The following is a 43,865-nucleotide window of genomic DNA, read 5'->3' on the forward strand; positions in this document are numbered from 1 at the left end:
CTTTAGGAGGTATGTTTCTATAATCCACTGTTGATGACTGCCGAATATTATTGACTATTTGATTTGACATACGATTTGCAGCTGCAAACACGCCTGTAACTTGTAAAATAATCAGTATTACTGATATAAGTACTGCTATCTCTACTGCAAACATTGAACTATCTCTATTTCTAAATGTTTCATTTTTAGGATCATCCATAATAAGTCTCACATTTCTTGCTTTACATAAATATGCACATGAAATAACTATAATAATTAATCCGCACACAAGTATTGTTCCTTGTATAAACCTGTTTTTCATAATTATCGCTACTATAAGAAAAATAATCAGCAATATCTCATGTTCTACCAATGCGCTCAAGTTATATTTAACATTCTGCTTTTTTTTGCTTCTTCTTATACTAACTACAACGCAAATAACACCTACCTCCCCAAGCAAATTTTTATATGGAAGCATCATACTAAAAATATAATATATCATTCCTAGCACTAACACACCTGCGTCATATAAATATCGCTTATTAATCCTTATCCTCATATAAGACATCATCAACATTACAGGAAAAAGAGTTAATGATATATATTCTAAATTTGTAGATGTAGATACAGCACAATTTAATATAATTATCAATGGATAAATAGTACAAAACATTATAATATCTTCTATAAGCTCATATTTATAAGTCTTTACATAATTATGCTGCATATATTCTTCTGTAACTGGAAGTATATCCATCTCTAAGTACTTATGTTCATCCATTTAATATCTCACATCCCATACATCAGTATTCTTAACGCCACTAACATCGACATCCATATCCTCTCTCTTTACAACAATCCATCTTAAATCAAAACGACTATTTTGAGCCTCTATTAATACTTCTTTAACTGACTGTCTTGTACTATTTGTTATTACTAGCCATAATGGATTTCTATTTTCATTACACATTTCGCTCTTTACATATTTTGAAATATTATTATCATTAAATTCTCCTATTTTCATTTTTGCTAAAAGCTTATTAAATGCAATAAAGCTATCACCAGTAGAATATGAAAAGCACATATTGTTTCCATCATCATCTACTGCATCAGAAACAAGCGAAACCTTTATCCCCATCTCATAGAAGTATCTATAAAGAGTATTTGCAATTCTGATGCTTTCTTCTATAACATCGTCTGGCACCCATGAATTTTCTTTCTGTACACTTAAGAATATGATAACCTCCTGGCTTGAAGTATAATCATATACGTTAACTTTAAGATCACCTGTCCTTGCTGTTGCTCCCCAGTTAATATCCTTCATGCTGTCATAAGTATTGTAGTCCCTTATGCCTTTTCTCTCATAAGGATCACTAACAATCTGTCTTCTGGTTACAACTTCCCCAAGCAGCTTTCTAAACTGCACGTTAAATCTTTCTTCATCAACCATTATAGGAAACACATAAAGATGCTGAGTATTCTCACTCTTTAAAAGAAATTTATCTGTAACAAACACATCTGAAGAAAGTATTTCCATATTGTTTATATGATAATAACCTCTTCTCCTACCAACTATGTCTTTTTCCCTTTCAAGTTTCTCATATCCTAAAAGACTTAGTTCTTCTGATTTAAAGTTAGTCTTTTCATTAGACGACTTATTTACTTCATCTTCAAATTCAATATATGACGAAACTGCATACTGCACTCTCATCCACCACAAAGGCAGAAATTTTCTATTAATAAATGTTTCTTTTATCTTTGTCTTCTCACCTTCAAAAATATATTCATCCTTAAATTTAAAGTCAACACTAAGATTTCTATGCCAGTTATATAGATAAATATAATACTGTATCTTATGAATAATTATCGCAATCAATACGATTATCAATATCTCCATGAATGTCACCTAGTCTCTTTTGTTATTCCAGTTTTCAGTTGGTACATCTGTATCTTCAACACATTCTTCAATTATTGACTGGCTGTTTTCCATGCCCTTCATTCTTAAGTTGTTTTTGATAATAATTCTATGTGCAAATACATATGGTGCAAGTGTCTTTACATCATCAGGTGTAACAAAACTTCTGCCACTTATTGCTGCGTATACCTGGCTCATTCTCAGCATAGCAAGCGCACCTCTTGGGCTTACCCCTAAAGCTATCTTGTCATTATCAAGAGTCTTCTGTACTATCTTTAAGATGTATTCCTGTACCTCATCACTTATGAAAATCTTTTTACATGTTTTTCTACATTCAATAATGTCATTTTTACTACAAACACTTTTAAGCGCTACCAAAGGATTATCATCTATAAAACGTTTAAATATCTGCTTGCCTTCATCTAAAGTTGGATGACCCATACTTATCTTGATGATAAATCTATCAAGCTGTGCTTCAGGAAGTGGAAAAGTTCCCTGTGACTCAACTGGGTTTTCAGATGCAATTACAAAGAAAGGTTTGTCCAATATATAAGTTGTCCCATCAATAGATACCTGCTTTTCTTCCATACACTCTAGAAGACTTGACTGAGTTCTTGGTGTTGCTCTATTAATTTCATCTGCTAAAAGTATATTAGTAAACACAGGTCCTTTTCTTAAAACAAACTCACCTTCTTTAGCATTGTAATAATTTATTCCTGTTATATCTGATGGCATTAAATCTGGAGTAAACTGAACTCTTTTGAAATCACAATCTATTGACTTTGCAAGGCTTCTTGCGAGTACTGTCTTACCTGTACCTGGAACATCTTCAAGAAGTACATGTCCATCTGCAATAAGTGCAGTAAGTATTATCTTTATTACATCATCCTTTCCAATAATAACTTTTTGAATATTATCTTTAATTTTATCAGCTAAAATTTTTGGTTCCATGACTATTACCCCTTTTATATTTATTTTCCACATTTTTAATTTTATCACAACAAAAATAAAAGGTTAAACATTTACATTGTCTTGTTTTAATATATTTTATCTGAAACTAATCTTAATATTAAATTAATTATATATAATATATATTCCTAACTTCCTCAGCAAACTGTAAGTTGAAACAGCTCATAATGCATAGAGCATAACGCATAGTTGAGGATGAAATTAGCTACGCTAATTTTGTAAACATAATGAAGACAAATCCTCCAAGCCTCCTAATGTTATAACTTAAAGTGTTTTAAAGTCTAATTGTAGTTTCTTGTCGAACGAATTGCATTGACTATAATTTGGTAATAAAGTATATTGATAGTGTACTACTTGTAGTAATACACTTAATACGTGTGATACTAAACGGAATCTCAGGAGGTGTTCGTCATTATTAACATAGATGCAAGAAGCAGTACTCCTATTTACGAACAGATAGTTATAGGTATCAAAGAACTTATACTAAAAAACATTTTAAGTCCTGGAGATAAATTACCATCTGTAAGAGAAATGGCCAGTACACTTACAACGAATCCAAACACAGTCAGCAAAGCCTATGCAGAACTTGAACGAATGAGGATAATCGAAACTTTAAGGGGAAAGGGAACCTTCGTTTCAGCTGCATTCACACCAAAAATCGAAGATGAAAAAATACAGAGTCTTCAAGATGATTTGAAAAAAATAATACTTGATGCACATTATATGGGCATAGATTATGATAAACTTGCTGATCTTCTTAAACAAAGCTACATTGAATTATCAGGGAAAAAATTTCTTAGGGGTGAACAAAATTAATGAACAAAAAATATTTTTCAAAAGCTCTCTGCTATGCAGACAGAGCACAATATTTTTCAATATTAATAATTACAAGTCTTTTTCTAGTGTTTAGTAGTCTTGTATGTATGATGGATGGACCAAAATCAATGTATCATTTATTAGATATTTCTTTAATATCTATACCAATAATACTTATTAACTCACTAATTATTTTCTTTAGCTACACTAGTAAAAAGTCAAAACAGTTCTATATGACAACACAGCCATACAGCAGAGATGCAATGATAATAACAAAGTTTATAAGTTTTTCATTATCATTCATCATTCCAGTTGTAATATACGGAGTTATAGTTTCACTGCTATACTTGACAGGAACTGCAGGAATTACAGATATAATCGATTCAGCAGTTAATTCACCAATGTTATTTTTGTGGAAAAACATTTTTATTATATCAATAGGCTTTACAAGCATGGTATCAGGAATACAGTTTTTACAAGTGCTTTTTGGAAAATGTAGATACTATTACAAGAATAATATGCATACTTATACTGATTGCAGGTTCTGGATTATCCGTTCTATCTTATAAAATAATAAATAAAATTCAGGCAAGGAGGGCTTAACAATGATTGAAGTAATGAAATTAAATAAATCTTTAGATGGTAAGCCTATAATAAAAGATATTAATTTTAAAATCAGTACAGGAAATATAGTTGGTCTTGTTGGCCCTAATGGCGCTGGAAAATCAACACTGCTTAGAAATATGGTTGATATATATACTCCTGATTCAGGCAAAGTCATAATTGATGGACAGGACATAAGAGATAATATTTCTCTCAAATCAACTATTGGCTATGTTCCTGACAAGAACGAATATTTTAATAAAGAAAAAGTAAGAAATGTAATCAAATATTATAAGCTTGCTTACGATACCTTTGATGAAAATAGATTTGCTGAACTTAATGGCTCTTTCAATATTCCACTTAACCAAAAGGTTGAAAAACTTTCAAAAGGAAATATTTCAAGACTTATGTTCATGCTTGCTTTAAGCTTCAGACCAAAAGTCTTAATTCTTGATGAACCAACTTCAGGACTTGATCCTATTGCTAAGAGAAAGTTCCTTAAAATACTTGTCTCAGATGTATCTGAAAGAGAAACTACAGTTTTAATATCATCACATAACTTGGCAGACCTTGAGTCTATATGTGATCACATACTATTTATAGATAATGGAGAAATAGTTAAGGATAATTCTCTTGATACGTTAAAAACTACAATGAAAAAAATACAAGTGATCTTTAAAGATAATGCTCCTGCAAACTTTGAAAAATGGCCTTGCTTCTTAAACGTAAGCCATGTTGGAAAAAGCTACTCAATTGTAACTAATAATTTCAATGAAGATTTGGTTGACAAATTAAGGGAAAATGGTGCATTATTTATAGAAGAACTAGATTTAAGTCTTGAAGATATGCTTGTATATACTGTTGATAAAAATCTAATTTAATTTTACGAGGAGGAAAATATGGATTATTTTCAAAAGATATTTTTGTATTTTATAATATATTCTTTTTTTGGATGGATGTTTGAAGTAGCATATGCTTACACTCACCAGGGAAAATTCGTTAACAGAGGTTTTCTTAATGGTCCATTCTGTCCACTATATGGATCTTCAAGCGTAATTATAATTACACTTCTTAATCCCTTTAAGAATAATTTTATTTTATTGTTTATAATGTCAACAATATTGACTTCTGCAATTGAATATGTCACAGGATTTCTTTTAGAAAAAGTCTTTAATCAGAAATGGTGGGACTACACAGAAGATCCATTTAACCTTCACGGAAGAATATGTCTTCTCTTCTCATTAATGTGGGGAGCAGCCTGTGTTTTAATCATAAAGATTGTTCAGCCAATATTCGCTGCACTGCTGTCATTCATATCATACAAGATGATGATTTACGTGTGCATAGGATTCGCTGTATACTTCGCAGTTGATGGCGCAGCAACTCTGTTAAAACTTGCAAACATTGATATATCATCAAAATTTAATTTAAATAAATTTGCCTAAACTTTCAAGACCTACTTCGAATCCTCCGTCGGCACGCTCCAAGTCGGCTCTGCATAGGTCTTAAAAGTTTTAATGCTAAAGGATAAAAGTGCATTAGCAAATGCACTTTTTAAAAATAGAAAGAGCTGATATAGATTTTTCACTATATCAGCTTTTTTCTTTTACAATTAATATTAATAAATTATGAAAGCAGAATGAAGATTGATGAATTCAGGAAACAATCAGTACGCGTTGCTTACTGATTCTAATTTCTAATGGAGGTTTCACCTCCAAACCTCTGATATCTTAAATTTTAAAGAATTATAAGAGGAACTTGTCCTCTTATTCTGAAACTCCCCCAAAGGAGTTTCATCCATCATTCTTCATTCTGCACTCTTCATCCTTAACCACTATATAAACATTAATTTTAACTACTTGTTTCCAACTGGGTATAGTAGTCCTGCTTTTATAAGTGCTGGAGCTAATGTATTATATATTAATGTTACTAATAATACAGATACTACTGCATTTATAAATGTTGTTACACCATTAAATTTAGCAAGAATTGCTGCTGCAGTTGTTGGCTGTCCAAGAACATATATCTTATAAAAATATCCTACTACTGGATCTGCAACAACATTAAATGTAAGTGCAGCTATTGATGCAATTATACTCCATTTTAATACATACTTCTTATCCTTACTATAACTTATCTTGGCTATTCTATGTGCAACAAGACCTGCAATTAAGCCAATACATAGCTTAAGAATAAAAGTCTTTGGTGCACTTACAATATATTGTGGTTCAAGAACATCTGCTATAGTCATACCTATTGCACCTGCAAATCCGCCATACCATCCTCCAAGAAGAAGTGCTGCTAAAACACAGAAAGCATTTCCTATATGAAGCGCTGTTGCACCACCACCTGGTACTGGTATTGGAATTTTTAAAAACTTAAATGATACAAAGCATAATGCTGCTAAAAGTGCAGTCTGCGCAAGCTTTTGTAACATATGATTTTTATTACTCATAAATGAATTTCCCCCTCTTTGTTAAGTTTAGGGATATTATATCACTGAATATTTATCGCAAGCAATTGTACCGGTGCAATATAGAAACAAACTTGAACTATATGTTAGTTTTGTTTCCAAAATTCTTCTATAGCGGCCAGGAGTTCTTCTCTTGTTATCTCATTATTTAAATATCTCCTTAGTGCGCCCCCTATTACTTTTGAATTATCACTCGGAAGATAACCGTTCATAAGTTCCATAGTCTTAGTATTATTTCTATATGATATAAGTTCCTTTGACAAAGGATCGTTAGGAACTGTCTTTATATTTTTAAATGCAGGTATTATTCCTGAATCCTTTACTAAAAAATCATTTCCTTTACTATCATATACAATGTAATTCAAGAATTTTTTTGCTGCTTCCTGCTGTTCTTTTGAACTGTTTTTACCATCAATAACAATATATTTTGTAACACCTAACGCTAATTCATTATTTCCATAATCTGAACTGTTATTGCTTATTGGTACTGGAATAAATCCAAAGTCATTGTTATCTGAACTTGCTGACAATATTTTTTCTGAAGCCCAATTTCCCATATACCAGAAACCAACTTCTCCTTTGGCAATAAGCTCTGCACACTTATCATATGATGGATCAAGTGGTTTTTCTGAATACATATTATATTTTTTCATAAGATCAAATGTATCTATTATTCCATTTATTGAATCATTATTTTTTAAATCGCCGCTCCTTAGTTTGTCAAAATAACCTTTGCTATCATTAGATTTACTTTTATCTACTGAATAAGCTGTTGCTAAAAAGTGATCTCCAAGCGACCATTCTTCGTTTGTTATAACAAGGGCTTTCTTACCTTTCTCTTCAATTTTTTTAAATGCTTCTTCTAAAGCACTTCTAGTATTTATCTTACTTACATCTATCGAACAAGACTCCATTACTTTTTTGTTGTATATTAATCCAACACCTTCTGTTGAAAATGGAAATGCTATTAATTTTCCTTTATCATTTTTTGCAATATCTGATATATCACCTACAATATCATTTACCCACTTTTCAGAAGATAAGTCTATACTTTTGTCTTTATAATTATCCATAAATTGCGGATCAATTATTGTCATAGTTGGAGCATTATCTAATTCATACATAGACTTTAACTTATCATCATAATAACCATTATTAATATACTTTACTACTTTTATATTTATATTTTTATTTTCTTTGTTAAAGTTTTCTATTGCTTTTTTTAATGATGCATCAATTTCAAACTTTGAATTTAAAATTGATATATTAACGATATTCTCATTATCTTTGTTTTTTCCACATCCCAAAAATAGCGTCATACTAAGAATACTAGTAATGATAAGACATAATAATCTTTTCATAAAATTTTCTCCTTCTTACTCAGTTTTAAATTTTTCTATATTTACTTTTAATTCATCTACTATACGTGAAATATTATCAGCAGATTCACTAACATTCTGCACTACAATTATCTGATTTTCAGATGATGCAGTAACTTCTTCAGCCACAGCTGCATTTTCTTCTGAACTGCTTGCTAAAGTTTCTATGAGTTTTAGTAGTTCTTCGCTGAAATTCTTAATAAAATCAATAAGTTTATTAAATGATTTAATGTTATCTGCAATCTTATTATCTACATTAGCAATTGAATTAAATATTTCTAAAGTATCATTTACTGTAGATGCTTGAAGCTTCATACCATCATTAACAGTATTCATTAAATTTGTTGTTTTTTCCGCTTTAACTTTAATATTATTTAGAATCTCTGATATTTGCTTTGTGGCCTCCTGTGACTGATTTGCAAGTTTTCCTACTTCTTCTGCAACAACTGCAAATCCCTTTCCACTTTCTCCTGCCCTTGCAGCTTCAATAGCAGCATTTAATGCTAACATACTTGTTTGATCTGCTATATCACTTATTGTAGCTGTAATTCTATCTATATTACTTACAGATTCAGATAAATCTTTAACCTCATCTACTGTCTCCTCAACTATTTTATACTGAGCCTCAGTATTATTCTTCAATTCTCTTGTTCCATTATTTCCATTAATAAGTGCTTCTTGAGAAATGCTTAAAGCATCGTTAATTTCACTCAATTCATTTGTCAATTCTTCCATTTTATCATCTAAATTTCTAACACTCTTTAATATATTATCTGATTTATCAGCTTGATGAACAGATCCTTCAGAAATCTCTTCCATAGCTTTTGCAATATCTTTACTAGTTTCTTCCGCTGATGATGATATTTCATTTAAAGCTATTGATGCATTCTTTAAATCATCACTTTTACTCTGTATGCTTAATACAAGATTCTTCAACGACATTACCATCTCATTAAAATCTTTTCCTATATTCACAATTTCAACGGAGCCTTTAACATTACATTCAGCAAATAAATTCCCTTCTGCAACATCTTTACTTAAAGATGCCAAACTAGAAATTGGCTTTACAAAACGTTTTGAAACAAACAACGCAAACCATACTATTGCAACTATCATAATAATAGACAAGATCACTGTTATTATAATAATCCCTAAAAACGCATTATAAATTTCTATTTGCGGAATGGTAGTTATGCTTCCCCATTTTAATGATGGTACAAAATTATATACTGCTACTTGAGCTGTACCATTATATTTAAACCTTACACTATTACAATTTCCCTGTATTGCTTTCTTTGCTGCTTCTGATAATTCGTCAGATCTACTAAAAAGGTTTTCTTTCATTATCTTACTTGAATCGTCATTATATGTTACATTGCCGTTAGCATCAAAAGTATATATCTTTCCTCTATCTGAATATAATATCTTACCAATATCCTGTTGTATGCCTTGCACTTTAACTTCATTTACAATATAACCAATAACATTATTATCTTTTTTTACTGGAGATGAAAACACAATTAAAGGAGTATTTGTTTCTTTATCTAAAAATACGTTGCTTACATAAGAACAACCTCTTACAACATTATTAAAATAGTTCTTATCTTTAATACTTCCATTAATAGATCCCATAGAATCTGTTATTATATTCCCATTTAAGTCTATATACATTATATTTACAATATCTAAGTCTTGAGATTGTCTATTTTTCAATTCAATTTTTATATTATCTATATCATTACTATGTAATACTCTAGAACTAGCAATGTCTTCAACTAAAAGTACTTGATCATCCCCCCACTTATCAATATTGTTAGTAGCCATACTTGATATCTGCTTAAGCGAACTAATCTGACTATCATACATAGATTTATTGACCACTATTGCTGTACTAACTGTCAAAATTATCAAAGGTATTATACCGATAATTAAAAAACTTAGTATCATTTGAAATTTTAAGCTTGTTTCTTTTCTTAAGTTACGTTTCATAATTATACTCCTTCAACATTATTTTAAAAATTCATACATATAATCATAATATCGTAATTTGCAAGCTATATTTAACCATAATTCGACACTTTTTATCATTTTGTTATATATTTTCTCTTTTTGCAAAAATATTTTCATTGCTTATTTGTACGGTATTTCGCTTGTTGGTAAAAAAACATCTCATTTATTGGCAATTTAGTCTGTTGTACAACCTTCTTTTTTTAATGCTATTTTTATAAAATAAAAAATGTGATAGTTATATCTTTCCTATCACATTTTCATTATAAGTTTCTTTATTATAAATACTTATATCATTGTAAGCAACATTTATTCTACCTTAAAATATATTCATAAATTTTATATTCAAGATAATCAAGTTCTCGTTTATTCAAATTATAAATAATATAATTACCATTTCTCTGCTTACTTACAATTTTAGACTCAAATAATAATTTTAATGCTTTTGATACAGCTGCTTCTGACATGCTTATATAATCAGCTTTCTTTTTAAGTGTTCTTATAATTACAGGTTCAATATATTTTTCTTCTTTCATATAAACCTCTATATAAAACTGCTTTAAAAAAGAAAGAAACCTTTTGTATTGACCTGAATTTATGCTTATATTATACTTCCTGAATATCTTTCTTATATTATATAAATTCACATTTTCAAGATACTCAATACTGCTTAATATATTTAAATCATCACATTCTTTAAAATACATATTAAAATCCATTGGAATCATATAATCATCGGTAATTTCTCCAAATTCCAATATGCTATTTTTAAGCTTATTATCTATTTTTTCATATACACTATCTGCCCATTCTTTTCGATGAAGATGATGCTTACTATTACACAGTACGTGTAATGCACATAGCATCTCATTTAATGGAGAATATATAAACTTCACTAGTATTTTACCATCATATATTGTATCAATATTCATAACGTCCCCTTAAGCTTAAAAATAAGTAAACTCTCCTGTCTTTCTACTATGTTTTTCAACTATATAAATAATTATATTAGATAATATATATAACACCACAATTATTGTTATCCCAATTAATATAAAATTCTTAATTTCATTTATAGGTGCTTTATTTAGTATACACCTTCTCACTGCTTCTATTGAATAAGTTAAGGGAAATATAAAGCTTATTATTTTTGCCCAGGTCGGAAATAAAACTGTTGGCACTTTAACTCCTGCAAATATCTCCGTAGGTTCTTCAAAGATAGTAAAAAGAAAACCTGAATCTCTAGAAAAAAGAAACATAGCATTAAGCATCATTCCCCATAATACAGCCATAATAATAGTTATTATAAATACTATACTAAGCGAAACATAATTGATATTTAAAGCATCTCGCTTTAATATCATAACACCTATTGAAAACATAACCATTACTATTACACTTTCAAATAATGATGAAAGTGCATTTCCAAATATAACACCTTGCCTTGAAGCTGGCGACATATATATAAGTTCTAATGTTCCACTTATTCTTTCAAACGAAAAATTCCATGCAGACTGAACGAGACTTCTGAATAGACTCATAGTCATATAGCCTAACAGTATAAATATTATCATGTTTTCTTCATTCAGATATGGTATGTTACTTCTTGATATTTTAAAAGGCTTAAAACTAAAATAAGTAGTAATAAAATTCAATATAGGCCATATAAATAATGAAATATATATAGTTTTACTATAAAAATAATTTAAATGCTGCTTCTTCATTTCAGCAGTTTCATCAATATTCTTAAGCATCTTCATAAGTCCATCATAAAAAGTTTTATTCTTAATAAATCATCCTTTCTCCGCCTGCTATCATATTCACTTTACTTTTAATCATTCTTGGATTCTTTACAGCATCCATTCCATCTAAAAAATACTGTCCAGATGTTGGTGATAACAGTGTTGTAAGCATTTTTATTGTTGTAGTCTTTCCAGCACCATTTATCCCTAAAAGTCCGACAATCTGACCTTTTTCAAGCTTTATTGAAACATCTTTAACTGCTTCGAAAGTCTGTTTTTCACTCTTAAAAAAATTCTTTCTTATCTTTGTTTCATATTGTTTCCTTAAATTCACTGCTTCTAACATCTTTATCACCTATCCTTTAATTTTCTCAAGCGCAATTACTTCTGTTTTTTTCATACTTAAAAAGCCTGTCATATCCCCTTTTATCTTCATCTATATAAGTCATGGCTGCTTCAAAAAGCACTTTCCATAACTTCTTTGCATTATTTATTTTTTCATTGATATTATTTGAATCCCTTAAGTCTACAATATACTTAGCTATTCTATTCTTATAGTTTTCCCTATTTTCCAGATAATTAATCTTACCTTCCATTAATTCTGAAAGGTAATAGTTTAGTACATATTCCTCATTTAGCGTTACTTTTACTTTAATGTTTCCATTTTAATAGCCCCCTTGTGATTTATTAATCTTTTATTATTTAATTATTTATTGATTCCAGTCCATAAATAGCGGCCCCTATAGCTCCTACTATTTCTGGTTCTTCTGGTATAAACAGTTCTTCACCTATTTTTTCTTCAAGTGCCTTAACAACACCGATATTCTGTGCAACTCCACCTGACATCATGAACTTGCTTTCTCTGCCTACTCTGCCTAAAAGCGCATTTGTTTTTCCTGCAATTGAATTATTAAGTGCATGTATTATATCTGGCTTTTCTTTATTTTCAGCAATAAGTGATATTACTTCTGATTCAGCAAAAACTGAACACATACTGCTTATCTTTATGTCTTCCTTCCAATTTAATGATATTGGTCCCATATCCTTAATATCTATTTCAAGAGTTCTTGCCATCATTTCAAGAAATCTTCCTGTACCAGCAGCACATTTATCATTCATTACAAAGTCAATAACCTCGCCTTTATCATTAAGTCTTATAGCCTTGCTGTCCTGTCCGCCGATATCAATGATTGTTCTTACATCAGGGTTAAGATAATGAGCACCTTTACCATGACAGCTGATTTCTGTAACATTCTTATCAGCAAAATCTATACTTACTCTTCCGTAGCCTGTTGAGACAATTAATGAAAGTTCTTCTTTATCTATGCCAGCTTTTCTTAAGACATTTTCTAATGCTCTTCTTGCACTTTCACTGCTCTTAGCTCCTGTTCTTACAACATCTGAAGCAACAATTTTTCTCTTTCCATCTAAGATAACAGCATTTGTTGATGTAGAGCCACTATCGATTCCTAAAACATAAATCTTTTTATCACTACTCATATTGCTTTTCACTTCCCCTAAACTCTTTTCCTTTTCAACATCGGATTTTATAGCATTATATCTATTTCTGCTTTCAATAATATTCTTCTCCCTGTCAGCATCACAGCCAACACACATAGATGATCTTCCACAGTCAGGATACTTCTTTTCACAATCACTCTTCTCATCACTCTTAATTACATTAAGTGATTCAATAAAAGCCTCTACCCTTGTCTTTATCTGGCCTTCGCACTGCTTTGTATAATCAGTTTCTACCTTTAATATTGGAATATTAAGCTTATTCTTAATCTCTACATAATCATAAGAGTAGATATCACAGAACTTAACTGTATGATAAATTATACCGTCAACAACATCTTTGCTTCTTGTCATGAATTCCTTTCTTTTATTAAGATCAACCATTCTAACGCATGGTATCTTTGCAAAAAGTTCTTTAACATACTCGTTAAGAAGATTATCATAATTCTTTATATCAAAAATACGTTCATCACCTGTACATGAGATGTTAAATCCAATTTCAGCACCGCTTTTCTTGATGACATCCATTATGCCGTCATTACATCTTGCACCGACAATTCCTATATTTATCCTGCCACGTTTGTATTCTTTCTTCTTGTTTTTAGACTGTAAAATCTGCTTCAGCTTATCTTTATCAAACACTCTGCCTGAAAATTCTTCATAATGCTTAATCATACTCATTATTGAATTCTCATAAAGTTTTACAGCATCTTCTGTATTCTTTCTTGGTAGATCAAGTATATAAACAAACTTATCTGGAAACTCTTTTCTCAGAGTATCATATAGTCTCTTTGTACTATCACAGCAGTTTGTAAGAACAACACCTTCATAATTACTGCTCATGACATCTTCAAGAACACCTTTAATATATGAGCATAAATTCGCATGCATCATAGTTTCCGCCTTATCATAATTTGTTACATTAGGATCAATTCTCTTGGTTTCAACGCCCATTGCTTCAAAAAGTTCTGTGGGTACATATTTACATGTATATCCTATCATTAATTTCTGTCCCCCTTTTGGCTTTCAATCATTTCAAGGAATGCTTCAAGCCTAGTTTTTATCTGCCCATCATGGCAGTTTCTTCTATCCATACAATCTCCATCAAGTATCAACATTGGAAGGTTCTTCTTCCTCATAGCTTCCTTAATTTGCATAACGCATCCTGCAGACTGCTTACATCCCCAGTGGCAGAAGTTGATTACTCCATCTGGCTTCAGTAAATCTACTACCTTCTCTATTTCCTTTACTTTCTTTTCATAAGGTCCGTTATAAAGATTACATATAAGTTTTCTTGCCAATGCTTCTAATGGATGTTCTTCATCAAGTTCATCCATGTAATCAAAATTTATCTCATAAGTCTGAATCTGATAATTTTCATTAAAGTTAAAATACTGTTTTAATGTTTCTTGATAATATGGAAGTAGATGAATCCATAATATATTGATACCTTTATTTTCAGGATAACTCTTTATATCCTCAGCCAGGTTTTTATAGAAACGATAAGTTTCTTCACTGCCTATACTAAGATGTGAAGCAAACAACATATACATCTGAAGTGTTAGCGAACTTGGATAGTACTTAGTTGCCAGTTCCTTTGCATATTCCATAAAGTATTTTTTAGATGCGTTTTCTCTTTTAATTATTTCCTTTAATTTATTGATATCAAATTTCTTACCTATCTTTTCCTCAAGCATGCTTATAAGTTCTTTTAACTGAGTTACTACATACTGTTCATTTGATTTTGTATATTCATATGGAACATCAATTATATATGAATCTATATTCTTTTTTTCTGATACATACCTCATGGTATTAACATTAGCATCACAACATGTAGATGTTGTAATTGCAAACTTGGCAGCAGGCATAACTCCTGACTCTATAGCACCTATAAAACCTTTATGATATGAACATAATGTCTCGGCAATTCCTAAATCTTCAGCGCAGTCATTAAAGAAATCCTCACACTGAAATCCTGATATAAAGGAAGAAAAACATTCAATTGATAGTGCTTGTAAATCAAAACACTGAAGTATCTCAACTGGTGTGAAAATATTTACCCATGCGGTTTTTTCTGGATTCTTTAATGCTTTTCTTATAGAATCAACTGCAAATAGATTTAGTTCTTTATAAGCCTTAGGCATATTCTTTTCAGTAAACTTTACTATCTGTTTTTCAAAAAATAATCCCCATTTTATCATCTTATATGCCATATCAGGATTATTCATAGCCTGCTTTTTAGTTATATCTTCATACTTTTTCTCTATATCCACAACAGAACCTCCTATTATAATTCTTTCATTAAAGCTAAACCTACAGTACAATACTGCTATAAACAATAGTTAAGAGATCAGAGAAAAGGATGAAACTCCTTTTCTGAAGTTTCAAAATAAGGGTACTAATTCTCCTTATAACTCTTTAAATTAAAATTGCTGAAAGCAACTTCATAAGAGGCTTGGAGGATTTATCCTCCATTAAAACTTAGAAATTTATAGGCGTAGCCAATAAATTTCATCCTGCTCTCTTATCTCTACTCTCTTATCTCTTAGCTTTTCAATACTATACTTGCCCTACAGGATTCTTTTTGTCTTCAACATTAACTTAATTCACAAAAAACAATCTTGTAACTGTCATAAATATTATTATACCACTGTATTATGAATAATTTTAAAAAAATGTAATTATAAACTATTTATTTTACAGAATTCTCCCTAATTTGTTTTATTCCCTACTTTAATGTAGAATATTAAAGATATATACTACTTTTACTAAAGATGAAAGGAGAAAAAACATATGAATATCAAACTTGATATATTTGAAACTATGGCTATTGCAACTTTTGTATTTTACCTTGGGCAGTTTTTAAGAAAGAAAATTAAATTCTTATCAAAATATTGTATTCCAGCTCCAGTAATTGGCGGGCTTTTATTTGCCATCCTAGTACTGAGCTTAAGACTTACAGGAACTATGACAATAACTCTCGATACAACTCTTCAGCCATTATTTATGACAGCATTCTTTACTACAGTAGGCTATACCGCTAGTTTAAAGATTCTTAAGCAGGGTGGAATAAAAGTATTTATATTCCTTATTTTAGCCACTATTTTAGTTGCTCTACAGGATACATTAGGTGTTGCTTTAGCAAAATTATTTGGTCTTGATCCACTTTTAGGTCTATGTACAGGTTCTATTCCTATGGTAGGTGGACACGGAACATCAGGGTCATTTGGACCATTACTTGAAAACATGGGTATAGCAGGTGCAACCAGTATATCATTTGCTTCTGCAACATTTGGTCTTGTTATGGGAAGTTTTATCGGCGGATTGGTCGCAAAACGTCTTATTGACAAACATAACTTAAAGACTCCAAAAGAAAATTATGAAAAAGAAATTCCATTAAGTGATTTTCATGAAGATGATGCGGCTATATTATGTCATAAAAGACTTATGAATGGTGCAGCCTGGATATTTTTTGCTATGGGGCTTGGTTCAGTAATTTCTAAGTTAATTCAGGATACTGGACTTACCTTCCCATCATATATCGGTGCAATGCTTGCTGCAGCAGTAATCAGAAATATATGTGATTTCAGACATATACAAATGGAAGAAAAAGAAATAGAAGCTCTAGGCGGAATCAGTCTTTCATTCTTCTTATCAATGGCTCTAATGAACTTAAAGTTATGGGAATTATTCGCACTTGCAATTCCTATGGTAGTAATGCTTATTGCGCAAGCTATATTAATGGGTGCATTTGCTTACTTTATAACATACAACGTTATGGGAAGAAATTACGATGCAGCTGTATTTGCTTCTGCTAACTGTGGTTTTGGGATGGGTGCGACTCCTAATGCCGTAGCGAATATGGATGCTCTTACAGCTAAATTTGGCTTTGCTCCTACACCATACTTCGTAGTTCCAATAGTCGGATGCCTATTTATCGATTTTGTTAATTCTGCAGTAATAACCTTTTTCATTAATATAATCCATTAATGTATTGTTTTTTATAGAATTTTTATTTGTCTCCTACAAAGAATAATAACATAATGTAAAGGAGGCATGTAAAATGAGTAAAAAACATAATTGTGGATGTCATTCAGAAAATCAAAGTTTTGAAAGTCATGTAGATTCAGGCTGCTCTAGTGGCTGCGAATGTGGATCAAGTGACATTGAGAAGAAAAATGCTAAATATGAATCAAAAGTAGATAAAAACCCAAACAAGAAAACTTCTGGAAATAATCAATGGTAGAATAACCATAAAACTTGAATTGTCATTGTTTTTACATTATATTTATAGTAATACTATAAATTTATAGAGGTAATTACAATGACAATTTTTTTAATGATTCTTTTATCTTATCTTATAGGTTCTATACCTACAGGATACCTTATTGTTAAATGGAAATTCGGAAAGGATGTAAGAAACTTTGGAAGCGGCAACATCGGTTCAACCAATGTAGGAAGAGTTGCTGGCAAGAAGTATCAAATAATAACTACTATTTTAGACATTTTAAAAGGCTTTGTACCTGTAGTAATAGCAGATATTGCCTGCAGGAATAACTTAATAAGCATTAATAAAGAACTATTTCTTATTTTAATAGCTTTTACTACAATTATAGGTCATAACTTTACAATATTTCTAAAGTTCAAAGGCGGTAAAGGAGTATCAACAACAATAGGATCATTTGTATATCTTGTTCCTATTCCAATGCTGATAGTTGCGATTTTATTCTTTTCAATGAAGCTTAAAACAAAAGTTGTATCTATAAGAGTTCTAGTATGTGCTCTAGTTCTTTTCTTAAGTACATGGATTTTAGGTTATGATAAAGCCTATGTTATAGCAACATTCTGTGCCTTTGCACTTATCTGTGTAAGACATAAATCTAATATTGTAAGAATAATCAAAGGTGAAGAAAAGTAATTTAGAATTTAAAGTTATGGAGAGAAACTAGCTAGATTTTCTAGCTAGTTTCTTGTTTCCTCAATGTAAAACCTACAAAAGAAGCAAATAAAGCTGTAAACTCTGACAGTAGAATTTAACTTATAACATCTACTTCTGTTTCATCTGGCTCTTCAAATATGCTGCTTACCTTTTTCTTAAGGTTCTCATCAACATAATAATCATTTGAACGTCCTTTTTCTACCGCATCATTTCTATTTTCTATATGTTTATTCCACGTTTCATCATCAACTTTTATGTAATGAAGTTCAGTTTCTATCCCCTGATTATTAAAGAATTCTTTTGCTGTTTTTCTTTCAACTTTTGTCCATAAGCCTGAATCTATTATTACGTTTGTCCCTGCCTTAGCAACTTCTAATGATTTATTATAAATATATTTCTTTACCTTGCAGACAACTTCTTCATGTTTATCACCAAGCTGTTTATCAAACATATCTGTCATGATTTCATCACATGACATTATTACAGCATTGCGATTAACTTTGAGTTTTGCAGAATAAGTACTCTTACCGCTGCATATCTTTCCACAAATAAGAATAACTTTTGCCTTGTCATTCTTCTGAAATGCTGGTATATCATCACCATCATACTGCGTATATTTAATTCCTGCCATATCAAACATTCTCTTTGATCCCTTTACAGAATCAGTTTCTGCATACTTGTCGCTTAAATAAATTACTTCCTTTATACCGCTCTGAATAATTGCTTTTGCACATTCATTGCAAGGAAAAAGTGTTACATATATCTTAGTTCCTTTTAGTGAGCCACTGTCATTATTTAGTATTGCATTAAGCTCTGCATGGCATACATACATATATTTTGTATCAAGGGGCTCTCCTTCTCTGTTCCATGGCATTTCTTCATCGTCGCACCCACAAGGCATACCATTGTAACCAACTGAAAGAATCTTGTTTTCATTATTAACAATACAAGCGCCAACCTGAGTACTGCTGTCCTTACTTCTCTGGGCAGACAGAAGCGCCACTCCCATAAAATATTCATCCCAGTTTAAGTAATTACTTCTCTTCACAAAAACACCTCTCATTAAAAATTTTATCATTAGTTTAACCAAACTTTAAAGTTACTCTTTATATTAAAACGTATATAAATGATTTAGAATTTAAAATTTAGAATGTAGAATTCAGGTTAAAATTCATTAGCTTCGCCATGAATTTAATTTAATGGAGGATTCTCCTCCAAACCACCTGCGAAATTACTGAACGTAATTCCAACTAGAGGCTTGTCCGCCCTATATTTATTTCAAAAACTCACTCAAGGGAGTTTTTCCCTTAATTTTAGATTTTAAAATCTAAATTTTAAATTATTTCCTCAATATCTAGTTTATCTTCTTAAACATGTCTCTATTTTATATAGTTATTCTGTTTCTTGTCAAAACTGATTTATGTAAATTTAATATTTTTATGTATTTTATTCTAAAATTTGTTATATTATTTATATAATGGTTATTATTTGTCTAACCTCAATAATTAAAAAAGTTAAGGAGTTGTTAATCATGTCTACAATCAAAGATTTTATTCCTACAATTATTTACGTAATTCTTGGTATAATTGCTGCTTATCTAATTATTTTCAAGCTACTTGGACTAAGAGTTATTGGTACTAATGAAGTAGGCGTAGTAGAAAAATGGTGGTCTCCAAAGGGCAACTTAAAATCAGGAAAATTTATTGCACTTAATGGTGAAGCAGGTTTTCAGCCTGATGTTTTAAGGACAGGCATTCATTTTAAATCATGCTTGGTTTATAAAATAGCAAAATGCCCTCTTGTTACTATTCCTCAAGGTCAGATAGGCTATGTATTTGCCAGAGATGGTGAACCTCTTGCTGAAACTCAGACTCTAGGAAAAATTGTAGAGTGTTCAAACTTCCAGGACGCACGAGCCTTCCTTAAAAACGGTGGTCAGAAAGGTCCTCAAAGAGCAATATTAAGAGAGGGTACTTACGCATTTAACCTTAGTGCGTTTATTGTTCTTACTGAAGAAAATGACTACTATTTAAGTATAGGTAATAAGCAAGAAGCTCTTCAGATAAAGAAAATGTCTGACGATCTTAAAGCTAAAAATGGATTTAGACCAGTTATAATTCGTGAAGGATTAAAGAATATCAAAGATCCAATGGCTATAATTACAGTACATGATGGTCCATCTCTTCCTAGTGGCGAAATAATTGCTCCAGTAGTAGGTGATGACCCAACAAATAAAGCAACATATCATAACAATTTCCAAGATCCAGAAGCATTCTTAAGAGCTGGTGGATACCGTGGAAAACAGTATCAGGTAATAAGTGATGGTACATTTTTTATTAACAGACTTTTTGCTACTATAGATATAATTCCTAAGACTATTATTCCTGTAGGTTTTGCTGGTGTTGTAAATTCCTTTGTAGGGAAAAAAGGTGTTGATGTCAGCGGCGCATCTTATACTCATGGTGAACTTGTAGAAGAAGGCTGTAAAGGTATATGGGTTAATCCTCTTATGCCTGGTAAATATGCTTACAATCTTTCTGCAGGAGTTCTTACTCAGGTTCCTACTACAAATTTTATTCTAAAATGGGTTGAATCAGAATCAGGCGGACATAATTTTGATGCAAATCTTAAAGAAGTAACTTTAATAACTAAAGATGCCTTTGAACCAACTCTTCCACTTTCAGTTGTTGTTCATATAGATTATACCAAGGCACCACTTGTTATCCAAAGATTTGGTGACATTAAAAAGCTTGTTGACCAAACTCTTGACCCAATGGTTTCTTCATACTTTAAAAATATAGCTCAGAAAATGACTCTAATTGAACTTATTCAGAATCGTTCTGAAATTCAAAAGCAGGCAACAGAAGAAATGAAAGAAAAATTTGAGAATTACAATCTTGAACTTGAAGAAGTTCTTATTGGTACTCCTTCTCCTAATGGTGATAAGAAGATTGAAGAAATATTAAATCAGTTAAGCAATAGACAACTTGCTAAAGAAAAAATTGCTACTTATAATAGTCAAATGCTTGCTAGCGAAAAGGAGAAAGAACTTAAGGACTTCCAGGCTAAAGCTGAACAGCAATTTGACCTTACTAAATCTGAAACAAATATCAAAATTCAAGACAACATTGGTAAGGCGGAACTACAAAAAGCCAAACAAGATGCAGACAAGCAGAGAGCACTTGCTGATGCTGAAGCATATAAAGTCAAGAAACTTGCAGAAGCTCAGGCTGAAATGAAAGCAAGACTTGGTATAGCAGAAGCCATAGCAACAAAAGAGCAAGTTAACGCTTATGGGGGACCACAATACCAGGTTCTACAGAATGTTATGAGCAAATTTACTGATGCCATCAAAGAAGGAGCAATAAATATCGTTCCTAAAAATGTTGTTACAATGGGTGGTTCAGAAGACAATAAGAACATCAATGCTTTTGATGGACTTCTTGGTATACTTTTATCTGAAAAAATCGGTATAGATTTTAAATCTGATGAAGGTGAAAGCGACTTTGCTAAGAAAATGAAAGAAGATATTTATAGAAAGATGGCTGAAGAAGATAAAAAGGAGTCTGAAGAAACTTTAGATATTAAGGCTCCAGAAATAAATGCAGAAAATAATCCACAAAAAGAGGTTGAAAATATAAATAAAAATGTGGATAACAAAAAAGCAGCAGAAAATAAAACTCACACAGAACCTACACCAGCTAAAAATCCACTACCAAGATACAAGGAATATAACATCTCTGATAAGCTTAAATAAAGAATAACTTGATTTAAAAATAATATCTATAGACTTATTTGTCACTTAGGTAAAAGGTAAGGAAATAATTCTTGAGACAAGCACATGAATTCTAATCTTAAATGGAGGCATCGCCTCCAAACCACTATACTGTTTAACTTTAGAGGTTTGGAGGTAAAACCTCCATTTTGAAACTCCAGTGGAGTTTCATCCTTACTTTTTGCTTTTGATCTGTGACCTGTGACTTACAAAGTTCTCATTCATCGAGCTATTTATACTATAGTTTCTAAAACCACCTTAATTCAACTTAGTTACTAACTATTGTGCTTGCTGCTTCTTGTTCTGCATAGAAATTAATCTTCCTCTCACTCAAAATCTTTATCATTTTTTTAAGTTGTTTAATATCATCATCATCAAAGTTATTGTTGAAATAATCCTTTACTATTTCTTTGATTACACTGTCCTCCATTTTGTATCTTAAAAGATAATACTTCTCATATGCTCTTGAATACTCATCTACCATTTTTATACCCCATAAAAATTTTTTATTTTTCCTGCTTTACTTCCTAATAATAAATATATTTCACCTCCTATATTCTAAATTTATCTTTATAATATATTGTACATTGTTTTTTAATTATTCACCATAATTTAACAGCAAAATTTAATAAATTACTCTTTATATAAAAAGAGGATGAATAAGTAAAGCATCCTAAAAATCATACTTTGCTATTCATTCTCCTTTATCGTTTCTCAGGTATTTACCAAAAGTTCTACAACTGTCTAAGTGACTTATTACATAACTGTGCTACGAAGAATATTGCTGTTAAAATTCCCATAAGTAAGAAAATCTGATTTGTTGAAAATACAAGACATATTCCACCTACTATAAATGATCCAAGAGGAGTTGAACTCATTGATAAAGCTCCCATTATACCTGTTGTCCTTGCAATATATGAATTATCAATTCTCTCCATAAACGCTACATTAAGCTGCATAATCATAATCCCTGCCGCAAACCCTATACCAAATGAGAATATCATAACTGGTATAAATGGATGTGAGAAATTTACAAGTACATAATATGAACCATAACATATACCCAAAAGCACACCACTTGATACCAATAAATATATTCCTTTTACTTTCTCCTTAATCTTAGGTACTAAAAAGTTTCCACATGCAAGCCCTATAGTTAGAACTATATTAATAGCTGAATATGCCTCAGCTCCAAGATGAAGACTTGAATTGATATATACAAGCGCAAGTGTATTAAATGGTACCAGCAGTAGATTTATAACTGGTGTTAAAAGTACCATATTAAGCAGCAATTTATAATCTTTAAGATATACAAGCCCTGCCTTTAAATCACTAAAATAGCTGTGCAAATTAATCTTAACCTTTTCTATTATGTCGCCTTCATAGTTAATAAACAGAACTATAGATCCGCAAATGATAAATGATGCTGCATCAATAATAACACCGCTTGCAACTCCAAATAATCCAATTATCGTACCTGCAGCTGCTAGTCCTACAATCTCAACTATTCTAGATGATGATGCAAATAAAGACATCCCATAAGAATAATTTTCCTTTGAAAGAAGGAGTGGTGTTACTGCGGAAGCTGCTGGTGACCTGAATGCTTCAAATGTTGAATTTATGACTGTTGAGATAAACAACATAGGTACAGTAAGCTTTCCTGATAAATATAACAACGCTATAATTAATACCGTTATTCCCCTTCCAAAATCGCATAAAACAATAACCTTCTTCTTATTAAATCTCTCTACAAGCACCCCTGCAAAGGGCTGCAGTACCATTGTTGGTATGGCATTTACTCCAAAAATTAATGCCATTAAACTTGCTGAATTTGTAATCTTGTAAACCATCCACTCATAAGCTATACAGTCCACAGAATCGCCAAATCTTGATATTAAATTTGCCATAATAAAAATAAGATAATTTTTTTCCTTAAGTACAGCTCTATAAGAACTTTTTTGTTTTACATTTTCCATTTTATAGCCCCCTTTACAAGAAATAATATATCCCAATTAGATATTTGTCAACAATGTCATTAGAATTTTATCTAACAAAGTGTTATGATGTTCTATCAATGTTAGATAACACTTTTGTTTAAAAAAATAGCAGCTATGTCAAACGCATAACTGCCATGTAAAATATTATTATTTACTTATTTAAAATATTGATCAAGACTAGAAATAAACTTTTTAATTTCTTCTTTATTAAGACTGTAATAAATCTTTGTATCAATTCTATAGACTTTCACAAAATTACATACAACTAAATCGTTCATATGGTATGAAATAGTAGCTGTTGTTAGGTTAAGCGCTTCTGCAATCTGTTGTCCATACATTTCTTTGTTTTTTAAAAGAGTAAGTATTTCAAATTTGCTTTTATCCCCTAAATTCTTTGCCAGCGCAAAAAGATATTTTTCGTCTTCCAAATTTGACTTTTTCAAATTTACAAAAACCGGTACAAGAATACCAAGATATAAAATATTAATATCTTTTTCATCGTGTTCCATATATGATAGTTCTCTATTCCTAGCTATTTGTGGATATAAATCGATTAATTTCTCTCTATCAATAACAAGACCTATGTTTTTTTGAACTGAATCTATATTTTCTTCTGCATTTTTCTCAAAGTCAGCCATTAATCTATTAATATATTCTTCTATCTCTCCATAAGCATCATTATAAGCCTCTTCATTCATAAAGATTATATTAGCAAGTTCACAAAAATACTTTTGTGGATTGTTAAAGATTTCAATATAATTCCACTTAGTTTCTGGCGAAATATCTACCTGAGATACAAACTGCACAAAATTCTCCATGTTGTTTTCTTTTATCGCAGCCTTATAAAATGCTTCATCTTTAGTCTGCAGATCCTCATAATTCTGTCTTACTGTATATAGTAGTTTATTTCTATAAAATTCGGTTGAAAAATTGTTTGCATTTTCTTTTATTTTTCTAAATCTATCTATGTCCCAGTTAGTAATCAATGCTGATGCAATGTCTTTAGACTCTCTAGGTGTCTTTCTAAAGTACATATCACCCCATGTCTTATCAATGCTACATTGCTTCTTAAATCTATTAAGATACTTTTTTATTTTTGAGTAATACTTTCTATCAAACTGCTTTTTATCAACAAACAGCTTCTGATAGATATTATTCATCTCATCTTTATAATCCTGCTCATGAATAACTGTATATATCAAATCTACGATCTCCTGCAATTTATTTGGATCCTTATGTACTTTTATATTCATATTTACTACGCCTTTCCTTACTAAATATTAACTTTATTGTATCATTTAATACTATAAACTGCCATATTCATAAATTCTTATATGTTTTTACTTATTACGAAATAATGTTATAATTAATATACTAACATTTATGAAGGGGGCTTTACTTATGAACGGAGATGAAAATTCAGGTTCTATTCAGATAATAAATTCAGATGAACACACTGTCCAGCATCTCTTTCAACATGAAATAGACACAGTTGAAAAGATCACTACTGAAAATAACGACAATTGTACAAATACTGCTATTAATGATGCTACTTCTGATAATAATTCGGACAATTCTTATTCTCAGAATTCAGTAATATTCTATTTCAAGAGATTATTTACTGTGGCTTTAAAAACTATAAAGACGCCATATTTTATGCTGTCTGCATTCGTAAAAGCAGCTGACTATAAAGTAGCACTTGGTTTTATAATCATCCAGAGTTTCTTGTTTGCAGGGTCAATAGCTTCGATATTTGACTCAGTTAATGATTTGCTTAGTAACGTCACACCACTTTTTAGCAGCTCTTTATACAGTTCTGCAACTTTTTCAATAATGAAGTCTTTCTTTGTGACTCTTATTTCTTCAATACTGCTGATGCTGATTTTTGCATCAATAATACACATTTTTGTAACACTGTTGATGAAGACTAAGGCAACATATAAACAGATGTTATGTATTGCAAGTTCAAAGTGTATAGCTCAGATACCTTTCACAGTTGTTGCATTCATAGTATCTATGTTCAGCCCTGTTACTGCACTATTTATTGCAGGACTTGGCACACTGCTTGGTTGCTTCTTTGTAACATCTGCTATAAAAGGACTTAATAATGCAAGTGACAACAAAGTGCCTTATGTAGCCTTCTTATCATTTGCAGTACTTGCAGTTATAACTTATGCTTTAATAAAGTTAATCTTGCCAGTATTTTTATCATCTTCTCTTTTATCTATAAAAAGAGGACTTTATTAAACAATTGCCATTAATCAATTAAGGATGAAACTCCTTTAGGAGTTTCAAGAAAAGAGGAGAATTCTCCTCTTTAAGACTCTTCTAATTTCATATTAGCAACATATACAATATAAAATAAGCAGCCGAAAAATTCGGCTGCTTTTGTTTTTATAAACTAGTCAAAATGATGTTCCTGGCGTCATATATAAAAGTTTTTAAAAAAGTTTCATTAATTTTCATTGCTAGATTACAAAGACTGCATAAGTGCAAAGAAATGTTTAGAATCTCCTGTACTAAAATATTGATACCAATATTCCAGTGTGTTTGATTGAAAAACGCCTAAATATTCTATAATCTGCTTTGACCACAACAAAGCTCCTGCAGAACCTGCAGTAATAAGATTGTTATCTGCTACAGATGGCTTGTCTATATAAAGATTCTGTCCTTTATAAGCAGGAGAAAACATTTCAAGGAATCCTGCTCCATTACTTGTATGTGCTCTATTATCCAATAGACCTGCGTTAGCTAGTGCAGCAGTAGCCCCACAGATTGCACACACTGCTGCTCCCACAGATAGCAATTCACTTGCTTTTTCAATAATAGTGCTATGCTTTGGATCACTCCATGTATCTGCCCCCGGTAATATCAACATGCTTTTTTCGCTCACTGAGATATCATCAATTGTGCAGTCAGGAACAATTGTCAACCCACCCATTGTTCTGATTGGATCTTTAGGTTTATTTGTTTATTTGTTTTTTCATTGTAGCATGTGATTATTGACAACATTATGTCAACAATCTTTAATAATAAAGATTATCTTTTGAGCTAATGCATAAAAAATAAGCAGTTGAGAAAAACTCAACTGCTTATTCTTTTATTATCCAAAAAGGAGTTGTTAAGAGGGCAAGCCCTCTTATGGAAATTCTTCCTTTGCAGAATTCAATCCTTCATTTAGCATTCTACACTTGGCATTTTGCATTAACTTTAGCTACATAAGTGGTGCGAATACTCTTAAAAAACTTCTTATTATTCTTATATACCATTTAACATTTCTGCACTCTTCTAGTGTTACTTCATGACATACATCAAGTGTCTTTAAGAAATCTTCTTTAATTTCCATAACAGACTTCGTTTTATACAGCCATATTCCACATTCAAAATGAAAATAAAGACTTCTGAAGTCAAGATTTATAGTTCCTACTACTCCAAGTTCATCATCACACACAAATGTTTTGGAATGAATAAATCCTGGTGTGTATTCATAAATCTTTACGCCTACACTGATAAGCTGTTCGTAATATGACCTTGTAAGAATATGTACATACCATTTATCAGGTACACATGGTGTTACTATCCTCACATCTACTCCACTTTTTGCTGCAAGTTCAAGTGCAGTTGTTATTTCATTATCAACTATAAAATATGGTGTATTTATATAAATATAATCCTTTGCTCTGTTTATCATATTAAGATATGTAAACTCACCAAGTCTCTCATTATCAAGCGGACTATCTCCATAAGGCTGAACATATCCATCTGACTCTATTTCTTCTACCTTAAACTTTTCTGGTCTATAGTTATCATAGTCCTCAATAAAATTGTTATAAAAATTCCATGTCTGCAGGAACATAACTGTAAGGCTCCATACTGCATCACCTTTAAGCATTATTGAAGCATCTTTCCAGTGTCCAAATCTTTCTACTCTATTTATATACTCATCCGCTAAATTGATTCCACCAGTAAATCCTGTATGTCCATCGATAACAAGTATCTTTCTGTGGTCTCTTGTGTTATGCCTTACTGTCACAACAGGTGTAACAGGATTAAATACGACACACTTTATACCAAGCTCTCGTAACTTTTCATCATAATGATGTGGAAGTTTACATATGCATCCAAAGTCATCATAAATTACTCTTACATCAACACCTTCTCTTACCTTTTTTATAAGTATATCAAGAACAGAATCCCACATAAATCCTTCTTCAATGATAAAATATTCAATGAATATGTAATGTTTTGCCTTCTTTAGCTCTTCTATTATCTTTTCAAACTTTACTTCTCCAGGTGACAAATACTGTGTAAAAGTATTTTTATATATAGGAAAAGCTGATGTCCTTGTTATATATTCGGACTGCTTTGCAACATTCATGTCCATTTGTCTGATTTCTTCACGTATTGAATCATCCTGTTTTAAAAACTTAATAGTTTTATTATAAATATCTTCAGTCTTAATCCTAAACTCTTTACTTAAATTGCTTTTTCCAAATATCAAGAAAAGAATTACTCCGCCAACAGGAAGCCCTAATACAGCAATTACCCATGCAAGTTTATACGATGTATTTTCATTTCTGCTTATTATCCAAAGCATTGAAAGTATACCTAAAACTAAAAATCCAGCATAAATATATGCAAATAAATAACTAAGTCGTATAAATGCATAAATTAATCCAACTACCTGAAGTGTAATCAAAGAAGCCACAATGAAAATTCTGCTAAACATTACTTTAAAAGTATTTTTCATATTCCACTCCTCAACTATAATTTTTATTTCTTATTATACCATATATAGTATATATTATTATACTATATCATTTGTATAAAACATTTACATAATATTTTTATTGCTTTTTTCAAAAAAGTAGTAGACATTTAAGAAAAATACTCATACAATGTATATATAATTTAATTAGTTTTTAGAAGACAATGGCGTTTTCAAAGAGAATAGAAAAGTTTTAATACTTTCTATTTTATTTGAAGACGCCTTTTATTTTTAATAATTTTTAAGGAGAGGATTTTAAATGGATAAATTAAGTAATGTATTTGGTGAAAATGTATTTAATGATGCTGTTATGAGAGCAAGACTTCCTAAAGCTACTTATAAAGCATTGAAGAAAACTATTGAAGAAGGTAAGCCTTTAGACCTTGATACTGCAAATGTTATTGCACACGAAATGAAGGAATGGGCTGTAGAAAAGGGAGCTACTCATTTCACTCACTGGTTTCAACCATTAACAGGTGTTACAGCAGAAAAGCATGATGCATTTTTAAATCCAATGGATGATGGGACAGCAATTTTATCATTCTCTGGAAAAGAATTAATTCAAGGTGAACCCGACGCTTCTTCATTCCCATCTGGTGGACTTAGAGCTACTTTTGAAGCTAGAGGATATACAGCTTGGGATTGCACATCACCAGCTTTCGTAAAGGATGGTAGCCTTTGCATACCAACAGCTTTCTGTTCATATAACGGTGAAGCTCTTGATTCTAAAACTCCGCTTCTTCGTTCAATGGAAGTTATATCTAAAGAGGCTATAAGAGTACTAAGAGTTCTTGGAAACACTACTGCAAAAAAAGTTATTGCTAATGTTGGACCTGAACAAGAATACTTTATTGTAGATAAAAAATTATACGATCAACGTAAAGACCTTATTTTAACTGGAAGAACTCTATTTGGTTCTATGGCTCCAAAGGGACAGGAACTTGACGATCATTACTTTGGTGCTATAAAAAATAGAATATCAGATTACATGAAGGATCTTGACACTGAACTTTGGAAGCTTGGAATAAGTGCTAAAACTAAGCATAATGAAGTTGCTCCAGCTCAGCATGAACTTGCAACAATATTCACTACTACTAATATAGCTACTGACCATAATCAGCTTGTTATGGAAACTATGAAAAAAGTTGCATTAAAACATGGACTTGTTTGTCTTCTTCATGAGAAGCCATTTGCAGGAATCAATGGTTCTGGAAAGCATAATAACTGGTCAATCAATACTGATGATGGTGAAAACTTATTAAATCCTGGAAAAACACCACAGAACAACAAACAGTTCTTATTATTCTTAAGCGCAATAATATCTGCTGTTGATGATTATGCAGATTTATTAAGATTTTCAGCAGCAAATCCAGGAAACGATCATAGACTTGGTGCTAACGAAGCTCCTCCAGCAATAGTATCAATATTCTTAGGTGATCAATTATCTGAAGTTGTAAGACAAATAGTTGAAGATACTGATGGAAATTATTTATCAAGCAGCAAGCTTAAGATTGGAGTTTCAACACTACCTGATCTTCCAAAGGATGCAACTGATAGAAATAGAACATCTCCATTTGCATTCACTGGAAATAAATTCGAATTCAGAATGGCTCCTTCTTCAGGATCAATTGCTGGACCAAATACTATATTAAATACAACTGTTGCAGATGTTCTTAGCAAATATGCAGACAGACTTGAAGCAGCATCTGACGTTGATGCAGAAGTTGATGCAATAATAAAAGAATCTCTAAAAGCACACCATAAAGTTTTATTTGATGGCAACGGCTATTCTGATGAATGGGTTGAAGAAGCAGCTAAGAGAGGCCTACCAAATATTAAGAGTACTGTTGAAGCAATCAGGTCACTTGTTGCTCCAAAGAATATAGAAGTTATGTCAAAGCATGGCGTTTTAACAGATGTAGAAATGCATTCTCGTTATGAAGTTCATCTTGAAAATTACATCAAGACTATAAACATTGAAGCATTAACTGCACTTGAAATGGCTAAGAGAGATATTATTCCAGCAGTTATTAAGTACTCTACTTCTTTAGCGGAATCAATTAATGCTATAAAGAGCACTGGATTCGATGCTGATGTTACTGCTCAAGGTGAAACTCTTACTGAAATCTCTAAGCTTACAGCTTCAGCAATGAAAAAAGTCAAAGCTCTTGAATCTGCTATATCAACAGCTTGTTCAAAAGAAGACTCTTACGATCAAGCTTACAGCTATAGATACGATGTATTCGAAGCTTTAAATTCATTAAGAGAAGATGTTGACAAGCTTGAAACTTTAGTAGACAGCAAATACTGGCCAATGCCAACTTATACAGAACTACTATTCCACGTTTAAGCAATAAGGTGAAAATTTTAAGAGCTATTTCGACTCCTCCGTCGGCGAGTTCCAAGTCGGCTCTGCATAGCTCTTAAAATTTAAAATTAATTAAAGAGTAAAAGAGCATATTTCCATCACATGTATTATTAGTACACTTTAACCCACTATACCTGTTGAAATACATTTTTTGATGCACTTTCTACATAAAATATAACCATATATATATTTCACTTATATTAATAATATAGTTTTTTTCTTTTCTATTCGTTGTTCTCTGTTATCTATTCACTAAAAAGACTCCGCATTAACTCTGCGGAGTCTTTTTATATAGCCCATTTCCTATCGCCTGTAAAATTGACGTTAAGCCATTTTTTCAGTTTTATATCAGTCATATTTCTATATACCTGCTCTCTGACCTCATCCATTTGTCCAAGTTCATTTAATGATGATTGCTCATTAAACACAAAATCAATTTCTATTCTAAGTTCTCTTCCAATCTTGCTCACCCTTGTTATAGAGTCTGCAAAATTGTACTCTTTTTCTATATCCTTAACTATTGTGTATATCTCATTGTTTATATTATCATCAGCACTTCCACTTACTATTTCCCTAAAACTCTTAAATAATGCTGTAGTAGGTATTTTTATAAATATTAATGATGATATTATTACCATGGTAGGGTCAACGTATCTAGTTAAACCAGCCAAGCTTGTCGTTGAAATCACTGCAGAAATTATGAATCCTATAAGGACTGCAACACTTAAAATACTATCCATAAACCACTGATTGCTTTCAGCCTTTAATATATCTGAACATAATTTCTTACCCTTTTGATGCATATAAACATATACGAAAATGCATCCTACTGAAGATACTATTGAATAAGCAACTGCCATACTAGTATCTACAACATGTCCACCTGCTACTATTTCTGTAACAGCATCATATAATGTAAAAGTACACATTACTATAAGTACAATTGATTTGAATGCTACAGCTAAAGGCTCCAACATTACTTTTCCAAAGGGAAATCTCTTAAAGTCAGCTTTATCTATATAATTCGTGACCCAAAGTGCAAGTATTGACAAAAATAAACTGATTAAAGAATATAGTCCGTCAAATAATATCATACTTGACTTAGCCATAAATCCCCAAGCTAGTCCCATAACAGCAAAAAATAATCCGCCAAGTGCTGAGAATTTTATCATCTTTTTTTCTAGTTTCATCTTGTCTCACCTCTTTCATTTCCTTTAACTTTATTATAAAATCATAAATTACTTATCTCAACTCACTAATATGATTGATTTTTAACATTTTTATTGGATTTTAAGCGTTCACTATTTTTCCCAAAAAGCACATTAGTACATTTTTATTTGCACATTGGTACAATTCAAACTACTTTTTTATAAAAAGGGTTACTAAAGAATGAATATGTATTGTACCTTTTTTGATTTGAGCTGTATATCCTTTGTTTTCAACGCTTTACAGCATTTAAAATTCACCTTTTTCAATGCAATTGGTCTAGGCATTAAAAAATTGATAAACCGAAGTCTATCAATTAGTTAAAAGTTTACGTGTTTTATTTATATTTTTAAGAGTAACTTGTTCTCTTACTTAGAAACTCCGTGAAGGAGTTTCATCCTTTTCTCTGCTCTCTTCGTTTTAATCCCTAATCTATAATTATTTTAGTACTACTGTTGCCACTATATAAAGTGCCACAATTATTGCCATCCATGGATTAATAAACAACTTCCATGTATTTTCCTTTATGTTTTCTTGTGACTGTATTGTATTTTCTTCTATATCCACTTTTGCAAAAACTGGCTTTGATACATTTATATATTGTTTATCTGTATAATACTTCATAGCCTTTAGAACAAGTACTATCAACGCTGTAGCAGCTATTGCTATTACTCCAATTATAGATATAGCATCAAGCCTCTGTGCAATTGTTATTTTTGCAGCTTCTTTAACAGCCTCCTTATGAAGTGCTTCATTACCAGGTGCAAATACTAAAAATTTAGCTAGAGCAACCTGAATACCATTAATAGTCATATGACATACCATAGTAACAAATATTGAACCAGTTATCCTGACCATTATTGCAAAAAGAAACCCTAGTGCAAATGCATACAAAAACTGTGATAAATTAAAGTGGAAAATTGCAAACAAAAGTCCGTTTACAGTTGCTGCAACAAACATATTTTTATCTTTAAAACCATGAAGTACAACTCCACGCATAGTAATTTCTTCTGTTATTGCTGGTGTGATAGCCATAGCAAAAAACATAGCAAAAAAGCTTAAAGGTGTAACCTGTTCCATAAATGCTCCTACAGTATCTGTTACAAATAACTGTGATATATTTGCTAAAAAACTCATTATAGGCTGTGCCAACATTCCAATAAGTACAGCGAACATAATATTTATTAAAGGTGTCTTCTTAAAGCTTAATGTTTCTTTAAATGATTGTGAATTTAATAGAATAAAAATCACTGCACACGGTACGAATGTTAAGAAATGCACAGCAGAATTAGCAAGACCAATGTTCATTTTATAGTGATTATATAAATATGTAAAAATCATTGGTGATATAAACATCTGTACTAAGCTGACAACAATAAAATACAGATATACTTTAGTAGTTTCTTTAATTTTCATAATATTTAACTCCTATATATTTTTCATATTTTTTGCATAATTTTATTTCTACTGTTAATAATACTAATGTAACTATTTATTTAATATGCCTCTCCCCCATTTTTATATAACTTTTATTAATCCTCTTATAGATAATATTCTATAAGAGGATTTTATCTTTTTGAGTTGCATATTAAATATACTCTTTTATTTTACTATATTATGAAGCTAAATACACTTTTATTTATACTAATCCTATTTATTCTGTCTTAAATTTATTGACCATCCCTAATAAATGCTGTGACTTATCTTTATTCTTTTCTAAATATTCAACAATATCATCCTTTTTACAATTAATACTTGTCATATTTTCTGCAATATGTAATGATGATTTAGATACAGAAGATATTGCTTCTGTTAACTCTTCAATATTTGAAGAAACATTATTTATAGAATCATATATTTCTTTAGATACTCCTGACACCTCTGTCATTACATTTTTAAAGTTATCACCACTTTTTTTATAAGAAGATGTAATATCAATAAGCTTTTCATAATCATTTAAGATATCTTTTTCTACTACATTAAGTAATTCTGATGATGTTTCTGAAAGTTCTTTAACCGCTAATAATGTTTCGTTAACATTATCCTGTATAGCATTGACAGTTGATGCAGACTGCTCAGCAAGCTTTCTTACTTCCTCAGCAACTACTGCAAATCCTTTACCCTGTTCACCTGCTCTTGCGGCTTCTATAGATGCATTAAGAGACAATAAATTTGTTTGCTGAGATATCTCAAGGATACTATTAGACATAGATGATATATTCTCAACAACCGCAATCTTTTCAAGTGCTCTTTTTAATTTAATGCTACAACTATTATATAAACTTTCAACATTCTGTTTAGATAATATAGCATCATTATATGCTACATCCGATTCTTGTTGTATGTCGCCAGCTAACTTAAGAACCTTAACTGCAGTATCTGCTGACTTTTCTGCACTCTTATTTATTGTATGTGAAATTGAATTTGCCTCTTCTAAAGATGCAGTGCATTGCTCCATATTAGCTGAAATTTCTTCTGTTTCTGCTGCTGAACTCTCTAATTCGCTAGAAATATCAATAATCATTTCGTTTATTTTTTCACTACTTTTAGAAATTTCATTACTGTTCATCTTAACCTGATTGATAGCTGAACATAACTCATTTACTCCTGAGTTTAAATCTTGAATTGTTTCTGCAAACTCATTATCACCTATTTTTTCCCCCTTATATGCAAGGTTATATGAAGATAATTCTGTTGAGTAATTTCGTATATTCTTAATTTCTCTTAATAGTATTCTTCCTATTACTACTGATGTAAGTGCACCTATAACTACAAATATCACAGTTGTAATAAACTGATCTAACGCTATTCGATTAATACCACTCATTACTTCTTTATTAGGTGCAATAAGACATATTGACCATGATGTACCTGCTATCCTTGTATGTGAAATTCGTACTTTTGAACCATTTAACACTACATCTTCAACTTCTGTCTTATCAGAAATAAGTTTTGATAAAATGTTATTCACTTCATTTTCTTTATCTTTATTTTTCCCCGCAAAGTTATCAACAAATTTAGTTTCAGTTAAAACTAAATTCATATCCTTATGCGCCACAAATCTTCCAGTACTATCAAGAATAAATCCATATCCTGACTGTCCTATTTTTATAGACTGAACAATTTTATTTACTTCATCAAGTTTAATTGTTCCACAAAGATATCCAACCACCTTGTCATCCCTATTAATTGGTGTAACAATTGTTGTTATAGATTCCTTTTCTATCTGCTTTATAAATGGGTCAGTAACAAACTCTCCCTCTGCCTTCATCTTCTTAAAGAAATCTTCCTGCGACTGGTCTTTAGGTTCTTCATTTCCTATGTAATATCCAAATCCATCCGCAGACATGATAAAGAGTCCATTGAATCCCCACTTTTCATTTTCATCAATAAGTACCTGCTTTTGTGCATTCCAATCCATTGACTTTATTTCATCTATTTTAGCTATATATCTAAGTTGTTCTTTCCTTTTTTCAAAGTATGCATCTACTACAGTTGCCATATCTTTTGTTCTTTCAGTCAGTTCTTCAAATGTGATACCAAGAATATTAGCTTTTGACCTACTATAAGATATAAATGACAATATGTTACACATAATAAAAACTAATAAGGTTATTTGAATAATAATTCTTCTTGCAATTCCAATCTTTAGCTTTTGTTTCATATATTCTTTCCACCTTTCCCAAAAAATAAAAACCCTAATAGTTTTATTCGTAACTATTAGGATTTTTATTTAGTAATTTTTCTCTTTTTTTAAATATGTTAAATATTCAACAGAATTTTTGGGATATATTCAAAGGAATTTGTCTTTTCCCATCATACACGCACTATTTTTTTGAACATTCTCGAAGAAAATACTGCACTTATAAAAAATACTACTACTGAAACAATTACACTTATTACAAATGTTTTTGTCAAATCTATACTTATAATATTTCCTAAAGCACCAATAGCAAAATAACTATGAACAAGTCCGACCATTACAGGAATTAAATAAAACATTGTAACTTCTTTATTTATTGATCTGCCAATTTCTTTCGTAGAAGTTCCTATGTTTTTAAGTACCTTATACTTAATCTTATCTTCATTTGCATCACCGTAAATCTTAATATAAATAATACTTGCTTCTGCAAGTATGAAAACTAAAAACAAGAATGCCATCATTGCATAAATAACTTTGAGCCATGCTATCCTATCAGTTTTATATATGCCACACGTAATTGCTACCTGTTTTACATTCACAAACTTTGACATACCAGTCACTAATTTATCCATAACCTTTTTATCAAGAAGCTTACTGTCATTTTCGATTTTAATTCCCAGGAAATTATTTTTTTCACCATACTTCTCAATCTTTTTATAATTCTCATTACTTACAATAAGAGTCTGATTATTAAATGCACATCCTATTACAGGAAGCTTCATATCATCTTTTCCCTTTTGAAATATGTTATCACCTATAACTATAGTACTTTTATTTACCAAACTTCCAAGAGTCATAGGTCTGGGTATATAAACCACATTATTGCCAGAAATCATATCACTAGTAACCTTACTTATGCTGTCTTGATGATTATTTCTTCGCAAAATATCTGCAAACTGATCATAAGAAAGCACTATAAAATCTTCCTTTTCAGTTCTGAAACTATTCTTTTCAGTCACGTTAACTTTAAGTACTGAGTCATTCACAGAATATTTTACTTTTCCAATACCGCTAAATAACTCCTTAATCTTTTCCTGGTTTTTAATCTCTTCATTTGAAGTAAAGGTTAAAGAATATAATTCATTGTTTTCTGCCTGTTTTTCATAAAGAGTCTTCATTGAAACTGCTGCACCAAGTACAGTAATAGTACATGCTGTGAATATTGCTATTGTTGCGTATGTGGTGAAGTTCTTCCTCATCCTATAAAACAGATTGTTTATTGTTATTATATTTTCACCTTTATAAAGAATTGATTTTCTATTTATAAGGAAATTAAATATTACAGACAGTACTGTTCCAAACAAGCCATAAGTACCAATACATACAATTATAAGCGTCCTTAAAGCTTTTGTTTTATCATTACTTATCATATAATAACCGTATATTACAAAAAATAACGAAACTGCTGCAATTAAGTATGTGTAGAACCTTACCTTTACAGGCTCATCTCCTTTTTTATTATCTTTTAAAAGATCTATTACACTACTTCTAAGTATATTTATAAATCCCTTAAGAGCCATAATAATAAATATTATTAGAAATGTTGCTACAGTATACATAATTGAATCTGCTGTTATATTAAATTTTATATCTATATTGAAATCTGCCATTTTAAACACTATCATTTGAAAGAATTTTGAAAACAAAACTCCAATTCCTGTTCCAATAGCACATGAACTTAATCCTATCAACATCATTTCTGTAAAATATATTCTTCCTACAGTAAATGAATCAAGTCCCATAAATGTGTAAATACCTATTTCTTTCTTTCTGTTTTTAAGGAATATATTTGATGAATACCATATGAAGAAAAGCATAAATAAAGTCAGCATAATAATCAATATCTGTAAAGTCATCTTTGAATATTCTTTATTCATTTTACCTAAATAATCAAGAGTGTTACCTTTCAAAAGTATCATAAAGTTACTCAGTATAACTACTGAAAATATCATTGATATAAAGAACATAGTATATATCTTTATATTATTTTTAAAATTGTTATAGGCTATTCTCAACACACTCATTATCTGGCACCTCCCATTGATGCCAAAAGATCTAATATCCTGCTGTAGAACTCTTTTCTGCTGTTTCCTTTCTCTATATGACATTTTATCTCACCATCTGTAAGCATATATACCTTATCACTATAGCTTGCACTAATAGCATCATGTGTAACCATAATTATTGTTGCATTTTCTTCCTTATTAGCTCTTGTCATACATTCAAGAAGATCTGATGATGACCTTGTATCCAGTGCTCCAGTTGGTTCATCTGCAAAAATAACCTTTGGTTTTGTAATAAGTGCTCTTGCTGCTGAACCTCTCTGCTGCTGTCCTCCTGAAAGTTCATACGGATACTTTTTAAGATGATCTGAGAGTCCAAATAACTCAGCCATCTGCTTTACCTTATCTTCGATATCCTTTGTCTTTTTTCTTCCAAGGGCCAAAGGAAGAGCTATATTATCCATCAGCTTCATATTATCAAGCAGGTTGTAATCCTGAAAAATAAATCCTATGTTATCCCTTCTTATTTTTGAAAGTTCCTTATTTTTTACCTTCGTTATATCAACACCATCTAAAAGGATTGTACCTTTAGTTGGTTTATCAAGAGTTGATACAAGATTCAAAAGAGTACTTTTTCCCGCTCCTGAAGGTCCCATTATGGAAATAAACTCTCCTTCATTTACAGTTAATGATACATCTCTTAAAACTTTATTTTTAAAACCTTTTATGCCATATTCCTTGCATACACCATCTAATTTCAATATTTCTTTCATCATAAATACCTCCAATATAATAACTAAATATTTTTCAAAGGACCTTATGATTTAATTTTAGTATCTTTTATATTGACTTTCCTTCGTTTAACATTACTTTTAAATATTTAAAGTTACATTTATGTCACATTAGATTCTTACCTTCAAATAATCAGCTACTTTATAAAACCTTATTATGAATCTAGTATAACTTCCCTTTACGGACTGCACTGACATCTCATGTTCAAGTTTTTTAATTATATTACTAGAAAAATATAACCCCATTCCTGTAGACTTATAAACGGTATTTCGTCCATTGATACCTGTAAATCCCTTTTCAAATACTCTGTCTAAATCTTGCTCTGCTATGCCTATACCATTATCTTCAATAATAAGTTCAATATATTTTTCACTTTCATTACCTCTAAATTCAAGTGTATTTTTCTCCTTATTTTTATCCACATATTTGATAGAATTATTCACAAGCTGATCAAGTATATACAGTATCCATTTCTTATCTGTGTATATATCATAATCAACATTCTCAATTTGTATATCTATATTGTTCTTAATAAGCATAAACGCATTGCTCTTTATGCACTGTTTCACAACATCACTTAAGTTTTCCTGCTTTAAGAATATATCTTCAGCAGAAGCTGTGGACCTGCTACCATACATAACTGAGTTCACAAGGAAATTCATCTTCTCAACTTCTATTTTTATCCTTTCTTCCATCTCTGCATCATCAATTGACTCAAGAATCAAATTAAGTGCACTGATAGGAATCTTAATTTCATGTACCCATTTTGAAATGTATTCCTCCATATCCTTTACTCTCTTAATGCTGTCTCTTACTGCTTCATCATACTTTTCATCATCCTGTTTGATAATACTTTTAATAATTGCAGTTTCAGCATCATCCTCATTATCTGGCATGTCATAATTACTTTTTAACATATTATATAACTCAAAGTACTTCTTGCTCCATTTCTTATAATCAAGAAATATTCCTAATGTATATATCAAAATAATTAAAACATTAAGATAAACCAAATCACCTATATTGGCTCTTATAGCATTTAATGAAATCATATATGTATTTATTATTACTGTTACAAAAAAATAGAGTATTAAAAAACAAATTCTATCCTTTATAAATCTCTTGATATTCTTCATACCATACATAACATACCTTTCTTTAAATTATTATTTACCACACAAATATTTTACCATAATATAGTTTTTTTAGTGTTTTTATATCTAAAATATTCTCTTGCATAAAAAAACTGCTACATAATGAAGTACGACACCTCATTATGTAACAGTTTTTACATTTTAATCTTCTGTCTTAAATCTATTAACTCTCTCTAATAAATCTTGTGACTTACATTTATTATCTTCAGCTGATTCCATTACGTCATTTTTCCTGCTATTGATACTTGTCATATTTTCAGCAATACTAAATGATGATTTTGATACAGAAGTTATTGCATCTGTTAATTCTTCTATATTTGCCGAAACATTACTCATAGAATCTGCTATTTCTTTTGATGATTCTGAGAAATCCTCCATGATTCCCTTAAAGTTATCTCCGCTTTCTTTATAAGATAAAGTTATCTCAATAAGCTTTTCATAATCATTTAATATATCATTTTCTACTACAGAAAGTAATTCTGACGATGTCTCTGAAAGTTCCCTTACTGCTTCTAATGTATCAGTAACACTATCCTGAATAGCATTAACAGTTGATGCAGACTGCTCAGCAAGCTTTCTTACTTCCTCAGCAACTACTGCAAATCCCTTTCCTTGTTCTCCTGCTCTAGCTGCTTCTATTGAAGCGTTAAGTGAAAGAAGATTTGTCTGCTGTGATATATCAAGTATACTGTTAGACATAGATGATATATTTTCAACTACAGTTATCTTTTCAAGAGCATTTTTCAATTTGTTACTACATCTACTAAATGCATTTTCTACATTTTTTCTTGATGATATAGCATCATAATATGCCTCTTGTGCTTCATGTTGTATTTTATCTACAAATTCAAGAGTATTACTTGCCTTATTTGATGAAATTTCTGCATTTTGGTTAATTATTTGAGAAATAGAATTTACTTCTTCTATAGTTGCAGTACATTGTTGCATATTTGCTGATATCTCTTCTGTTTCTGCTGCTGCAAGTTCAAGTTTATCTGACATATCAATAAGCATTTGATTAATACTATCACTGCTTTCTGATATATTATCACTATTGTTTTTAACTTTTCTTATAGCTGAACATAATTCTCCAACTCCCGAATTCAAATCATTAATTGTTTGTCCGAATTCGTTATTTCCAAGAACTTCACCTTTATATGCTAAATTATATGATTGTAATTCTTTTGAATACTTTCTTATATTATTTATTTCCTTTATTAAATCTTTAGCAATTAATATTGATACAGCAACACCTATAGCAACAAATATTATTGCAAAAATAAGCTGTGTAAATGCTAACTTATTAACGCCACCTAAAACTTCTTTATTTTTTGCTACAAGACATATTGACCAAGGTGTACCTTCAACCTTAGTATATGAAAGTACTAATTTTTCTCTATTAACTTTAAGTTCATCAATACTTGTTTGTCCCGAACTTATTTTACTAAATAAATCATTTACTGCTGCTTCATCTTTTTTATCTGTACTAAGGCCTTCACTAAGTGTAGTTTCATTAAACACTAAGTTCATATCTTTATGAGCAACAAACTTACCTTCAGCATTGATCATAAAACCATATCCTGATTTTCCGTTTTTTATAGATTGAACAGTTTTATTTATATCATCTAGTTTAATTACTCCACATAAGTAACCTACTGTTTCATTACCGTTTTTAATTGGCGTAACAATTGTTGTTATAGATTCTTTTTCTTCTTTTCTAATATAAGGTTCTGTTATAAACTCACCTTTTTCCTGCATCGTCATAAAGAATTCTTCTTTAGATTGATCTAAAACTTCTGTTTTATCAGGATAATATCCAAACCCCTTTGGTGTAAGAACAAATAAATTATCGTATCCCCATTTATTTTTCTCTTCTATAAGTCTTGGCTTCTGTATATTCCAATCCATAGACTTTATTTCATCTATAGTTGCAATATATCTAAGTTCTTTTTTTCTATCATTTAATTCAATCTCAACAATCCTTGAACTATCCTTTGTTTTTTCTGCTAAATTTTCAAAAGTTATATCTAATATATTAGAACTTGAACTATTGTAAGATAAAAATGATAATATTCCAGAAACGCATAATACTAATACTATTATCTGAAATCTAATCTTGTTTGCAATACTACGCACTGATCTTTTCTTCATAAATAATATCTCTCTCCTTTTCCAAAAATAAAATAACCTAATAATTATTTCGTAACTAGCAAGTCATTTCTTAGACAATTATCTATTTATTTTTTATTTATTTTTGCATCATATTAAATACCAGCTAGTATTTTTTACATATATTTACAAAAGACCACACGTAATTGTATCTTAATTTCCTTAAAGTAAAAATACACCACAAAATTTCTTAATCTTCATCACACCATATAACCTATACCTTTTTTAGTTTTTATAAAATCCTTTAGTCCCATATCCTTTAGCTTGCTTCTAAGCCTCGTTATATTTACTGTCAATGTATTGTCATTGACAAACTCATCATCATTCCATAGACTCATCATTATTTTGTCTCTAGAAACAACCTTTCCTTTATTCTTTATAAGAATTCTCAATATCTTTATCTCATTCTTTGTAAGGTCTGTAGTCCTATTATCGTACATCAATGTGCACTTTTCTGTATCAAGAACTGCTCCATTATAGTACACAAGCGAATCACCTGCTACATAATCGTAAGCCCTTCTTAAAAGTGCATTTATTTTTGTAACAAGAACTTCCACTGAAAATGGCTTAGTTATATAATCATCAGCACCATTATTTATCCCCATAATTATGTCCATATTTGAATCACGAGATGAAAGTAACAAAATTGGCACCTTAGAAATATCTCTTATTTTCTTACACCAGAAAAAACCATCAAAGAATGGCAGATTAATATCCATAATCACAAGCTGAGGCTTTTTTTCAACATATTCTTCTAAAATACCATCAAATTTCTCACATATAAATGTGTTAAATCCCCACTTATTAAGTGATGAACTAAGTTCACCTGCTAAATCTCTGTCGTCTTCAACTATATATATACTCTTCATGAAACTGCTCCTTTTATTGATAACTTATTATTAACTCATATTTAAAACCCTTTTTCCTTCTTTTATAATTATACTATATTTCCTCCGCTGTAAATTAAACACACAAAAAGGGGCTGTCGCACAACTAATTAGAAATTAGTTGTGTAGCGGCTCTTTTTTTCGTGCAAAAAAATAAATCCCAAACTCAAAGAGAATGGGATTTATGGTAAAATATAAATATGACCAAATACAGTATTTTACACAAATGGAGCTAGAATATAAATAGTACAAGTTAAAAGTGGATATTTCTCAAAAAGAGTTATAATAAAAATATGATGAATTGGAGGAATTGAAATGAGTAAACAGTATGATAAGGAATTTAAGGAAAATGCAGTGAGATACTATAATGAACATGAAGATTTAAATCTAAAAAGATGTGCTACTAATTTAGGTATTGCTGCTTCGACTCTTGGTGATTGGGTTAAAAAGGCAGATATTAATAATGGTGAAGTACCAACTAGAGGATCAGGAAACTATTCAAGTGATGAAGCAAAAGAAAATGCAAAATTAAGAAAAGAATTAAAAGATACGAAAGATGCCCTTGAAATATTAAAAAAAGCCATAAGCATTCTGGGAAAATGACACAAGCTATATTTATCGAAACTGCGAAAGCAGAAGATCTAGCAGTTAAAGATAAGAAACGCCGACTTAATGTCAGCGGAGTGCTTAGAATATTAGG

Annotated in this window: 37 protein-coding genes and 1 pseudogene (1 of these 38 only partly in view); 11 read left to right on the forward strand and 27 right to left on the reverse strand. The window is 30.6% G+C overall.

What is annotated here, in order from left to right:
• The 3 genes in view from FYJ33_RS07910 to FYJ33_RS07920 are tightly spaced (at most 9 nt apart) and all read right to left on the reverse strand, a layout consistent with a single transcriptional unit that may run on beyond the window.
• A protein-coding gene (locus tag FYJ33_RS07910; protein WP_154531215.1) for a hypothetical protein crosses the window boundary here: on the reverse strand, positions 1–760 show its 5' portion. Its footprint begins 542 nt before the window's first position; the window shows 760 of its 1,302 coding nt (coding positions 1–760); it begins with the start codon at positions 758–760; the stop codon falls past the left edge of the window.
• Positions 761–1,876, reverse strand: coding sequence for a DUF58 domain-containing protein (locus tag FYJ33_RS07915; RefSeq protein ID WP_154531216.1), 1,116 nt, complete (start codon positions 1,874–1,876; stop codon positions 761–763).
• Positions 1,877–1,885: 9 nt separating this feature from the next.
• Positions 1,886–2,845: an AAA family ATPase gene (locus FYJ33_RS07920; RefSeq protein ID WP_154531217.1), complete on the reverse strand. Its 960-nt coding sequence runs from the start codon at positions 2,843–2,845 to the stop codon at positions 1,886–1,888.
• 429 nt (positions 2,846–3,274) lie between these two features.
• On the opposite strand from FYJ33_RS07920, the gene FYJ33_RS07925 reads away from it, so the two are divergent.
• Genes FYJ33_RS07925 through FYJ33_RS07940 form a run of 4 tightly spaced genes read left to right on the forward strand, consistent with a single transcriptional unit; the run spans position 3,275 to position 5,727 of the window.
• Positions 3,275–3,679, forward strand: coding sequence for a GntR family transcriptional regulator (locus tag FYJ33_RS07925; RefSeq protein WP_277643677.1), 405 nt, complete (start codon positions 3,275–3,277; stop codon positions 3,677–3,679).
• Positions 3,679–4,248 (forward strand): hypothetical protein, encoded by a 570-nt coding sequence (locus FYJ33_RS07930; protein ID WP_154531218.1) that lies wholly within the window; start codon positions 3,679–3,681, stop codon positions 4,246–4,248. Before FYJ33_RS07925 ends, FYJ33_RS07930 begins: the two co-directional genes overlap by 1 nt.
• Positions 4,249–4,284: 36 nt before the next feature.
• Complete coding sequence (locus FYJ33_RS07935; RefSeq protein WP_154531219.1) at positions 4,285–5,163, forward strand: ABC transporter ATP-binding protein; 879 nt, start codon at positions 4,285–4,287, stop codon at positions 5,161–5,163.
• An 18-nt stretch (positions 5,164–5,181) separates the two neighbouring features.
• The gene (locus FYJ33_RS07940) at positions 5,182–5,727 is read left to right on the forward strand and encodes a putative ABC transporter permease (RefSeq protein ID WP_154531220.1); all 546 of its coding nucleotides are present in this window, start codon (positions 5,182–5,184) and stop codon (positions 5,725–5,727) included.
• Between the two features lie 410 nt (positions 5,728–6,137).
• Here FYJ33_RS07940 and FYJ33_RS07945 read toward each other — a convergent pair whose 3' ends face one another.
• From FYJ33_RS07945 to FYJ33_RS07985, 9 genes are all read right to left on the reverse strand, one after another.
• On the reverse strand, positions 6,138–6,737 hold the full coding sequence (locus tag FYJ33_RS07945) for an ECF transporter S component (protein ID WP_154531221.1): 600 nt from the start codon (positions 6,735–6,737) through the stop codon (positions 6,138–6,140).
• 104 nt (positions 6,738–6,841) lie between these two features.
• Positions 6,842–8,116: an ABC transporter substrate-binding protein gene (locus tag FYJ33_RS07950; RefSeq protein WP_154531222.1), complete on the reverse strand. Its 1,275-nt coding sequence runs from the start codon at positions 8,114–8,116 to the stop codon at positions 6,842–6,844.
• A 15-nt stretch (positions 8,117–8,131) separates the two neighbouring features.
• The gene (locus FYJ33_RS07955; protein WP_154531223.1) at positions 8,132–10,123 is read right to left on the reverse strand and encodes a methyl-accepting chemotaxis protein; all 1,992 of its coding nucleotides are present in this window, start codon (positions 10,121–10,123) and stop codon (positions 8,132–8,134) included.
• 332 nt (positions 10,124–10,455) lie between these two features.
• Entirely contained in the window at positions 10,456–11,073 is a 618-nt protein-coding gene (locus tag FYJ33_RS07960) for a DUF5937 family protein (RefSeq protein ID WP_154531224.1), read from the reverse strand.
• A 15-nt stretch (positions 11,074–11,088) separates the two neighbouring features.
• Positions 11,089–11,901, reverse strand: a complete 813-nt coding sequence (locus tag FYJ33_RS07965) for an ABC transporter permease (protein ID WP_235900801.1) — start codon at positions 11,899–11,901, stop codon at positions 11,089–11,091.
• A 25-nt stretch (positions 11,902–11,926) separates the two neighbouring features.
• Positions 11,927–12,229 (reverse strand): ATP-binding cassette domain-containing protein, encoded by a 303-nt coding sequence (locus tag FYJ33_RS07970; RefSeq protein ID WP_154531248.1) that lies wholly within the window; start codon positions 12,227–12,229, stop codon positions 11,927–11,929.
• 25 nt (positions 12,230–12,254) lie between these two features.
• Positions 12,255–12,479, reverse strand: coding sequence for a hypothetical protein (locus FYJ33_RS07975; RefSeq protein WP_154531225.1), 225 nt, complete (start codon positions 12,477–12,479; stop codon positions 12,255–12,257).
• 106 nt (positions 12,480–12,585) lie between these two features.
• On the reverse strand, positions 12,586–14,403 hold the full coding sequence (locus FYJ33_RS07980; RefSeq protein WP_154531226.1) for an acyl-CoA dehydratase activase: 1,818 nt from the start codon (positions 14,401–14,403) through the stop codon (positions 12,586–12,588).
• Positions 14,403–15,677, reverse strand: a complete 1,275-nt coding sequence (locus FYJ33_RS07985; protein ID WP_277644101.1) for a 2-hydroxyacyl-CoA dehydratase subunit D — start codon at positions 15,675–15,677, stop codon at positions 14,403–14,405. Before FYJ33_RS07985 ends, FYJ33_RS07980 begins: the two co-directional genes overlap by 1 nt.
• Positions 15,678–16,197: 520 nt before the next feature.
• Here FYJ33_RS07985 and gltS point away from each other — a divergent pair.
• The 3 genes from gltS (at position 16,198) to plsY (ending at position 18,322) form a co-directional block, all read left to right on the forward strand.
• The gene (gene gltS / locus FYJ33_RS07990) at positions 16,198–17,394 is read left to right on the forward strand and encodes a sodium/glutamate symporter (RefSeq protein ID WP_154531227.1); all 1,197 of its coding nucleotides are present in this window, start codon (positions 16,198–16,200) and stop codon (positions 17,392–17,394) included.
• 73 nt (positions 17,395–17,467) lie between these two features.
• Complete coding sequence (locus FYJ33_RS07995) at positions 17,468–17,650, forward strand: hypothetical protein (RefSeq protein ID WP_154531228.1); 183 nt, start codon at positions 17,468–17,470, stop codon at positions 17,648–17,650.
• Positions 17,651–17,728: 78 nt separating this feature from the next.
• Positions 17,729–18,322: a glycerol-3-phosphate 1-O-acyltransferase PlsY gene (plsY, locus tag FYJ33_RS08000; RefSeq protein ID WP_154531229.1), complete on the forward strand. Its 594-nt coding sequence runs from the start codon at positions 17,729–17,731 to the stop codon at positions 18,320–18,322.
• Positions 18,323–18,437: 115 nt separating this feature from the next.
• On the opposite strand, the gene FYJ33_RS16310 is transcribed toward plsY, so the two are convergent.
• Together FYJ33_RS16310 and FYJ33_RS16315 are read right to left on the reverse strand one after the other, a co-directional pair.
• Positions 18,438–18,965, reverse strand: coding sequence for an AAA family ATPase (locus FYJ33_RS16310; RefSeq protein ID WP_407928897.1), 528 nt, complete (start codon positions 18,963–18,965; stop codon positions 18,438–18,440).
• A pseudogene (locus FYJ33_RS16315) lies at positions 18,945–19,391 on the reverse strand (deoxycytidylate deaminase); the annotation flags it as partial. The gene FYJ33_RS16310 and the pseudogene FYJ33_RS16315, both read right to left, overlap by 21 nt.
• A gap of 483 nt (positions 19,392–19,874) precedes the next feature.
• Between FYJ33_RS16315 and FYJ33_RS08010 the strand changes: the two are divergent.
• Positions 19,875–22,100: an SPFH domain-containing protein gene (locus FYJ33_RS08010; RefSeq protein ID WP_154531231.1), complete on the forward strand. Its 2,226-nt coding sequence runs from the start codon at positions 19,875–19,877 to the stop codon at positions 22,098–22,100.
• Between the two features lie 286 nt (positions 22,101–22,386).
• On the opposite strand, the gene FYJ33_RS08015 is transcribed toward FYJ33_RS08010, so the two are convergent.
• The 3 genes from FYJ33_RS08015 to FYJ33_RS08025 all read right to left on the reverse strand — a co-directional run bounded on the left by FYJ33_RS08015 (position 22,387) and on the right by FYJ33_RS08025 (position 25,368).
• The gene (locus tag FYJ33_RS08015; RefSeq protein WP_154531232.1) at positions 22,387–22,602 is read right to left on the reverse strand and encodes a hypothetical protein; all 216 of its coding nucleotides are present in this window, start codon (positions 22,600–22,602) and stop codon (positions 22,387–22,389) included.
• 250 nt (positions 22,603–22,852) lie between these two features.
• Positions 22,853–24,094, reverse strand: a complete 1,242-nt coding sequence (locus FYJ33_RS08020) for an MFS transporter (RefSeq protein WP_154531233.1) — start codon at positions 24,092–24,094, stop codon at positions 22,853–22,855.
• A 176-nt stretch (positions 24,095–24,270) separates the two neighbouring features.
• Entirely contained in the window at positions 24,271–25,368 is a 1,098-nt protein-coding gene (locus FYJ33_RS08025) for an ArsR/SmtB family transcription factor (protein WP_154531234.1), read from the reverse strand.
• A 148-nt stretch (positions 25,369–25,516) separates the two neighbouring features.
• On the opposite strand from FYJ33_RS08025, the gene FYJ33_RS08030 reads away from it, so the two are divergent.
• Entirely contained in the window at positions 25,517–26,362 is an 846-nt protein-coding gene (locus FYJ33_RS08030) for a hypothetical protein (protein ID WP_154531235.1), read from the forward strand.
• Positions 26,363–26,588: 226 nt separating this feature from the next.
• On the opposite strand, the gene FYJ33_RS08035 is transcribed toward FYJ33_RS08030, so the two are convergent.
• Both FYJ33_RS08035 and cls read right to left on the reverse strand, forming a co-directional pair.
• Entirely contained in the window at positions 26,589–27,065 is a 477-nt protein-coding gene (locus FYJ33_RS08035; RefSeq protein ID WP_338157068.1) for a DJ-1/PfpI family protein, read from the reverse strand.
• A 264-nt stretch (positions 27,066–27,329) separates the two neighbouring features.
• Positions 27,330–28,865, reverse strand: a complete 1,536-nt coding sequence (gene cls, locus FYJ33_RS08040) for a cardiolipin synthase (protein WP_154531237.1) — start codon at positions 28,863–28,865, stop codon at positions 27,330–27,332.
• A gap of 277 nt (positions 28,866–29,142) precedes the next feature.
• On the opposite strand from cls, the gene FYJ33_RS08045 reads away from it, so the two are divergent.
• Entirely contained in the window at positions 29,143–31,233 is a 2,091-nt protein-coding gene (locus tag FYJ33_RS08045) for a glutamine synthetase III family protein (RefSeq protein ID WP_154531238.1), read from the forward strand.
• Between the two features lie 305 nt (positions 31,234–31,538).
• On the opposite strand, the gene FYJ33_RS08050 is transcribed toward FYJ33_RS08045, so the two are convergent.
• The 8 genes from FYJ33_RS08050 to FYJ33_RS08085 all read right to left on the reverse strand — a co-directional run bounded on the left by FYJ33_RS08050 (position 31,539) and on the right by FYJ33_RS08085 (position 43,147).
• A complete protein-coding gene (locus FYJ33_RS08050; protein ID WP_235900802.1) occupies positions 31,539–32,441 on the reverse strand; it encodes a cation diffusion facilitator family transporter in 903 nt (300 codons plus the stop codon).
• 454 nt (positions 32,442–32,895) lie between these two features.
• Positions 32,896–33,873: a CPBP family intramembrane glutamic endopeptidase gene (locus FYJ33_RS08055; RefSeq protein ID WP_154531239.1), complete on the reverse strand. Its 978-nt coding sequence runs from the start codon at positions 33,871–33,873 to the stop codon at positions 32,896–32,898.
• 238 nt (positions 33,874–34,111) lie between these two features.
• Positions 34,112–36,121 carry a methyl-accepting chemotaxis protein gene (locus FYJ33_RS08060; RefSeq protein ID WP_154531240.1) on the reverse strand — a complete coding sequence of 670 codons (2,010 nt, stop codon included), beginning with the start codon at positions 36,119–36,121 and terminating at the stop codon, positions 34,112–34,114.
• Between the two features lie 152 nt (positions 36,122–36,273).
• Positions 36,274–38,184 carry an FtsX-like permease family protein gene (locus tag FYJ33_RS08065; protein ID WP_154531241.1) on the reverse strand — a complete coding sequence of 637 codons (1,911 nt, stop codon included), beginning with the start codon at positions 38,182–38,184 and terminating at the stop codon, positions 36,274–36,276.
• Positions 38,184–38,936: an ABC transporter ATP-binding protein gene (locus FYJ33_RS08070; protein ID WP_154531251.1), complete on the reverse strand. Its 753-nt coding sequence runs from the start codon at positions 38,934–38,936 to the stop codon at positions 38,184–38,186. The genes FYJ33_RS08065 and FYJ33_RS08070 overlap by 1 nt, the downstream gene beginning before the upstream one ends.
• A 129-nt stretch (positions 38,937–39,065) precedes the next feature.
• Positions 39,066–40,007, reverse strand: coding sequence for a sensor histidine kinase (locus FYJ33_RS08075; protein WP_235900803.1), 942 nt, complete (start codon positions 40,005–40,007; stop codon positions 39,066–39,068).
• A gap of 243 nt (positions 40,008–40,250) precedes the next feature.
• Entirely contained in the window at positions 40,251–42,260 is a 2,010-nt protein-coding gene (locus FYJ33_RS08080) for a methyl-accepting chemotaxis protein (RefSeq protein WP_154531243.1), read from the reverse strand.
• Between the two features lie 218 nt (positions 42,261–42,478).
• A complete protein-coding gene (locus tag FYJ33_RS08085) occupies positions 42,479–43,147 on the reverse strand; it encodes a response regulator transcription factor (RefSeq protein WP_154531244.1) in 669 nt (222 codons plus the stop codon).
• A 333-nt stretch (positions 43,148–43,480) separates the two neighbouring features.
• Here FYJ33_RS08085 and FYJ33_RS08090 point away from each other — a divergent pair, with 333 nt between their 5' ends.
• A complete protein-coding gene (locus FYJ33_RS08090; RefSeq protein ID WP_154531245.1) occupies positions 43,481–43,768 on the forward strand; it encodes a transposase in 288 nt (95 codons plus the stop codon).
• Positions 43,769–43,865 lie beyond the last annotated feature (97 nt).

The organism is Inconstantimicrobium porci, from assembly GCF_009696465.1.
Classification (GTDB): Bacteria; Bacillota; Clostridia; order Clostridiales; family Clostridiaceae; genus Inconstantimicrobium; species Inconstantimicrobium porci.

Excerpts from the sequence above, each read along its gene's own strand:
- FYJ33_RS07945 (WP_154531221.1), bottom strand. The coding sequence starts at position 6,737 with ATGAGTAATAAAAATCATATGTTACAAAAGCTTGCGCAGACTGCACTT.
- FYJ33_RS08060 (WP_154531240.1), bottom strand. The coding sequence starts at position 36,121 with ATGAAACAAAAGCTAAAGATTGGAATTGCAAGAAGAATTATTATTCAA.
- FYJ33_RS07975 (WP_154531225.1), bottom strand. The coding sequence starts at position 12,479 with ATGGAAGGTAAGATTAATTATCTGGAAAATAGGGAAAACTATAAGAAT.
- FYJ33_RS07950 (WP_154531222.1), bottom strand. The coding sequence starts at position 8,116 with ATGAAAAGATTATTATGTCTTATCATTACTAGTATTCTTAGTATGACG.
- FYJ33_RS08010 (WP_154531231.1), top strand. The coding sequence starts at position 19,875 with ATGTCTACAATCAAAGATTTTATTCCTACAATTATTTACGTAATTCTT.
- FYJ33_RS08080 (WP_154531243.1), bottom strand. The coding sequence starts at position 42,260 with ATGAAGAAAAGATCAGTGCGTAGTATTGCAAACAAGATTAGATTTCAG.
- gltS (WP_154531227.1), top strand. The coding sequence starts at position 16,198 with ATGAATATCAAACTTGATATATTTGAAACTATGGCTATTGCAACTTTT.
- FYJ33_RS08075 (WP_235900803.1), bottom strand. The coding sequence starts at position 40,007 with ATGATTTCATTAAATGCTATAAGAGCCAATATAGGTGATTTGGTTTAT.
- FYJ33_RS07935 (WP_154531219.1), top strand. The coding sequence starts at position 4,285 with ATGATTGAAGTAATGAAATTAAATAAATCTTTAGATGGTAAGCCTATA.
- FYJ33_RS07965 (WP_235900801.1), bottom strand. The coding sequence starts at position 11,901 with ATGAAGATGCTTAAGAATATTGATGAAACTGCTGAAATGAAGAAGCAG.
- FYJ33_RS08070 (WP_154531251.1), bottom strand. The coding sequence starts at position 38,936 with ATGAAAGAAATATTGAAATTAGATGGTGTATGCAAGGAATATGGCATA.
- FYJ33_RS07930 (WP_154531218.1), top strand. The coding sequence starts at position 3,679 with ATGAACAAAAAATATTTTTCAAAAGCTCTCTGCTATGCAGACAGAGCA.
- FYJ33_RS08055 (WP_154531239.1), bottom strand. The coding sequence starts at position 33,873 with ATGAAAATTAAAGAAACTACTAAAGTATATCTGTATTTTATTGTTGTC.
- FYJ33_RS08085 (WP_154531244.1), bottom strand. The coding sequence starts at position 43,147 with ATGAAGAGTATATATATAGTTGAAGACGACAGAGATTTAGCAGGTGAA.
- FYJ33_RS08090 (WP_154531245.1), top strand. The coding sequence starts at position 43,481 with ATGAGTAAACAGTATGATAAGGAATTTAAGGAAAATGCAGTGAGATAC.
- FYJ33_RS08025 (WP_154531234.1), bottom strand. The coding sequence starts at position 25,368 with ATGAATATAAAAGTACATAAGGATCCAAATAAATTGCAGGAGATCGTA.
- FYJ33_RS07970 (WP_154531248.1), bottom strand. The coding sequence starts at position 12,229 with ATGTTAGAAGCAGTGAATTTAAGGAAACAATATGAAACAAAGATAAGA.
- FYJ33_RS07995 (WP_154531228.1), top strand. The coding sequence starts at position 17,468 with ATGAGTAAAAAACATAATTGTGGATGTCATTCAGAAAATCAAAGTTTT.
- FYJ33_RS07980 (WP_154531226.1), bottom strand. The coding sequence starts at position 14,403 with ATGATAGGATATACATGTAAATATGTACCCACAGAACTTTTTGAAGCA.
- FYJ33_RS07960 (WP_154531224.1), bottom strand. The coding sequence starts at position 11,073 with ATGAATATTGATACAATATATGATGGTAAAATACTAGTGAAGTTTATA.
- FYJ33_RS07940 (WP_154531220.1), top strand. The coding sequence starts at position 5,182 with ATGGATTATTTTCAAAAGATATTTTTGTATTTTATAATATATTCTTTT.
- FYJ33_RS07915 (WP_154531216.1), bottom strand. The coding sequence starts at position 1,876 with ATGGAGATATTGATAATCGTATTGATTGCGATAATTATTCATAAGATA.
- FYJ33_RS08020 (WP_154531233.1), bottom strand. The coding sequence starts at position 24,094 with ATGGAAAATGTAAAACAAAAAAGTTCTTATAGAGCTGTACTTAAGGAA.
- FYJ33_RS07920 (WP_154531217.1), bottom strand. The coding sequence starts at position 2,845 with ATGGAACCAAAAATTTTAGCTGATAAAATTAAAGATAATATTCAAAAA.
- FYJ33_RS08065 (WP_154531241.1), bottom strand. The coding sequence starts at position 38,184 with ATGAGTGTGTTGAGAATAGCCTATAACAATTTTAAAAATAATATAAAG.
- FYJ33_RS08045 (WP_154531238.1), top strand. The coding sequence starts at position 29,143 with ATGGATAAATTAAGTAATGTATTTGGTGAAAATGTATTTAATGATGCT.
- FYJ33_RS08015 (WP_154531232.1), bottom strand. The coding sequence starts at position 22,602 with ATGGTAGATGAGTATTCAAGAGCATATGAGAAGTATTATCTTTTAAGA.
- FYJ33_RS07955 (WP_154531223.1), bottom strand. The coding sequence starts at position 10,123 with ATGAAACGTAACTTAAGAAAAGAAACAAGCTTAAAATTTCAAATGATA.
- plsY (WP_154531229.1), top strand. The coding sequence starts at position 17,729 with ATGACAATTTTTTTAATGATTCTTTTATCTTATCTTATAGGTTCTATA.
- FYJ33_RS08030 (WP_154531235.1), top strand. The coding sequence starts at position 25,517 with ATGAACGGAGATGAAAATTCAGGTTCTATTCAGATAATAAATTCAGAT.
- FYJ33_RS08050 (WP_235900802.1), bottom strand. The coding sequence starts at position 32,441 with ATGAAACTAGAAAAAAAGATGATAAAATTCTCAGCACTTGGCGGATTA.
- cls (WP_154531237.1), bottom strand. The coding sequence starts at position 28,865 with ATGAAAAATACTTTTAAAGTAATGTTTAGCAGAATTTTCATTGTGGCT.